This is a genomic window from Marinobacter santoriniensis NKSG1 (assembly GCF_000347775.1).
Taxonomy (GTDB): Bacteria; Pseudomonadota; Gammaproteobacteria; order Pseudomonadales; family Oleiphilaceae; genus Marinobacter; species Marinobacter santoriniensis.
This window is the reverse complement of sequence record NZ_APAT01000004.1, coordinates 1-55,971: the sequence shown is the minus strand read 5'-3', so window position 1 is coordinate 55,971 and position 55,971 is coordinate 1. Positions and strand designations below refer to the sequence as shown.

57 protein-coding genes and 1 tRNA gene are annotated in these 55,971 nt (G+C 59.3%); 28 read left to right on the top strand and 30 right to left on the bottom strand.

Features of this window, described 5'->3' with window-relative positions:
• Window positions 1-99 precede the first annotated feature (99 nt).
• From MSNKSG1_RS00685 to MSNKSG1_RS00655, 7 genes are all read left to right on the top strand, one after another.
• Window positions 100-492, top strand: coding sequence for a hypothetical protein (locus tag MSNKSG1_RS00685; RefSeq protein ID WP_008937302.1), 393 nt, complete (start codon window positions 100-102; stop codon window positions 490-492).
• A 155-nt stretch (window positions 493-647) separates the two neighbouring features.
• Complete coding sequence (locus MSNKSG1_RS00680) at window positions 648-866, top strand: hypothetical protein (RefSeq protein ID WP_008937301.1); 219 nt, start codon at window positions 648-650, stop codon at window positions 864-866.
• 89 nt (window positions 867-955) lie between these two features.
• Complete coding sequence (locus MSNKSG1_RS00675) at window positions 956-1,138, top strand: hypothetical protein (RefSeq protein ID WP_008937300.1); 183 nt, start codon at window positions 956-958, stop codon at window positions 1,136-1,138.
• 91 nt (window positions 1,139-1,229) lie between these two features.
• Window positions 1,230-2,444 carry a serine hydrolase domain-containing protein gene (locus tag MSNKSG1_RS00670; protein WP_008937299.1) on the top strand — a complete coding sequence of 405 codons (1,215 nt, stop codon included), beginning with the start codon at window positions 1,230-1,232 and terminating at the stop codon, window positions 2,442-2,444.
• A gap of 124 nt (window positions 2,445-2,568) precedes the next feature.
• Window positions 2,569-3,846 carry an O-acetylhomoserine aminocarboxypropyltransferase/cysteine synthase family protein gene (locus MSNKSG1_RS00665; protein WP_008937298.1) on the top strand — a complete coding sequence of 426 codons (1,278 nt, stop codon included), beginning with the start codon at window positions 2,569-2,571 and terminating at the stop codon, window positions 3,844-3,846.
• Window positions 3,847-3,976: 130 nt separating this feature from the next.
• On the top strand, window positions 3,977-5,023 hold the full coding sequence (lipA, locus tag MSNKSG1_RS00660) for a lipoyl synthase (protein WP_008937297.1): 1,047 nt from the start codon (window positions 3,977-3,979) through the stop codon (window positions 5,021-5,023).
• 8 nt (window positions 5,024-5,031) lie between these two features.
• Complete coding sequence (locus tag MSNKSG1_RS00655; RefSeq protein WP_008937296.1) at window positions 5,032-6,249, top strand: methyl-accepting chemotaxis protein; 1,218 nt, start codon at window positions 5,032-5,034, stop codon at window positions 6,247-6,249.
• A gap of 81 nt (window positions 6,250-6,330) precedes the next feature.
• Here MSNKSG1_RS00655 and MSNKSG1_RS00650 read toward each other — a convergent pair whose 3' ends face one another.
• Window positions 6,331-6,792, bottom strand: coding sequence for a Spy/CpxP family protein refolding chaperone (locus tag MSNKSG1_RS00650; protein ID WP_008937295.1), 462 nt, complete (start codon window positions 6,790-6,792; stop codon window positions 6,331-6,333).
• 240 nt (window positions 6,793-7,032) lie between these two features.
• Here MSNKSG1_RS00650 and ylqF point away from each other — a divergent pair, with 240 nt between their 5' ends.
• A complete protein-coding gene (ylqF, locus tag MSNKSG1_RS00645; RefSeq protein ID WP_008937294.1) occupies window positions 7,033-7,977 on the top strand; it encodes a ribosome biogenesis GTPase YlqF in 945 nt (314 codons plus the stop codon).
• On the opposite strand, the gene MSNKSG1_RS00640 is transcribed toward ylqF, so the two are convergent.
• Together MSNKSG1_RS00640 and MSNKSG1_RS00635 are read right to left on the bottom strand one after the other, a co-directional pair.
• Window positions 7,934-8,707, bottom strand: a complete 774-nt coding sequence (locus tag MSNKSG1_RS00640; protein ID WP_008937293.1) for a helix-turn-helix domain-containing protein — start codon at window positions 8,705-8,707, stop codon at window positions 7,934-7,936. The genes ylqF and MSNKSG1_RS00640 overlap by 44 nt on opposite strands.
• A gap of 66 nt (window positions 8,708-8,773) precedes the next feature.
• Entirely contained in the window at window positions 8,774-9,304 is a 531-nt protein-coding gene (locus tag MSNKSG1_RS00635; RefSeq protein ID WP_008937292.1) for an Mpo1 family 2-hydroxy fatty acid dioxygenase, read from the bottom strand.
• Between the two features lie 191 nt (window positions 9,305-9,495).
• Between MSNKSG1_RS00635 and fabB the strand changes: the two genes are divergently transcribed.
• Both fabB and fnr read left to right on the top strand, forming a co-directional pair.
• Entirely contained in the window at window positions 9,496-10,704 is a 1,209-nt protein-coding gene (gene fabB, locus MSNKSG1_RS00630; RefSeq protein ID WP_008937290.1) for a beta-ketoacyl-ACP synthase I, read from the top strand.
• Between the two features lie 100 nt (window positions 10,705-10,804).
• Window positions 10,805-11,551: a fumarate/nitrate reduction transcriptional regulator Fnr gene (gene fnr / locus MSNKSG1_RS00625; RefSeq protein WP_008937289.1), complete on the top strand. Its 747-nt coding sequence runs from the start codon at window positions 10,805-10,807 to the stop codon at window positions 11,549-11,551.
• A 27-nt stretch (window positions 11,552-11,578) separates the two neighbouring features.
• Here fnr and MSNKSG1_RS00620 read toward each other — a convergent pair whose 3' ends face one another.
• Entirely contained in the window at window positions 11,579-12,457 is an 879-nt protein-coding gene (locus tag MSNKSG1_RS00620) for a sugar nucleotide-binding protein (RefSeq protein ID WP_008937288.1), read from the bottom strand.
• A 162-nt stretch (window positions 12,458-12,619) separates the two neighbouring features.
• On the opposite strand from MSNKSG1_RS00620, the gene MSNKSG1_RS00615 reads away from it, so the two are divergent.
• Window positions 12,620-12,976 carry a hypothetical protein gene (locus MSNKSG1_RS00615; RefSeq protein WP_008937287.1) on the top strand — a complete coding sequence of 119 codons (357 nt, stop codon included), beginning with the start codon at window positions 12,620-12,622 and terminating at the stop codon, window positions 12,974-12,976.
• Here the strand turns inward: MSNKSG1_RS00615 and alr are convergent.
• The 8 genes from alr to rnr all read right to left on the bottom strand — a co-directional run bounded on the left by alr (window position 12,951) and on the right by rnr (window position 21,179).
• Window positions 12,951-14,045: an alanine racemase gene (gene alr / locus MSNKSG1_RS00610; RefSeq protein ID WP_040886496.1), complete on the bottom strand. Its 1,095-nt coding sequence runs from the start codon at window positions 14,043-14,045 to the stop codon at window positions 12,951-12,953. The genes MSNKSG1_RS00615 and alr overlap by 26 nt on opposite strands.
• Window positions 14,045-15,451 (bottom strand): replicative DNA helicase, encoded by a 1,407-nt coding sequence (gene dnaB / locus MSNKSG1_RS00605; RefSeq protein WP_008937285.1) that lies wholly within the window; start codon window positions 15,449-15,451, stop codon window positions 14,045-14,047. Before dnaB ends, alr begins: the two co-directional genes overlap by 1 nt.
• Window positions 15,452-15,581: 130 nt before the next feature.
• Entirely contained in the window at window positions 15,582-16,028 is a 447-nt protein-coding gene (gene rplI, locus MSNKSG1_RS00600) for a 50S ribosomal protein L9 (protein WP_008937284.1), read from the bottom strand.
• Between the two features lie 20 nt (window positions 16,029-16,048).
• Complete coding sequence (locus MSNKSG1_RS00595) at window positions 16,049-16,915, bottom strand: YybS family protein (protein WP_008937283.1); 867 nt, start codon at window positions 16,913-16,915, stop codon at window positions 16,049-16,051.
• Between the two features lie 25 nt (window positions 16,916-16,940).
• The gene (rpsR, locus tag MSNKSG1_RS00590; protein ID WP_008937282.1) at window positions 16,941-17,171 is read right to left on the bottom strand and encodes a 30S ribosomal protein S18; all 231 of its coding nucleotides are present in this window, start codon (window positions 17,169-17,171) and stop codon (window positions 16,941-16,943) included.
• Between the two features lie 25 nt (window positions 17,172-17,196).
• On the bottom strand, window positions 17,197-17,613 hold the full coding sequence (rpsF, locus tag MSNKSG1_RS00585) for a 30S ribosomal protein S6 (protein ID WP_008937281.1): 417 nt from the start codon (window positions 17,611-17,613) through the stop codon (window positions 17,197-17,199).
• Between the two features lie 239 nt (window positions 17,614-17,852).
• Window positions 17,853-18,590 carry a 23S rRNA (guanosine(2251)-2'-O)-methyltransferase RlmB gene (gene rlmB / locus MSNKSG1_RS00580; protein WP_008937280.1) on the bottom strand — a complete coding sequence of 246 codons (738 nt, stop codon included), beginning with the start codon at window positions 18,588-18,590 and terminating at the stop codon, window positions 17,853-17,855.
• Window positions 18,591-18,605: 15 nt separating this feature from the next.
• Window positions 18,606-21,179: a ribonuclease R gene (gene rnr, locus MSNKSG1_RS00575; protein ID WP_008937279.1), complete on the bottom strand. Its 2,574-nt coding sequence runs from the start codon at window positions 21,177-21,179 to the stop codon at window positions 18,606-18,608.
• Between the two features lie 254 nt (window positions 21,180-21,433).
• On the opposite strand from rnr, the gene MSNKSG1_RS00570 reads away from it, so the two are divergent.
• Window positions 21,434-21,520: transfer RNA gene (locus MSNKSG1_RS00570), tRNA-Leu, on the top strand.
• A 147-nt stretch (window positions 21,521-21,667) separates the two neighbouring features.
• On the opposite strand, the gene MSNKSG1_RS00565 is transcribed toward MSNKSG1_RS00570, so the two are convergent.
• On the bottom strand, window positions 21,668-23,557 hold the full coding sequence (locus MSNKSG1_RS00565; protein ID WP_008937278.1) for a hypothetical protein: 1,890 nt from the start codon (window positions 23,555-23,557) through the stop codon (window positions 21,668-21,670).
• Window positions 23,558-23,779: 222 nt separating this feature from the next.
• On the opposite strand from MSNKSG1_RS00565, the gene atpD reads away from it, so the two are divergent.
• Genes atpD through MSNKSG1_RS00520 form a run of 9 tightly spaced genes read left to right on the top strand, consistent with a single transcriptional unit; the run spans window position 23,780 to window position 30,933 of the window.
• Window positions 23,780-25,174, top strand: a complete 1,395-nt coding sequence (gene atpD / locus MSNKSG1_RS00560) for a F0F1 ATP synthase subunit beta (RefSeq protein WP_008937277.1) — start codon at window positions 23,780-23,782, stop codon at window positions 25,172-25,174.
• Window positions 25,171-25,575, top strand: a complete 405-nt coding sequence (locus MSNKSG1_RS00555) for a F0F1 ATP synthase subunit epsilon (RefSeq protein ID WP_008937276.1) — start codon at window positions 25,171-25,173, stop codon at window positions 25,573-25,575. Before atpD ends, MSNKSG1_RS00555 begins: the two co-directional genes overlap by 4 nt.
• 7 nt (window positions 25,576-25,582) lie before the next feature.
• Window positions 25,583-25,852, top strand: coding sequence for an AtpZ/AtpI family protein (locus MSNKSG1_RS00550; RefSeq protein WP_008937275.1), 270 nt, complete (start codon window positions 25,583-25,585; stop codon window positions 25,850-25,852).
• A gap of 9 nt (window positions 25,853-25,861) precedes the next feature.
• Entirely contained in the window at window positions 25,862-26,527 is a 666-nt protein-coding gene (locus tag MSNKSG1_RS00545) for a F0F1 ATP synthase subunit A (protein ID WP_008937274.1), read from the top strand.
• A gap of 26 nt (window positions 26,528-26,553) precedes the next feature.
• On the top strand, window positions 26,554-26,820 hold the full coding sequence (locus MSNKSG1_RS00540) for an ATP synthase subunit c family protein (RefSeq protein WP_008937273.1): 267 nt from the start codon (window positions 26,554-26,556) through the stop codon (window positions 26,818-26,820).
• Window positions 26,821-26,861: 41 nt separating this feature from the next.
• Window positions 26,862-27,608 carry a F0F1 ATP synthase subunit B family protein gene (locus tag MSNKSG1_RS00535; protein WP_008937272.1) on the top strand — a complete coding sequence of 249 codons (747 nt, stop codon included), beginning with the start codon at window positions 26,862-26,864 and terminating at the stop codon, window positions 27,606-27,608.
• The gene (locus MSNKSG1_RS00530) at window positions 27,601-29,109 is read left to right on the top strand and encodes a F0F1 ATP synthase subunit alpha (RefSeq protein ID WP_008937271.1); all 1,509 of its coding nucleotides are present in this window, start codon (window positions 27,601-27,603) and stop codon (window positions 29,107-29,109) included. Before MSNKSG1_RS00535 ends, MSNKSG1_RS00530 begins: the two co-directional genes overlap by 8 nt.
• A complete protein-coding gene (locus tag MSNKSG1_RS18610) occupies window positions 29,093-29,971 on the top strand; it encodes a F0F1 ATP synthase subunit gamma (protein ID WP_008937270.1) in 879 nt (292 codons plus the stop codon). Before MSNKSG1_RS00530 ends, MSNKSG1_RS18610 begins: the two co-directional genes overlap by 17 nt.
• A complete protein-coding gene (locus MSNKSG1_RS00520) occupies window positions 29,968-30,933 on the top strand; it encodes an LOG family protein (RefSeq protein ID WP_008937269.1) in 966 nt (321 codons plus the stop codon). The genes MSNKSG1_RS18610 and MSNKSG1_RS00520 overlap by 4 nt, the downstream gene beginning before the upstream one ends.
• A gap of 52 nt (window positions 30,934-30,985) precedes the next feature.
• Here the strand turns inward: MSNKSG1_RS00520 and MSNKSG1_RS00515 are convergent, their stop codons facing one another.
• From MSNKSG1_RS00515 to mpl, 3 genes are all read right to left on the bottom strand, one after another.
• Window positions 30,986-32,125 (bottom strand): acyl-CoA dehydrogenase family protein, encoded by a 1,140-nt coding sequence (locus MSNKSG1_RS00515; protein WP_008937268.1) that lies wholly within the window; start codon window positions 32,123-32,125, stop codon window positions 30,986-30,988.
• 119 nt (window positions 32,126-32,244) lie between these two features.
• A complete protein-coding gene (locus tag MSNKSG1_RS00510; RefSeq protein ID WP_008937267.1) occupies window positions 32,245-32,898 on the bottom strand; it encodes a flavin prenyltransferase UbiX in 654 nt (217 codons plus the stop codon).
• A gap of 18 nt (window positions 32,899-32,916) precedes the next feature.
• Entirely contained in the window at window positions 32,917-34,332 is a 1,416-nt protein-coding gene (gene mpl / locus MSNKSG1_RS00505; RefSeq protein WP_008937266.1) for a UDP-N-acetylmuramate:L-alanyl-gamma-D-glutamyl-meso-diaminopimelate ligase, read from the bottom strand.
• A gap of 155 nt (window positions 34,333-34,487) precedes the next feature.
• On the opposite strand from mpl, the gene MSNKSG1_RS00500 reads away from it, so the two are divergent.
• On the top strand, window positions 34,488-35,750 hold the full coding sequence (locus MSNKSG1_RS00500; RefSeq protein ID WP_008937265.1) for a 6-phosphofructokinase: 1,263 nt from the start codon (window positions 34,488-34,490) through the stop codon (window positions 35,748-35,750).
• Between the two features lie 79 nt (window positions 35,751-35,829).
• On the opposite strand, the gene MSNKSG1_RS00495 is transcribed toward MSNKSG1_RS00500, so the two are convergent.
• Window positions 35,830-36,084: a GrxA family glutaredoxin gene (locus tag MSNKSG1_RS00495; RefSeq protein WP_008937264.1), complete on the bottom strand. Its 255-nt coding sequence runs from the start codon at window positions 36,082-36,084 to the stop codon at window positions 35,830-35,832.
• Between the two features lie 170 nt (window positions 36,085-36,254).
• Here MSNKSG1_RS00495 and MSNKSG1_RS00490 point away from each other — a divergent pair, with 170 nt between their 5' ends.
• Entirely contained in the window at window positions 36,255-36,704 is a 450-nt protein-coding gene (locus MSNKSG1_RS00490; protein WP_008937263.1) for a YqaA family protein, read from the top strand.
• Here the strand turns inward: MSNKSG1_RS00490 and MSNKSG1_RS00485 are convergent.
• Window positions 36,638-38,089: an ABC1 kinase family protein gene (locus tag MSNKSG1_RS00485; RefSeq protein WP_040886495.1), complete on the bottom strand. Its 1,452-nt coding sequence runs from the start codon at window positions 38,087-38,089 to the stop codon at window positions 36,638-36,640. The two genes, MSNKSG1_RS00490 and MSNKSG1_RS00485, sit on opposite strands and share 67 nt — an antisense overlap.
• A gap of 250 nt (window positions 38,090-38,339) precedes the next feature.
• Here MSNKSG1_RS00485 and MSNKSG1_RS00480 point away from each other — a divergent pair, with 250 nt between their 5' ends.
• Entirely contained in the window at window positions 38,340-39,422 is a 1,083-nt protein-coding gene (locus MSNKSG1_RS00480) for a GGDEF domain-containing protein (RefSeq protein ID WP_008937261.1), read from the top strand.
• A 6-nt stretch (window positions 39,423-39,428) separates the two neighbouring features.
• On the opposite strand, the gene lipB is transcribed toward MSNKSG1_RS00480, so the two are convergent.
• From lipB to MSNKSG1_RS00430, 10 genes are all read right to left on the bottom strand, one after another.
• Window positions 39,429-40,067, bottom strand: a complete 639-nt coding sequence (gene lipB / locus MSNKSG1_RS00475; RefSeq protein WP_008937260.1) for a lipoyl(octanoyl) transferase LipB — start codon at window positions 40,065-40,067, stop codon at window positions 39,429-39,431.
• Window positions 40,068-40,072: 5 nt separating this feature from the next.
• Window positions 40,073-40,342 carry an HP0495 family protein gene (locus MSNKSG1_RS00470; RefSeq protein WP_008937259.1) on the bottom strand — a complete coding sequence of 90 codons (270 nt, stop codon included), beginning with the start codon at window positions 40,340-40,342 and terminating at the stop codon, window positions 40,073-40,075.
• A 30-nt stretch (window positions 40,343-40,372) separates the two neighbouring features.
• Entirely contained in the window at window positions 40,373-41,539 is a 1,167-nt protein-coding gene (locus tag MSNKSG1_RS00465) for a D-alanyl-D-alanine carboxypeptidase family protein (protein WP_008937258.1), read from the bottom strand.
• Window positions 41,540-41,582: 43 nt separating this feature from the next.
• Window positions 41,583-42,503: a septal ring lytic transglycosylase RlpA family protein gene (locus MSNKSG1_RS19535; RefSeq protein ID WP_201764929.1), complete on the bottom strand. Its 921-nt coding sequence runs from the start codon at window positions 42,501-42,503 to the stop codon at window positions 41,583-41,585.
• An 87-nt stretch (window positions 42,504-42,590) separates the two neighbouring features.
• Window positions 42,591-43,733, bottom strand: a complete 1,143-nt coding sequence (gene rodA, locus MSNKSG1_RS00455) for a rod shape-determining protein RodA (RefSeq protein ID WP_008937256.1) — start codon at window positions 43,731-43,733, stop codon at window positions 42,591-42,593.
• Window positions 43,733-45,628, bottom strand: a complete 1,896-nt coding sequence (gene mrdA / locus MSNKSG1_RS00450) for a penicillin-binding protein 2 (RefSeq protein WP_008937255.1) — start codon at window positions 45,626-45,628, stop codon at window positions 43,733-43,735. Before mrdA ends, rodA begins: the two co-directional genes overlap by 1 nt.
• A 9-nt stretch (window positions 45,629-45,637) precedes the next feature.
• Entirely contained in the window at window positions 45,638-46,108 is a 471-nt protein-coding gene (rlmH, locus tag MSNKSG1_RS00445; protein WP_008937254.1) for a 23S rRNA (pseudouridine(1915)-N(3))-methyltransferase RlmH, read from the bottom strand.
• 2 nt (window positions 46,109-46,110) lie between these two features.
• A complete protein-coding gene (rsfS, locus tag MSNKSG1_RS00440; protein ID WP_008937253.1) occupies window positions 46,111-46,461 on the bottom strand; it encodes a ribosome silencing factor in 351 nt (116 codons plus the stop codon).
• A 70-nt stretch (window positions 46,462-46,531) separates the two neighbouring features.
• The gene (nadD, locus tag MSNKSG1_RS00435; RefSeq protein ID WP_040886501.1) at window positions 46,532-47,182 is read right to left on the bottom strand and encodes a nicotinate-nucleotide adenylyltransferase; all 651 of its coding nucleotides are present in this window, start codon (window positions 47,180-47,182) and stop codon (window positions 46,532-46,534) included.
• Between the two features lie 5 nt (window positions 47,183-47,187).
• Window positions 47,188-48,444: a glutamate-5-semialdehyde dehydrogenase gene (locus MSNKSG1_RS00430; protein WP_008937251.1), complete on the bottom strand. Its 1,257-nt coding sequence runs from the start codon at window positions 48,442-48,444 to the stop codon at window positions 47,188-47,190.
• Between the two features lie 146 nt (window positions 48,445-48,590).
• Here MSNKSG1_RS00430 and MSNKSG1_RS00425 point away from each other — a divergent pair, with 146 nt between their 5' ends.
• Genes MSNKSG1_RS00425 through MSNKSG1_RS00415 form a run of 3 tightly spaced genes read left to right on the top strand, consistent with a single transcriptional unit; the run spans window position 48,591 to window position 52,110 of the window.
• Window positions 48,591-49,604, top strand: coding sequence for a GGDEF domain-containing protein (locus tag MSNKSG1_RS00425; RefSeq protein ID WP_008937250.1), 1,014 nt, complete (start codon window positions 48,591-48,593; stop codon window positions 49,602-49,604).
• On the top strand, window positions 49,601-50,599 hold the full coding sequence (locus MSNKSG1_RS00420; protein ID WP_008937249.1) for a GGDEF domain-containing protein: 999 nt from the start codon (window positions 49,601-49,603) through the stop codon (window positions 50,597-50,599). The genes MSNKSG1_RS00425 and MSNKSG1_RS00420 overlap by 4 nt, the downstream gene beginning before the upstream one ends.
• A complete protein-coding gene (locus MSNKSG1_RS00415) occupies window positions 50,596-52,110 on the top strand; it encodes a bifunctional DedA family/phosphatase PAP2 family protein (RefSeq protein ID WP_008937248.1) in 1,515 nt (504 codons plus the stop codon). The genes MSNKSG1_RS00420 and MSNKSG1_RS00415 overlap by 4 nt, the downstream gene beginning before the upstream one ends.
• On the opposite strand, the gene MSNKSG1_RS00410 is transcribed toward MSNKSG1_RS00415, so the two are convergent.
• Together MSNKSG1_RS00410 and MSNKSG1_RS00405 are read right to left on the bottom strand one after the other, a co-directional pair.
• Window positions 52,067-52,645: an LON peptidase substrate-binding domain-containing protein gene (locus MSNKSG1_RS00410; protein ID WP_201764931.1), complete on the bottom strand. Its 579-nt coding sequence runs from the start codon at window positions 52,643-52,645 to the stop codon at window positions 52,067-52,069. The two genes, MSNKSG1_RS00415 and MSNKSG1_RS00410, sit on opposite strands and share 44 nt — an antisense overlap.
• A gap of 14 nt (window positions 52,646-52,659) precedes the next feature.
• Window positions 52,660-53,913 carry an HDOD domain-containing protein gene (locus MSNKSG1_RS00405; RefSeq protein ID WP_008937246.1) on the bottom strand — a complete coding sequence of 418 codons (1,254 nt, stop codon included), beginning with the start codon at window positions 53,911-53,913 and terminating at the stop codon, window positions 52,660-52,662.
• Between the two features lie 158 nt (window positions 53,914-54,071).
• Here MSNKSG1_RS00405 and ilvD point away from each other — a divergent pair, with 158 nt between their 5' ends.
• Window positions 54,072-55,907, top strand: a complete 1,836-nt coding sequence (gene ilvD, locus MSNKSG1_RS00400) for a dihydroxy-acid dehydratase (protein ID WP_008937245.1) — start codon at window positions 54,072-54,074, stop codon at window positions 55,905-55,907.
• The last annotated feature ends 64 nt before the right edge of the window (window positions 55,908-55,971 follow it).

The following is a 55,971-nucleotide window of genomic DNA, read 5'->3' as shown; positions in this document are numbered from 1 at the left end:
AGCAGGCTCCGGATCGGCCAAAAACCTGATGTTGATCAAATAACCCTCTAAGAAATGATTTACGGTTCATCTGTTGGCTGTACGAACAGGTTTACGCAGATGGACGATAAAACAACAAAATCATTCGTCATTGCCACGTTTGATTTTATCGGTATTCTCCCCATCGCCGGCTTTGCCCTGGTCCTGTTCGATCAACCTCCCACCCATGCGTTTTATTTCGGAATTCTGGCCACGCTGATAGCCCGTGTGTGGGCCATCATCTACGACTGGAAGTGGGGCATGCTGGAAGACACTCATCACTCAGACACTGGCTGGGGCGACAGATTGATGAACCTGGCGGGGTTTGAACTGGTCGCCTTCCTGGCGTTCACGTCGCTGGTGTTGCTGTTAACGAAATCGTCTCTTGGCATAGCGTCGCTCAGTGGCGCAGCGCTGGTCATTCTCTACACCGTTTACTGGTCCCTGATCGACGCCTTGTTCAATCAGTTCTAAGACCGGCCCGATGCATCCTCCCCGCCACCGGGTTATTAGGTTGTACCTTTCTTTACAGATTGAACACGCGGATTAAACAACCTTTGACAGTCGGAAAGACGGAAACAGCGTACGCTATAACCACTCCCCGATGTTCCCGAAGAGCGTGTGAACCAATGAATCTGAAACCTGCCGACATGGCGCTGGTCGTCATTATCCTGGTGCCCGTATTGCTGGTGCTGTCGGGTTTCAATCTGAAGATGATCCTGACGGCTCTGGGGCTGTTTCTGCTCTACATCCTGATTCTGTTTTTCGAACCCATCCGCTTCCACCTCGCGCGCTGGCTTCGTGACCGCACGACCGAACGGTCCCGTCGTCAATCCGACGAAAGATAACCGTGGTTTCATGCCAAAGTCGCACATTCCGGTTCGTCTCGAACCGCTACAATTGACGCCTGTTCAGCTGATTGACCTCTCGTGACCCGATGAAAAAGATCCTCCTGGAACTGGCAGCCGTTTTGCTCATTACGTTGCCTGCGGTTCTGATGATTACCGATCAGGCGGCGCAGACTGTTTTCCTGTGTGCCACCCTCGCGATCGCCTATGGCATTGTCTTCCTGTCCATCCGCCCGGCGAGCCGAAACCAGGATCAGCGCTGGCGTTTCTGAAACGCCCCTCGCCCACTCCCTCATATTTGCGAACCCTTCTATCGCACAGCGAAATCGACTAAGCTGCGGGTTTTGACCCGAGGATCTGTCCATGTCGAAATCGAACGTTGTTGCAGGGCTGTCCCTCGACCGCCTCGACGCCATCACTCAACATCTGGACCGTCAATACATCCAGCCTGGTCGTCTTCCGGGCACACTGACCCTGGTCGCCCGACACGGCGAGATTGCCTGGGTAAAAGCACAGGGAATGATGGATATCGAGCGGCAGAAGCCCGTTCAGCGAGACACCATTTTTCGCATCTATTCCATGACCAAGCCGGTCACCTCCATTGCCTTGATGCAGCTCTACGAGAAAGGCATGTTCCTGCTGGACGACCCCGTCCACAAATACATTCCTGCCTGGCGCAACCTGCGGGTCTACAAAGGAGGCACCTACCCTCACTTCAAGACCGAACCGGCAGCCACCACCATGACGATACGGGATCTCCTGACCCACATGTCCGGACTGACTTACGGTTTCATGGAACGCAGCAACGTGGATGCGGCCTACCGGCAGCTAAAACTGGATGGAAGTGCCACGCTGACACTGGAGACCCTGGTGGAGCAACTGGCGGAATTGCCGCTCGAGTTCTCACCGGGCACTGCCTGGAACTATTCGGTCTCCACCGACGTGGTTGGCTATCTCGTGCAGTTGCTGTCCGGGCAATCGCTGGACGAGTATTTCCGGGAGCATATTTTTGCGCCTCTGGGAATGGACGACACGGGTTTTCAGGTACACCCGGATCAGCTGGACCGGTTCTCGGCCTGTTATCTCTACCAGCCCGGGGATCGCATGAAGCTGCAGGACGATCCGATGCATTCCCGCTATCAGAAAACCCCCGCATTCCTCTCGGGCGGTGGCGGGTTGGTCTCGACCATCGACGATTACCACAAGTTTGCCCAGGCGCTGTGCCAGGGTGGCGCCTATCAGGGCAACCGGATCATCGGGCGAAAAACCCTGGAATTCATGCGCCGGAACCACCTGCCGGGCAACCAGGATCTACCGGGCCTTTCAATCGGCGCCTTCAGTGAAACCCCTTACGAAGGCAACGGCTTCGGATTGGGCTTTTCGGTACGGACCGACGTCGCCAAATCGCAAACCAACGGCTCCGAGGGCGAGTTCGGCTGGGGCGGACTGGCCAGCACCAGTTTCTTCGTCGATCCGGTGGAAGATCTCGTGGTGATTTTCATGACGCAGCTGATTCCGTCATCCACCTATCCGATCCGGCAGGAATTGCGCGCGATGGTAAACGGAGCCCTGGTCTGAGAAATTGGATTGGCATCACCTTTATAAGCATATGACGCTTCGAACTGTGCCTGGGGCCAAATCTCTGTGGCATACTCGGCATCCTGCACTCCAAAACCAATAACCATCAGCAAGGAATGTCTCGATGAAACCGGAAACTCTCGCGCTTCACGCCGGGTTCAAGAGCGACCCGACCACCAAGGCCGCGACAACCCCGATCTACCAGACCACGTCCTACACCTTCGACGACACCCAGCACGGGGCCGATCTGTTCGACCTGAAGGTTCAGGGCAATATCTACACGCGGATCATGAATCCGACCAACAGCGTGCTCGAAGAGCGCATGACCGCTCTTGAAGGTGGCGTGGGCGCACTGGCCGTTGCATCCGGAATGGCCGCGATCACCTACGCCCTGCAGACCATCTGCAAGGTCGGTAACAATATCGTCAGCACCAGTCAGCTGTATGGCGGCACCTACAACCTGTTTGCCCACTCCCTGCCGAACCAGGGCATCGACTGCCGCATGGTGCCCCACGACGATTTTGATGCTGTCGAGAAAGCCATCGACGACCAGACCCGAGCGCTTTTCTGCGAGTCCATCGGCAATCCGGCCGGCAATGTAGTGGATCTCCAGCGCTGGGCCGAAATCGCGCACAAGCACGGCATTCCCCTGATTGTCGACAACACCGTTGCCACACCGTTCCTGTGCCGTCCTTTTGAACACGGTGCGGACATCGTCATTCACTCGCTGACCAAGTATATCGGTGGTCACGGCACAACGGTTGCCGGCATCGTGGTGGATTCCGGCAAATTCGACTGGAAGGCCAGCGCCGACAAGTTCCCGATGATGAACCAGCCGGATCCGTCCTATCACGGCGTGGTCTACACCGAAGCCCTCGGGCCGGCCGCGTTCATCGGCCGATGCCGGGTGGTTCCGCTGCGGAATACCGGCTCTGCCCTGTCTCCGTTCAACTCGTTCCTGATCATGCAGGGCCTTGAGACCCTGGCGCTGCGCATGGAGCGTCATTGCGAAAACTCGGAAAAGGTCGCGCAGTTCCTGCAGGATCATCCGGCGGTGGAATGGGTGAACTACGCGGCGCTCGCGAACAGCCCGTATAAAGCCACCTGCGACAAAATCTGTGGCGGCAAGGCCTCCGGTATCCTGAGCTTTGGCATCAAGGGCGGCCGTGACGCCGGCGCCAAATTCATCGATGCCCTGGATATGGTCCTTCGCCTGGTGAACATCGGGGATGCCAAGTCCCTGGCCTGCCACCCGGCCACAACGACTCACCGGCAGCTCAATCCGGAAGAACTGAAGAGTGCCGGCGTCAGCGAGGATCTGGTGCGGTTGTCCATCGGCATCGAACACGTCGACGACATCATTGCCGATATCAGCCAGGCCCTGGAAAAATCCCAGGCGTAAGCTGATCAATCGGGTACGACCAAGGTCGTACCCGATCCCCCCGTGATTGCCCGTACCCGCCTTGTAACTGTGCTCGCCGGCGATTAACCTTAAATGTTCTTCATACCCTTCATTTGAGAGTTTCCGGTCAATGAGCGACAGCGCCAAACCCCGCATTACCAGTGGCACCAAGTTCCGCAACGAGCACGGATTCTCCGCCATCAAGGACGGCGTCAAACGTTCCGCTTCCAGTGACGAGGGCCGAACGACGGAGCGCAAACCCAAATGGCTGAGAGCCCGCATGCCCGGTGGCGAACGCTACGATGCGGTAAAGCGGAACGTTACCGAGCACCGGCTCAGCACGGTGTGCCAGGAATCCCACTGCCCCAACATCGGAGAGTGCTGGACCAATGGTACGGCCACCATCATGGTGATGGGCTCCGTGTGCACGCGCGCCTGTAAATTCTGCGCCGTGGATACCGGCAACCCGAAGGGCTGGCTCGACGCCGAGGAACCCGAAAATACCGCCAAATCCGTAGAGCTGATGGGCCTTCGCTACATCGTCCTGACATCGGTGGACCGGGACGACCTCCCGGATGGTGGCGCTGCCCACTATGCCGCCTGCGTGAGTGCCATCAAAACCAGGACACCAGAGGTCGCAGTCGAGGCCCTGACACCGGATTTCGATGCGGTGATGAGCGATGTGGAAAAGGTCGTGGACTCCGGGCTTGATGTATTCGCCCAGAACGTGGAAACCGTGGAGCGCCTGACCCAGCGTGTACGTGACCCCCGGGCCGGCTACCAGAAAACCCTGAGTGTTCTGGCGCACGCGAAGAAACACAATCCGGATGTGCTCACCAAAACCAGCCTGATGCTGGGCCTTGGTGAAACCGAAGAGGAAATCCTGAAAACCATGGACGACCTCCGGGCCATTGGCGTGGATATCCTCACGCTGGGGCAATACCTGCGCCCGACGCCCAATCACCTTCCCGTCGAACGCTACGTGACCCCGGAAGAGTTCAACCGTTACCGGGAAATCGGTCTGGAGAAAGGTTTCATGGAGGTACCCTCCGGGCCCATGGTGCGCTCAAGCTATCGGGCCGACAAGGTCTTCGACAAGAACAATCTCGGGCTGGCCGTGCCGGATGTGCCACAAACGGATGCAGCCATGCAGATCCCGGTAAAAACCATCGACTGAGGAACCCAATGCTGACCTTCCTGCGGAACATTCGGCTGAAGTACAAATTCTGGTTGCTGAACATTGTCGTTTTCGCAGTACTTGGCCTGTTGGTGCTCTATGCCATGAGCAGCATGGCCGAGAGGAGCGGTCAGTCGTTCGGAGACGTCTTTGTCGATACCGCACCCGGGTTTGCCCTCGTGGTCGCGATACTCATGGCCCTGGAAATGGCCGGATCCCAGCTGCTGATCTCGTTCATCGAACGGCATATCAACCGCCTCAAGGACACCATGGTTTCGGTTCAGGGCAGCGGCAACCTGAGTACCCGGGCACCGGTAGACTCCACCGACGAAATCGGCGAAATGGCCACCGCCTTCAATGCGATGCAGGACCGGACCATGGCGGTGGTAAAAAGCATGAAACAGGCCATCGATCGTCTGCACCAGGAGGTTCGGGAACTGACCGACGCTGCCGAGGCAAGGCGGGACGACCTGGCCCGCCAGCAGTCCGGCGCCGACCGGTCGGCCGAGATGATTGAGGCCATGCTCCAGAGCTTCCTGGGCATTGCCGAACAGGCAGGCATTGCCAAGACGCTCTCCAATGAAGCGCGGGAGACTGCGATTGGCGGTGGCGAGCGTGTCGCAAGAAGCGCAGACAGCATCCGGAAACTGGCCGACGTGGTTCGGGATTCCGCCGGCAGCGTCGAAGCACTGGCCGAGAACAGCCACGAAATCAGCCAGGCGGTTGCCGAAATCAAAGGCATCGCCGAGCAGACCAACCTGCTGGCGCTGAATGCCGCTATTGAAGCCGCCCGCGCGGGCGAACAGGGGCGCGGGTTCGCCGTGGTGGCCGAAGAGGTTCGAAATCTTGCCCAGCGGGTCCAGGATTCGACCGAACAGATCCAGACGACGATTGATCGTCTCCTGTCAGCGATGAACATTGCGGTCACCCGGATGAACGGCAGCTCGGAAGACGCCGACCGCTGCGTTGCCGAATCCGAGGAAGGACGCAAGGCCCTCGAGGCCATCAATGAGGTCGTGGGGCGGATTGACCGCACCAATCAGGAAATCGCCGACCTGTCCGCCGACCAGACGGGTGGCACGGATGCGATGCTGGCCAATGTCCAGGGCATTCGGGAAACCACCCAGAACATGGTCACCCAGCTTGGTGAGAGCGCCGACATGAGCCGGCGACTCAAACATCTCATCGACACCCTTGAGGAAGCATCGGCAAAAGTCTCCGTCTGACCCATCAGGACGTCATCAAACCGACAGACACAAAAAAGCCGCATCTGCATGCGGCTTTTTTCGTCAGGCAGCGGGTGATTCTTACTGCTGCTTCTTCTGCTGTTGCATCTGCTGCTGCATCTGACGCTGCTGTTGCATCTGTTGCTGCATCTGCTTCATGCGCTTGTCCAGTTCGTCACGCTGCTCCTGGGTAAAGATGCCATCCACTTTCGCCTGCATCAGCGTTGAAAGTGCGGCGATTTCACCGGTCAGGTCACCCAGCTTATTGGCGTTCTCGCGAATCGCGGATTCGTCGTAGTCGGCCTTGATCTGTGACTGCATTTCCTGCTGGATGGTGCGGGCTTCCTTGCGCAACTCGCCGATTTTGGTCTGCATCTCATCAAGAATGGCACGAATGTCCGCTTGCTGATCCTCCGACAGGCCTACCATCTTGGCCAACTGGTCCACCTGGTCCGGCTGACCACCCTGGGCCGACTGGGCCATGACTGGCGCGGAGAGAGACAGTGCAACAAGAGCAGTTCCAAGGATTTTTGCGAGCTTCATAAAGATCTCCGTGGTTGCGGCGATGGCTATAAGAACATCGCCCGGTTTCATTAACTTCAGTTATCAGGCCCTACACCCTAAAACAACCTGCCCCCGGATTTCACCCCGATCTCCCTTCTTTTTGTACATACATCTCATTCGACGCCACGTCACTCCGCCACACCAGCGCATTCAAGGAAATGTGAAACTTTATCCATTCCCCTTCATAATGGCGCGATTCCAACAGCCGGAGCAGCAAACATGGCGATCAACTGGTTTCCAGGGCACATGCACAAAGCCCGCAAGGAGATCAAAAAGGTAATGCCCCAGATGGACCTGATCATCGAGGTCCTGGACGCTCGCATTCCTTTCAGTAGCGAAAACCCGCTGGTTCCGAACCTTCGGGGTGATACGCCTCTGATCAAGGTCCTGAACAAGCGCGATCTGGCGGACCCGGCAATCACCGAGCGCTGGCAGACCTGGCTTGAGAAGGAACGGGGGGTGCGCGCCATTACCCTCACCCATAACCAGCGTAATGAGGCCCTGGACATCCTCCGGCTCGCCGAGGAGATGACGCCGGATCATGATCGCCAGAAAAGTGCGTTGCGGGTAATGATTCTGGGCATTCCCAATGTGGGCAAGTCCACAATCATCAACACCCTTGCAGGGCGGCCGGTGGCAAAGACGGGCAACGAGCCCGCCGTGACCCGGGCTCAACAGGCCATCAAACTGCCAGATAACATCCTGTTGTACGACACGCCCGGTTTCCTCTGGCCAAAACTGTCGCCGGAAGCCTGCGGCTATCGCCTGGCGATTACCGGCGCCATTCGCAGTGCCGTGCTGGATTTTGAAGACGTTGCCCTGTTTGAAGCGGATTATCTGCTCCAGGCTTATCCGGAATCCGTACGTGCCCGTTACGGGCTGGAGTCACTCCCGAACGATGGCATCGGGCTGATGGATGCCATCGCCGAGAAACGCCGTTTCTTTGGCCGTGGCGGCATACCCGATCTGCACAAGGTGTCGGAAGTCCTGTTGAACGAATTCCGGTCCGGCAAACTGGGTCGCATTTCTCTGGAAACACCTGACATGGTCGAAGCCGAGGCCCGGGAAGCGGCCGAGCACGAGGCCCGCAAGGCTGCGGAAAAGGAAGCCAGGGCCAACACTAGGGGGACGGGCGGGAAGCGAGGCCGCAGCGACAAACACTGAAACGCCCGCCAGCGACATAGTCGGACGGCAAGGCATCAAACATGTTCCGTGCCGTGCGAACCAGATGAGGCTGATCGTAGAAACCGGCCTCGGTGGCAAGCTCGGACATGGACCTGCCAGGCTCCCAGCCGGCAAGCACCCGATTGATCTTCAGATGCAGCAGGAAGCGGCGCAGCGGCACCCCCACCTGGTCACGAAACAGATGAGAGAGCCGGGAGGCTGACAGACCCACAAGCCCTGCCAGAGCGGCCACATCCACCCTTTCCGGCATGTCGCTGCGAAGGGCTTCACACACCTGCATCACTCGCGGATCCATGGCCGTCGCCGGAAATGCCAGAGCACGGATTGCACTGACCAGCGCCTGGGCCGCCTCATGACAGTCGGGCGAGGTCAACGCCGGCAGGCGGTCCGGATTCAGCGTGATATCACTGGAAGCACGGCCTTGAAGGCCGGAACTGAGACTCAGCCAGAGGTGGCAGTCCGGATCAAGTTGCGCACACCACATCCGGGTCGACCCGGGATCCAGCGCCTGGACCACGTCCGGTGCCACAATGGCGGCCCGGGTTTCCCGCCATTGGCCATCCACTTCCAGCCTGAAGGTGCCATCCAGCCCCACCAGCCAGGAGGCACTGATGTGTCGATGTCGACGATTGGGGTAAAGCCGCCCGATCACCTGCCAGTGATCGGGCCATACGAACAGACTGCCTTGGGGTAGAGACTGGAGGGACACACACAATTCCTCAACGGTTCCTCGTGGCCACCAGCATACCCCAGTCTGCTGGTGACGAACGAACCCTCAATGCCCCTGCGGCTGACCGCCAGGACCGTCATGGCGATGGCTCTGGGCATAGGGCACCGGCAGTCCCAGCTTGGCCGCAAATTCAACACTGACAAAAATGGGCCCGATCAGCAGAAAAACCAGATCCTCAACAAAGGAAGGCTTTTTCCCCTCAACCTTGTGGCCATACACCTGAATAATCCAGGCAACCACAAACACGGCAAGACTGGTCCAGAGCAAAGACCAACCGGCCGCGAGCACGGCCTGAATCACCCAGGCGGACAACGCAAACCAGCCCGTCATCAGAACCAGAACGCCAATCGACAGTCTCACGTAAACAATGGCCGACAACGCCGCCAGCAGTGTCGCACCGTTGACCCATTCCGCAGCACTCCCCTCCAGGCCCAGCCAGCGTCCCAGAGGCACCAGCCACAACAGGCCCAGCGTCGAGATCAGGATGGCGGGGACACAGACAATGTGAACCCATTGGTTGAAGGGATTCTGATGACTTTCACCGTAATCGTTCAGGAACTGCTCCAGGCTGCGCATGGGGGTATCTCCTTGTTGTTGTGTCATTTTAAAAGAGTGTAGCAACGCGGATCCTGGATGCCTTGTACGTAATGGCTGCCCTCCCCTTACCAAGGTCAAATATCGCTGGGTCGTCAAAGCGCCTAAACTGTGAAACATTGTTATCGAACGCAAGGGCGTGCCACAGCGGCACGCCCCCAAAGGAGGAAGACATGAGACGGGTCGTCGTCACTGGTATGGGCATTGTTTCCTGCCTCGGCAATTCCCTGGACGAGGTTCTGGACAGCCTGAAAAACGGCAAGTCCGGCATCCGCTTCAACGAGACATACAAAGACAAGGGGTTCCGCAGCCAGGTGGCCGGATCGCCGGATGTGGACACCACGGTGATCGATCGGAAGATCCGGCGATTCATGGGACCGGCGGCGATGTATGGTTATCTGTCGATGGAGCAGGCCATTGCCCAGGCAGGGCTGACCGAGTCACAGGTTTCCAATGATCGCACGGGCCTGATTGCCGGCTCCGGCGGCGCTTCCTGCTCAAGCCAGGTGGAAGCTACCGACATCATGCGGGAGAAGGGCGTCAAACGCATTGGGCCGTATATGGTCCCGCGCATCATGACCAGCACGGTGTCTGCCTGCCTCGCCACGGCCTACAAGATTCGCGGCGTCAACTATTCCATGTCATCCGCCTGTGCCACCAGCGCCCACTGTATTGGCCATGCCATGGAACAGATCCAGTCCGGCAAACAGGACATCGTTTTCGCCGGAGGCGGTGAGGAAGAGGACTGGAGTCTCACCATGATGTTCGACGCCATGGGTGCCCTCTCCACCAAGTACAACGAGGCTCCCGAAACCGCCTCGCGCCCCTTCGACAGCGGCCGTGACGGCTTCGTGATCGCCGGCGGTGGTGGCATGATGGTCCTTGAGGAACTTGAACACGCGAAAAAACGCGGTGCGACGATCATCGCCGAGCTCACCGGCTATGGCGCCACCTCCGACGGGTACGACATGGTTGCTCCCTCGGGCGAGGGCGCTCAGCGCTGCATGGAACAGGCCATGGCGACCATCCGCGGCAAAGTGCAGTACATCAATGCCCACGGCACCAGCACGCCGGTAGGCGATGTGGCCGAGATGGGCGCGGTCAAGAATACCTTTGGTGACAGCATACCGGCCATTTCCTCGACCAAATCCCTCTCAGGACATTCGTTGGGTGCAGCCGGCGTGCAGGAAGCCATTTATTCACTGCTGATGCTCCAGCACGGCTTTGCTGCGGGCACCGCCAATCTTAACGACGTCGATGAAAAGATCAGTAACCTGCCCATCGTGGGACCAAGCGCCCGTGACATGGAGCTTGACTGCGTCATGTCCAACAGCTTCGGCTTCGGCGGGACAAACGCTTCTCTTATCTTCGAGAAAATCTGATGATTTTTTCGATAATTGAGTGTTTCTGATTATTGGCAAACTGCGCCATAGCCTTTAAAGTACAACTTTGATATGGATCAATCCGGACGGCGTATACGCTATGGCGCAACCTATTCCCATCCACAAGCACTCCCCACTGAAGGCCTCCTGCCATCAATGCAGCCTGAGCAACCTCTGTTTGCCGCTGGCCATTGAAGAAAATGAGCTCGATCGTCTCGAGGACATCGTGCAGCAGGGCCGCATCTTTAACCGGGGCGAGCACATCTTTGACCAGAGCACTCCGTTCCGTTCCTGCTTTGCGGTAAAGAGCGGCTCCGTCAAAACCTCTATCATCACGGAGAGTGGCGAGGAACAGGTAACCGGGTTCTTCATGCCGGGCGAACTGGTTGGCCTCGACAGCATGAGCAGCAGCACCTACGCGTGTACGGCCAAAGCGCTCGAGCGCACGAGTGTCTGCGAATTTCCGGTTGAAAAGCTGGAAGACCTGACCGGCAAGCTGCCTGAACTGCAGCACCACATGTATCACCTGATGAGTCAGGAAATCCAGAACGGCCACCAACTGGCCATGCTGCTGAGCAAAAACACCGCCGAGGAGCGGATTGCGGCCCTGCTGCTTTCCCTCTCCAGCCGGTTCCAGCGGCGCCGGTTGTCACCGACCAACTTCAGCCTGCCGATGGCCAGGAATGATATTGCGAATTTCCTCGGCCTTGCGGTGGAAACCGTCAGCCGGGTGTTCACGCGATTCCAGAACCAGGGCCTGATCCGCGCCAGAGGCCGGGAGGTCGAGTTGCTGGACGTGGAAGCGCTCCAGATGGTGACCCGCGACTCTTCCCGCCAGGGCTGCTAACACCCTCCGGCAATGGCGGCGCCGCCTCTACGGGGCCGCCGGCTCTTCCGCGTGGTGACTCTCCACGTCCTTGACCCGGGCCAACTCTTCAACCAGCCCCGATCGCCAGGGAATCTGCTTGATCCCGAAGGTGTTCCGTATCTTGGTACAGATCATCGTGGTATTGGCCGGCTCCAGGTGGCCCCATTCCGGCATATCGTCTACGACCTTCAGGTCCTCGGGAATGCCGGGCAAGCCGGCAATCGCCAGTCCCAGTTCATAGAGGTTGATTTCCTCAGCCCCCGCATACTGGTACGTCCCCCAGACTTCGGCTCCGCAGTCGAGCTGCAGAATCACAGCCGCCATGACCCGGGCGAGATCCTTGACGGTGACCGGCTGCCCCCGGCAACGACCGGGCAAGGTCAGAACCTGCACGGAAGACGTATTGGCACGGATCTTCCGGATAAAGCGGGACAGGCTCCAGCCGGTCCTCAGAATGATGTGTCGTGGCAGGAGCGATCGAAGCGCCTGCTCGCACTCCCACTGCCAGTTTCCGAGCTCATTGACGGGCTGTCCCGGATTAGAGGTGATGTAGCCACTTTGCTTGCGGCCGTCGAACACATAACAGGAGGACAGCTGGAACAGCGCAATGCCGCGCTCCCTGGCATATTCGGCCATTGCCACCGGTAACGAGAACGCCGCCTTGTGAATGCCCTCAGGGTCCTGCTCCGCGACCTCGGGATCCGCAAGCCACAGCGCATTGACGATCAGGTCCGTATCCTCGGGAATCCAGTTCTCAAGGGCATTGAGATCGGCACTGGCCGGATCGCTGACCAGCAGTGGGCTGATGTGCAGGTGCGTGTCACGCAACTTTTCCAGCAGCACCTTTCCTAGCGGACCATAGTCATGGACAACAAGCACATGCACGGGGGATCGAAGCCTCCAGGTTTTCACTTGGGTGACGGACGGCCAGAAACGGTAAGGCCAATGGTTTGTTCGCCGAGCTGTCTAGAATAACACTCAGCCGGTGACGCCAGCGTCCTACATCTTTGCCACCGCTTTCAAGAGCATACAACAACAGGAACCATTATGCTGAAACAACACAGCCACATTGTTGCGCCGATTCCCGATGAGCTGAGGACCCGGGCCCTGTACACCGTGGGCGAACTCCGGGAACGCGGCAAAGCCGACCGCGAAGCCACCGACAAACTGTACGACCTGATCATCGAGATGACCGAACAGGGCCTGGATTTCTTTTTCCTGGAACCGCTTCGGCGACTCAAGGCCAGCAGCATGATGATGGGCATGGCCAAGGTAGGGATCAGCAGCATGCTCAAGGGCAGCAAGATGGTCATTCACAAGGTTCTGAAGAAGCTTGACGACAGAAGCCTTGCGGCAATCCTGGATTTCATCGAGGAAATCATTCACGAACCGGAAGCGGGCTGATCTCCCTGGGTACCCGGGCGGTAATGCCGGTCATCAATTCGTAGGAGATAGTGCCGGCGCAGGCCGCGACTTCATCCACACCGACCGTTCCGCCCCACAACTCCACGCTGTCGCCAATCCTGGCATCGGGTGCATCGGACAGATCCACCGCCAGCATATCCATGGAAACGCGGCCAATCAGCCGGATTCGCCGACCGCCAATAGCCGCCGGCGTATTGGTGCCGGCATGGCGCGGGTAGCCGTCACCGTAGCCGATCGCCACCATGCCCATCCAGGTATCACGATCCGCCACCCAGGCTGCACCGTAGCCCACAGACTCGCCCGCCCGGACCAGCCGTCGGTTGATCAGCGGAGCCTCGAGATGCATGACCGGCTTCAACCCCAGTTCCGGCCCGGTCTTTCCGAGAATCGGCGAGCCTCCGTAAAGCATGATGCCGGGCCGGGTCCAGTCAAACAGTTGCTGCCCCGGCAGGAAGTGAGCCGCGGAATTGGCCACCGACCGCATCCGGTCCGGCCAGCGCTCGGTGGCGGCCACGAATCGGGCGGTCTGATCGGCCGTCATCGGACTGTCCGGATCATCGGCGCAGGCGAAGTGTGTGACGAACCCAAGGAGCTCCGTATATCGGGCGCTGTTCTGCAGCCGGTCGACGATGCTGTCCATCTGGTCCGGATGGAAGCCCAGCCGGTTCATACCGGAATTGACCTTCAACCAGAAGGCCGGACGGTGCTCTGACCGGATCAACCCGTCAAGCTGATTCTCGCTGTGCAGAACAGGCTCAAACCCCTGGCTGGCGCAATCGGCCAGATCGCCGGAATCATGCACTCCCTGCAGCAGAACCACCGGCTGGCTGAGCCCCGCATCACGGATGGCAAAGGCTTCTTCCAGACAGGCAACAGCGTATTTGGGTGCGACATCCGCCAGCGCCGCTGCCACCGCCCGGATACCGTGCCCATAACCGTCGGCCTTGACCACTGCCATGGCGTGAGCGTCTCCGGCCAGCGAGCGGGCCCTGGCGTAATTATGCCTCAGCGCCTCAAGATCAATTCGGGCAAGGGTTTGCCTGGGCATCAGTAATCGTCACCGTAATCGCTGTAGTCACCATGAGCGAGGTCCTCAAACTTGGTGTACTTGCCGATGAAGGCCAGACGAACGGTACCAATCGGACCGTTCCGCTGCTTGCCGATGATGATCTCGGCAATGCCCTTGTCGGGCGTGTCCTCGTTGTAGACCTCGTCCCGGTAGACAAACATGATGACGTCTGCGTCCTGCTCGATCGCACCCGATTCCCGCAGGTCCGAGTTGACCGGCCGCTTGTTGGGCCGTTGCTCCAGGCTCCGGTTCAGCTGGGACAGCGCAACAACCGGGCAATTCAGTTCCTTCGCGATGCCCTTGAGCGAGCGGGAGATCTCGGATATTTCCGCCGTCCGGCCCTCGTTATTGCCGGGCACGCGCATCAGCTGAAGGTAATCCACCATGATCAGCCCGATCTTGCCGTCGTTCTCGCGAGCAATCCGGCGGGCGCGGGATCGCATCTCCGTCGGGCTCAGCCCCGGGGTATCGTCGATGTAAAGCGGCTTGTCCTTCAGCAGACTCACGGCCGAGGTCAATCGCGGCCAGTCGTCTTCTTCAAGCTTGCCGCCACGAACCTTGGTCTGGTCGATCCGGCCCAGCGAGGAAATCATCCGCATCGCCAGTGCGTCGGCGGGCATCTCCATACTGAACACCAGAACGGGAGTTCCGGTGCTGATCAATGCGTTCTCGACGATATTCATGGCGAAGGTGGTCTTACCCATGGAAGGGCGACCCGCCACGATGATCAGGTCCGCCGGCTGCATCCCCGATGTCTTGTCATCAAGATCCCGAAAGCCGGTTGTCAGGCCCGTGGTCTGTTCACCGGACTCGAACAGCTCTTCAATCCGGCTGAGCGTTTGGGTGAGGATGGGGTTGATCGCTTTCGGCCCGGAACCTTCCTTGGTGCGGGACTCGGCAATCTGGAAGACATGCCGCTCGGCTTCGTCGAGAATTTCGTTACTGTTTCGCCCCTGGGGATTGAACGCAGAATCGGAAATCTTGCCGGACACCTCCACCAACTGACGCAGGATCGAACGCTCCCTGACAATGTCGGCATAGGCCCGGATATTCGCAGCTCCCGGGGTTTTCTCGGCCAATTCTGCCAGGTAGGACAGCCCGCCCGCATCCTCGATATCGCCGGCACGTTCAAGAAATTCTGCCAGCGTGACGACATCCAGTGGTTCACTTTCACTGGCCAGGCGTTCCACCGCTCCGAAAATAAGCCGGTGATCCTGGCGATAGAAATCCGCAGCCGAGATGATCTCGGAGACTTCATCGAAACGCCGGTTATCGAGCATCAGACCGCCCAGCACAGCCTGTTCGGCCTCAACCGAGTGGGGAGGCACCTTGATTCGGCTCGTTTCAAGATCGGTACTGGCGGGTTTCAGGTTGGGCTTGGCCATAGGAACGCTTCAGACTGGGAAATCAGGAAGTGTTAAGAATACCAGAAACAAACGGGCCCGAAACCGTCTCCGGTTCGGGCCCGTTTGTTTGACCAGGTCGGACGGATCCGACCCTGTCGACAATCGCGGATTACTCCGCAACCACCGCCAGCTTGACGGTCGCAGCTACGTCGGTGTGCAGCTGAAGCTCGATGTCGTACTCGCCGGTCACCCGGATCGGACCTTCCGGCAGACGAACTTCGCTCTTCTCCACCTCAGTGCCACCGGCAGTGATGGCATCAGCGATGTCACGGACACCGATGGAGCCAAACAGCTTACCTTCTTCACCGGCCTTGGAGGTGATGGTGAAGGATGCACCTTCCAGCGCCTCGGCACGGGTCTGGGCTGCAGCCAGTTTCTCGGCTGCCGCTTTTTCCAGCTCGGCGCGACGCTCTTCAAACGCTTTCACATTCGCTTCTGTGGCAGGTACAGCCTTGCCATAAGGAAGCAGGAAATTACGACCGTAACCGGCCTTAACCTTTACCTTGTCGCCCAGGGAGCCAAGGTTTGCAACTTTCTCGAGCAGAATAACTTCCATCTCGTTAACCTCTTCGTGCTTTATTCAGCCGGCCCGGCAGGTTTGATTCTCCCCCGGATATCCAGCCAGCTATCCACAAAAGCCATTACCACTAACAGAATCATCAGGCTTGGTCCCAGCAGGAACAAGGCAATGTAAAACATAACCAGCCAGTTCCCGCTCAGCTTTTTACGACCAATCGCGCCATGAACCAGTGCCACACCCGCCAGAAACAGCGGCGTGCCTGCTGCCCAGGCCAACAACATGGAATTGAGCCCCAGCACGGGACCAAGAACCATGGTCACCCCACACAGCACGGCCACCACAGGCGAGAGCCGAAGGGCGTGAAACTCCTCTCGGAACCCACCGGGGTTGTACAACCCCGCCTGCCACGCTCTCGACAGCATCGTCATACCGATGGCAGTTGCCAAATAGGTACCGGCCATGCTGGCGTTCATCGTGTCCCGGATAACAGTCTCGAGGTCATCCCCGAGCGCCCGGGCCACTTCCGCGTTGTATTGTTCGTAAAAATTCACCCCGGTGCGGACCAGATCGTCCAGCAATCCGGGGAACAGCACAGGCAACATCAGACCTGTGACAATCGCCAGAAAACTCCCCCCGAGGAGGGCTTTTTCCCAGGACAGCGTTGCTCTCAGGACAGACGCCATCAGCATGGTCTGCAGCAATACTGCCAGGGCCGTCGGGTCGTGCCCGAACCAGCTCCAGCCGATCGCCGGTAACAGGGCCCAGAGGCCAATGTTCAGACCTTGCTGGATGCCGAGCCGGAGAATCACCAACCCGACAACCGCCGCGCCTACCCAGAACAGCAAGGGTATGGCAGTCGTGACTGCTGCTACCCCGCCAGCCTGCAGGGGACCGCGCATTACGAACTGTGCCAGTGCACGCATGGTCCCAAATCCTGTTTATCTGTCTTTAGTGGTCGTGGCTGTCCGTATACGGCAGCAGTGCCAGGTAGCGGGCACGCTTGATAGCGGTAGCCAGCTGACGCTGATAACGTGCTTTGGTGCCGGTGATGCGGCTGGGCACGATCTTGCCGGTTTCAGTGATGTAGCCTTTCAGGGTGTCCAGATCCTTGTAATCGATCTCTTTAACACCTTCTGCCGTGAAGCGACAGAATTTACGACGTCTGAAAAAACGAGCCATAACTTAACTCCTCAACTCCGGTTAATTACTCTTCTTCGTCCTGTGACTTGGCCTTCTGGCCAGCGTCAGAGTCAGCAGAACGACGCGGACGGTCTTCACCGCCGGAACGACGATCTTCACGGGACTCGGCCGCTTTCATCGGAGACAGGTCGGTTACGGCCTCGTCGCGACGCAGGATCAGGTCACGGATGATGGCATCGTTGAACCGGAAGTTGTGAGTCAGCTCGTCCAGTGCGGCCTGGGAACATTCAACGTTCATCAGGACGTAGTGAGCCTTGTGGATCTTGTTGATCGGGTAAGCCAGGTGACGACGGCCCCAATCTTCCAGGCGATGTACCTTGCCGCCATCTTCGGTGATGACGCCGGTATAACGCTCGATCATCGCGGGCACCTGCTCGCTCTGATCCGGATGTACCATAAATACGATTTCGTAGTGACGCATGAGTTCTCCCTACGGTTTAAACAGCTTTCTTTTCAACGGACCGAATACGACCGCGGAACATGAAAGCAAGGAGGTGACAGCCAACGGCTGTCGGTTTCTTTTTGCTTTTTCATTAAGAACCTGCACACACAGGCTTGATCAAAAAGCACGGCCCCGATTGCCATTTTCCAGGCAATAGGAAACCGCCCCTTGGAAAAGGGGTGACGTATTCTAGGCGGGTAAGGTCTTCTGTGCAAGAGCTACGCAAGGCGTTGACGCAGAGCCTCGTAGAGGCAGACCCCGGTTGCCACGGACACGTTCAGACTGTCCACGTGCCCAAGCATGGGAATATTGATCAACTGATCACAGTGCTCCCGGGTCAATCGGCGCAACCCCTTCCCTTCGGCACCCATGACCAACGCAACAGGCCCCTTGAAATCGGCCTGATACAGGGTACCCGACGCCTCTCCGGCCGCGCCGATCAGCCAAACCCCCTGATCCTGCAGAGAACGCAGGAACCGGGCGAGATTGGTCACCCGCACGAACGGCACCGTTTCCGCAGCACCACAGGCAACCTTGCGGGCAACCGGCGTCAGCGAAGCGGACTTGTCCTTGGGCACAATCACAGCCTGGATCCCCACGGCATCGGCGGTGCGCATACAGGCACCGAGATTATGGGGGTCGGTCACACCATCAAGGACCAGCAGAAACGGCGGTTTGTCACTGCCTGCCAACTGGGCCAGCAGATCGCCTTCCGTCCACTCCCGGCTTTCACTGACGGCCGCGACGATACCCTGATGCACACCGGACACGCGCTCGTCGAGCTCTTTACGGTGAACAACTTTCCAGCGCACACCCAGGCTATCCAGGGCATCGGTAATACTCTTGACCCGCTTATCCTGCCGGCCAGTCTGAATCCAGACCTGCTGCAAACGTTCAGGCTCGCGCTTGAGGACAGCCTCAACCGCGTGCCAGCCAAACACAAATTCTCCGGACACTGATTCTGCTTCCTGTTACTTGCCTGATTTGCGGGGCTTGGCTTTCTTGTCGCCTTTGCCAGCGCCACTGCCTTTTTTGCCTTTCTTCAGGGCAAGCTTTGCAGCTCGAGCTACCAGTTCGTCCCTGGCCGAGGGAGTTTCATCGTCATCGAAAGCCTCGGGGCCCGCCTTTTTCTTCTGCGAAGCCGGGCGCTTCCTCGGGCGCTTAGGCCCAGACTCGCCGGGTGATGCACCTTTCTGGCCAGGCCTGGCTCGGCCAGGCGACTTGCCACCTTTGCCGGGGCCACGCTTTCCCTTTCCTCGCTCCCCTTTGTCAGGAACTTTGAGAGCGTCGCGATCTGCCTGTCGGTGGACCGGCTCGCTGATCAGTTCCAGATCTATTTTCCGATCTTCCATTCCGACCCGAACAACCTTCACCCGGACCTCATCACCAAGCCGGAAACTCATTGCCGTGCGCTCACCGATGAGACGATGCTTGGCTGAATCGTGATGAAAAAAGTCACCACTCAGCGTCGACACGTGTACCAATCCCTCTATGTAGACACCAGAAAGCTCCACAAAGAAACCGAAAGGCACAACGGACGCAATGACGCCGTCGTACTCCTCACCGACATGGTCACTGAGGTACTCACACTTCAGCCAGGCCATGACATCCCGAGTGGCATCATCGGCACGGCGTTCTGCCATTGAGGTGTGCTCACCCAACTGCTCCATCCGGGCCATATCATAGGGATATTCGGCAAGCCCGGGATCTGGCTTCGGTGGCGGAACCACATCCTTGGAGGGCTGCCCTCCGTGAATAACCGACTTGATGGCGCGGTGATTAATAAGGTCCGGATAGCGTCGGATCGGCGACGTAAAGTGAGCATAACCCGCGTAGCCAAGGCCAAAATGACCGCCCTCTTCCGGACTGTAGACGGCCTGGCTGAGTGAACGCAGCATCACCGTCTGGATCACGTTGGCATCCGAGCGGTCCTTGATACTGTTGAGCAGTTCCTGGTAGTCAGCAGACGTGGGGTTATCACCACCACCCAATTGCAGGCCCAGCTCACCCAGGAACAACCGAACCGCGTTAAGCCGTTCCTCTGAAGGACCGTCATGCACCCGGTAGAGCGCCGGCAGTTTGTGTTTTTTCAGAAATCGCGCTGTCGCCACGTTCGCGCACAGCATGCATTCCTCGATGATCTTGTGGGCATCGTTGCGCTGCACCGGGACGATCTCGTCTATCTTCCGGTCGGCGTCAAACACAACCCTGGTTTCGGTGGTTTCGAAATCAATCGCACCCCGCTCGGTACGGGCCTTGCGCAGCAACTGGTAGAGCCCATAAAGATTGTGTAACTGAGGGAGGACATTGGCGTAGTGCTCACACAGCTTGTAGCCCTGCTCGGTGTCCGGATGCTCCAGCATCGTACTTACCTTGTTGTAGGTAAGCCGCGCGTGACTGAACATCACCGCCTGATAGAAGCTGTAGCTGCTGATATTACCTGCGGCGCTGATGGTCATATCGGCCACCATGCAGAGGCGGTCCACCCCGGGGTTCAGCGAGCAAAGGCCATTGGACAGTTTTTCCGGCAGCATCGGCACCACGTGGTCCGGAAAATAAACCGACGTACTGCGATTGACCGCCTCTTCGTCCAACGGCGTCCCGGGCCGGACGTAGTGGGAAACGTCGGCAATCGCAACCAGCAAGCGATAGCCGCCACGGGGCTTTGGTTCGCAATAGACGGCATCATCGAAATCACGAGCCGTTTCGTCGTCGATCGTTACCAGCCTGAGATTGCGGATATCCCTCCGGTTGGCCTTGTCTTTCTGAGTGACTTCTTCCGGGATTTCTGCCGTCTGCTCTCCGACAGCGGGCGGCCAGCTATGGGGAATGTCATAGGAACGGATGGCAACGTCAATTTCCATCCCCGGCGCCATATGTTCGCCAAGAACCTCAACAACCTTGCCCAAAGGCTGGGTGCGCACGGTTGGCTGGCGAACTATGTCCACGACAACATACTGGCCGTGGCGGGCATTGCCGCAATTCTCTTGGGGAATCAGCACTTCGTGGTTGATCCGCGCATTCTCCGGAACAACAAAACTGATTCCGCTTTCCTGGAAAAAGCGTCCCACCGTCTGGCTGGTCCGGTATTCCAGAACTTCAACGATCACACCTTCGCGTCGGCCTCGGTCATCGACACGGTCAACCCGCGCGGCCACCCGATCACCATGGAACACCTGGCGCATCTGCCGGGCAGTAAGGAAAAGGTCACTGCCACCGTCATCCGGGATCAGGAAACCGAAACCATCCTTGTGACCAACTACCCTGCCGACAACCAGTTCGGCCTCCTCTATCGGCAGATAAGCCCCACGGCGGTTGCAGATCAGCTGTCCGTCACGACACATGGCAATGAGACGCCGACGCAGAGCCTCGATACCCTCCGGGGAATTCTGTCCGAGCTCTTCACAAAGGGTCTCGTGTGTCGCCGGGGCACCACGCTCCTTCAGGTGCTCGAGGATGAACTCTCTGCTCTGGATCGGATTGTCGTATTTTTCTGCTTCACGACCTGCGTGCGGATCTCTGTCTGTCTTTTTTCTCGAAGCCATTCGTGTCCTTGTCCTGGTACCGAAATGCGGTGTGCCTGAATTGAATTTGATCCCGAGTATAACGCCGGTATAAAGGAACTGCCTAACCACACAAAGAATATAGGCACAAATACCACTCAAGGTTTTTGATAAAAAACGTTTGACACCGTTTTCCGGAATTATTAAAGTACGCGCCATCGGTTGAGGGACAAACCCCCAACTGCGGCAGAACTGCCAAGTTTTCAACGAACTAAACGCAGAACTGCATATCACCTGCCGAGGTGGTGAAATTGGTAGACACGCTAGCTTCAGGTGCTAGTGGGGGCAACCCCGTGGAGGTTCAAGTCCTCTCCTCGGCACCATTTCCTCCCCCAGGAAATGGCATTATCGAATTCCCTCTGTAATCTTTCGCCCCATAATCTGCGATCAGACTACGTTCGCCCAAGCAACGTCGCCGACTTTACGTACCAATCGCCGGGCCCGCGCTTGCAGACCCGACACGCCCCGGATCAGTTCAGCAATCCCACCAGATAATCCGACAGCGTCTGATAGCTGTACTGTACCCAGGCATAAGCCCCGTATGGCGGTTCGTCGTATCCGAGACCGCAGGCACGGGCACCACCATAGGCTTTCAGGTAGGCCTCTTCCACCAGGTTCGGATTGTCCGGATCCAACACCGACGGGTAATACATAACCCACTCGAACCCGGACGTATTGTCGACGTTGGACAGGCCCGACATCGCGGGATCCAGAAAACCATAGCGCAACAACCGATTTACCGGCTTATCGCCAAGCGCGGTTGCCGGCTGACGGGTGTCATAGTTGGCGGTCAGGCCGGTAAATCCAGAGGGCTGCGGCTCATAGCCGGTAAACGCATAGGCATGCTCAGCGGTTGCCACCTGGTTCATGGCCGCAATCTCATCCGTTTGGGGAGCACACTGGGTCAATGAACCGCTGAACAACATGGACGAGACATCAGAACCATTCTCCGACAGCGTGTAACCCGGAAAATGCTCAGGGTCCGACTGCACCGCCTGCGGCACCAGCGTCCTGGTCAGGGTACCCCCACTCTGCGGGATTTCCGCAATCAGCTCCGACAACTCCCCACCACTCCGGGTCCAGCGATAGGTCACCTCAGGACTGCCAGACAGCTCGGAGGAACCTGCAGAAATCCCCTCCGCCTCATGGCAGGTGGTGGCCGTTTCGAAATAGATGCGCGCGTTGTCCCAGTCGAAGATCAAGCGCTCATCGATGCCCGGGCTCTCATAGACAACGCGGCTTTGCTCGGAGAGTGACACCGATGGCAGCCACTGGGCATCCAGCGAACTCATATACCCGTTTACGCCAATCAGGCGCGCCAGTTCCGGCATGGAGGGATTCATGCAACCATCGGACGAGATGCCAATCAGCCGGCCATCCTCGGCGTAGTCAAAATGCAGCTCCGCCGATACCCGGAGGTTGGACTGGTTCGTGGGCAAGCCGCCGGATTCGGACTGTGCGTAAATTCGCTGACTGGTAAGCAGCTTTGGATTGGACAGCTCCAGGGGCACATCCGGTAAAACCAGGCTGTCGACATCCACACTGGCGTAATCACCTGAGGCCGCCTGATCCACCACTGCGATAACGTCGGGGGCATTCTGCACCAACGAGATACCCAGCATGAACACCGCCTGGGTGCTCAGGTAGCGCTCGGTGCCATCGCTATCGGCCTGCGCAAGCACATCGTTGTATTCCGTGGGCACCTGGCTGGCCGCAAACCTGGCAAGGGCGCGGGCATAGGCGTGGGCCCGCTCATCCCCTGCCAGCACGTAGTCCCGAAGCAGGTTGATGCTGTCCAGGCTGGACGAGAGGTTGTCCGGCACTTCCAGGAATGACCCCAGACCGGCCAGGGTGCGATAACGGGCCAGCATGGTCAGCGGCGTCACATTCCGAACGCCGGGAGGCGCGGACAGCAAATAAGCGTGATCGACCGAAACCGGGCCGCCGGGAGTCTGCTCCAGCGTTTTCCCCGGCAACGCGACGGCATACAGGGGATAATCACCCGGTTTCAGATCGGGCCCGATCTCGGCGGGCAACGCCAGTTCGGATACGTCGAGAGAGAAGCGTCCGCCCGTCCCGGTCATGGCGGTGGGTTCGCCGGAGTCCAGCACCGCCGTGTTTCCGTTGCTCAACTCGAGGCTCAGCGGGCCTGCCGTATACTGCTCGTCCCCGTCCATATCCAGCCAGACCCGGGCGTTTTCCAGATAGCCGTCGATCACCCGCCCCGTGTACGGTGCCGGTTCACTGTAGGCCACCCCGTCGAAATCCCGACCATCGACAGGCAACTCGGTGGAGTCCTTACCGCATCCGGAAAGAATGACTGGCAGCAGAGAAAGGGAAACAGCGAGTCGTCGCATCATGTCGGTAACCGTGGTCCGTCATCGTGGAATCTGATCAGTTACTTTATGGGATGTAGCAAGACTGAACCTTGATAGGCTTGGCAAATTGTAAAGTTAGGTAACGCCCCCTGAGCCATATCAATAGAATGGTGCGTCCATCAGGCAGGTAGCGACGGTTTGGTCTACTATCTGAACGAGTCCATCAGACTCACGTCACTGCTTCCATCACACCGTTGACCATCCATGCCTGCAACCGCCCTACAGATCAGCGATACCCCCATCGGCTTCATCACGGAAGTCCACGGCCCGGTTGTCATCATTGTGTCAGATCGCCTGCCGCCGCTTCGGCAGGCACTGATGGCGAGAGTTGATCACGAGCAGTACCTCTTCGAGGTACACCAGCACCTCGATGAACGCCATCTGCGGGCGATCACCATGCACCGTACCAGCGGCCTCTACCGCGGCATGCCGGTGTTTGATACCGGCGCGCCACTGCATGTTCCCGTGACATCCGACTGCCTGGGGCGTCTTCTCAATATCTTCGGCGCGCCACTCGATGACGGCCCTCCCCTGAAAAGCGAGGAATTCCGGAACATCCACAGCCGGATCCCCCCGCTTCACGATTCGGTTGGTGCAGGCACCGTTCTGCCGACAGGCATAAAAGTCATTGACCTGCTCTGCCCGTTCTTCCGGGGCGGCAAAACCGGCCTTTTTGGTGGCGCCGGGGTCGGGAAAACCGTCCTGATCATGGAATTCATGCACGCCGTGGCCACACTGCACCAGGGGGTATCCGTTTTCGCCGGGGTCGGTGAACGTATTCGGGAAGGCCACGAGCTCTGGCATGAGATCCGGGACGCGGGGGTACTGCCACAGACCCTGATGGTTTTCGGGCAGATGGACGAGTCTCCCGGCGTCCGCTTCCGGGTTGGCCTCTCGGCCCTGACCTACGCCGAATATCTCCGCGACAGCCTGCAAAAAGAAGTGCTGTTTGTCATGGATAATATTTTCCGTTTCATACAGGCCGGCAGCGAAGTTTCAAGCCTGCTGGGGAGAATGCCCGCCACCGTTGGTTATCAGCCCACACTGATCACGGAGGTGGCCGAGATGGAGGACCGCATCCTCTCAACAGCCGAGGGCGCGATCACCTCGGTTCAAGCCGTTTACGTTCCGGCAGATGACATGACGGACCCGGCGGTAAGCGCCATTCTCAGCCACCTCGACACCACGGTTATTCTGTCCCGAACCCAGGCCGGCAAGGGCATCTACCCCGCAGTCGATCCATTGCAATCGAGCAGCCGTTTCATGGATCGCCACACGCTGGGCCGGCGACACTACGACATCGCGGAGGGCGTGCGGGAGCACCTTGCCCGGTATCAGGAACTGGAAGACATCATCACCATGCTCGGCATTGAGGAGCTGTCGGCAGCCGACCAGAAGATCGTCATGCGGGCCCGGAAACTCCAGCGGTATCTCACCCAGCCCTTCTGGGCGACCGCCTCCCACACCGGCATGGCGGGTGTGACCGTACCCGTGGATCAGACCCTTGAAGACTGCGACGGGTTCCTCACCGGCCGTTTTGACGAGGTGCCTGAAGATCATTGCTACATGCGCGGCACCATGGCCGGGAGCAAGACATGAACACATTTGCTCTGCGGCTTCAGGATGCAACACACGCCGAGGACATTCCGTCCGTGCGTTCCTTTGTTGGCGAAGATGCCTCCGGCAGCTTTGGCATCATGGCGGGGCACTGCCGGACCATCGCCGTCCTGACCATGGGGCTCGCCCGATTTCGAGTGGAGGGCCAGAGCTGGCAGCACCTGGCAATGCCGGGTGCCGTGCTCTACTTCCAGGACAACCTGCTGACCGTCAATACCCGCCGCTTTCTGATTGATGACGACTATGACCGGATCAGTGAAGCCCTGAAAGAGGAACTCCTGGCCGAGGAGGAGAAACTACACTCATTAAAGGAGAGCCTCCACAACATGGAGAATGCGGTCTTTCGCCGATTGTGGGACCTGGGACGGAAAGAGATGGGATGAACGCATCATGAGCCAGCAGGATAACCTGAGAAAACAGGTGGAGCGTCAGGCCCGTCGCATGAAACGAGCTGAGAAGGACCGTCCCACGCTCATGGCGCAGACCGTCTATATCGGTACGCTCGGTCTTCTGTTTGTATTGCCAACCGTCGGTGGCGCCTACCTGGGACACTGGCTGGACAGCCAGTTGGACGGCTACTCCACCCGATGGACCATCAGCCTGATTCTGGTCGGGGTGTTTGTAGGGGCAATCAACGTTTATCTGTTCCTCCGGGAATAGGAGTCAGCCATGGCAGACAATTCACTGGCCATTGCACCGGTCTTCTCCCTCGGGCCGCTGGATATCACCAGTACGGTGGTGACCTCCTGGGTGATTACGGCCGCCCTGGCGTTGTTCGGATGGCTGGTGTCACGACGACTCCAACCGGATCCGGGGCCACTTCAAACCGCGATTGAGGGTATTGTGCTGGCCATCGAGGATGCAGTAACAGAAGTGGCACCACAATATGTCAGCCAGCTTTTGCCGTTCGTTGGCAGCCTCTGGATCTTTCTGGTGATCGCCAACCTGGTGGGTCTGGTTCCCGGATTCAACTCGCCCACAAGAGACCTCTCTGCCACCGCGGCCCTGGCATCACTCGTCTTCCTCTCCACACACTGGTTCGGCATTCGGATACGCGGCTTCCGGGGTTACCTGCGTCATTACCTGACCCCCAGCCCCATTCTTCTGCCATTCAACCTGATCAGTGAAATTACCCGAACCGTGGCACTGGCCGTCCGACTGTTCGGGAACATGATGAGCCTGGAAATGGCGGCCTTGCTGATTCTGATGGTAGCCGGGTTTCTTGCACCGGTGCCGATCCTGATGCTGCATATCATCGAAGCGCTGGTACAGGCTTATATTTTTGGAATGCTGGCACTGATTTACGTGGCTGGAGGCATCCAGTCGCAACACTGAATATTGGCCTGACAAGGAGTAACGCTATGCCGGATCTTTCCATGTTCACCATCGCCTCCACGGTGGTCGCGGTACTGGGGATTTCCATCGGAGTGATGCTGCCCGCCCTCGCGATGGGGTGGGCGATCAGTCGGGCGATGGAGGCGCTATCCCGCCAACCCGAGGCTGAACGTTCAATCATGCGCACACTGTTCATCGGGCTTGCGATGATCGAATCCCTGGCGATCTACGTCCTGGTTGTCGTTCTGATCGTGCTGTTCCGGAATCCCCTTCTCGAGTACCTGTTGAAGTAGCTGTCCGATCGACGTTCGAACCACGGGAAGAGGATTCAGGTGTGGAACTGAGCTGGAGCACGTTCATTCTCGAAATCATAAATTTTCTGGTCCTGGTCTGGGTCCTGAAGCACTTTTTCTATCGACCGGTCCTGGACGTCATCACCCGCCGTCGCCGGGAAGTCGAGAAAACCATGACCGACGCAAAGGCGCTCGAGGAACAGGCAGAACAGCTTAAACAGCAATACGAGGGACGGGTCGCGGAATGGAAGGAGGAACGGCAGCAAGCACGGGATGCCCTTTCAAGGGAACTGGAGACAGAGCGCACGCGCCGGCTGAAGGTCCTGCAACAGGAATTGGAGCAAACCCGAGCCAGGGCGCAGGCGACCGAGGAAAGCCGTCTGGCGGTAGCCACCCGGGCGATCGAAGCCTCAGCCCTGGAGCAGGGAGCCCGGTTCGCGACCCGGATTCTGGAACAGGCAGCGGGACCGGAGCTGGAATCACGGCTGATTGATCTCTTTCTGGATCAACTGTCCCAATTGCCCGATGAAAAACTGGAAGGCCTGCGCCGGCAACAGGCCAGCGAGCCGACACGAATTTCCGTGATCACGGCCTACCCGGTACCCGAGCAGCTACGTACCAGTCTGACCCAGAGCCTCATGGCCGTTTCAGGCGCGGATCAGCCCCCTGACTTCGAAACCAACCCGGACCTGATCGCGGGTATCGAGGTCACGCTTGGCGCCTGGAAACTGGCAGCGAACGTACGTGATGAACTGAAAGGCTTCAGGGGATTCGAGCACCATGTCTGAACCGGACGTCAATAACGGCAGCCTCCTGGAGGCCCAGTCCCGGTGGATTGATGGCTACCAGCCGGACCTGCGGATCCGGGAACTGGGAACCGTGATTTCGGTGGGTGACGGCATTGTCTGGATTGCCGGCCTGCCATCCGCCGCAATGGATGATGTGCTCGAATTTGAGGATGGAAGTCGCGCCATGGTGTTCGACATCAAGGAAGACCTCCTTGGCGCCATTCTGCTGCACGATACCGATCAGCTGACGGCAAGCACCCTGGTGCACCGGACCGGCCGCGGCCTTTACATCCCGGTGGGCGATACCTTGCTCGGCCGGATCGTCGACCCACTGGGCATCCCCCTGGATGACGAACCCGCCCCCATTCCAGCCGGTTATCAGCCGCTTGAGGCGCCGTCCCCGCCCATTGCCGCACGGGATTTTGTGCAGCGGCCCCTGTACACCGGCGTAAGAACCATCGACACGATGATTCCTGTCGGAAAAGGTCAGCGGCAGCTCCTGATCGGGGATGAGGGCCTGGGCCGAAGCTCCATTGCCATCGACACGGTCATCAACCAGCGGGGTCGGGATGTCTATTGCGTGTATGTGCTGATCGGCCAGAAGCGGTCCACAGTCGTCAACACCATCGACACGCTCAAACGTTACGAAGCCATGGATTACACGACCGTTGTCGTCGCCGAAGCCAGCGGTCTGCCGGGCTTACAACATCTAGCCCCCTTTGCCGGTTGCGCCATTGCGGAATTCTGGATGCATCAGGGGCACGATGTCCTGGTGGTCTACGACGATCTGTCGACCCACGCCAAAACCTACCGCGAGCTATCGTTGCTGTTGCGTCGGACTCCAGGTCGGGAGGCCTACCCGGGCGATATATTCTCGATGCATGCACGCCTGCTTGAGCGGGCCACCTGCCTGCAAGGCGCCCTCGGTGGCGGAAGCATGACCGCCCTACCGATCGTGGAAACCCAGCAGGGCGAAATTTCCGCCTACATTCCCACCAACCTGATCTCCATTACCGATGGCCAGATTTACCTTGACCGCAACCTGTTCTCAAGCGGGTTCCGGCCCGCCATCGACATTGGAAGATCGGTGTCGCGGATCGGAGGACAGGCCCAGCACAGCTGTATCAAGGACGAAGCCAAACGGATGAAGCTGGATTATCTCCAGTTCCTTGAGCTGGAAGTCTTCACCCGTTTCGGGGCCCGGCTTGAGGCCACCATGGAGACGGCGATCCACCGGGGCCAGGTGCTCCGTGAAATCCTCAAACAGGATCGACTCAGCCCACTGAATGAAAAGGCCCAGATCGCCTGGCTCATCGCCTTTAACGACCGGCGTTTTGAGGGGCTGGATCTGGACCGGATCGCGGGCATGCTTGAGACCCTGGACCGCGCCGCCTCGGAAACCACGCTTGATCTGGAAAGCTCCAGGGAAGACTGGAGTGCGGCAATTGCCCAATGGCTGTCAGTTGAAGACGGAGATACCGGTCATGACCAACCGGCATGATCTTGAGCGGCATCGGGAAAGCCTCTCGGACATCCGCAACATCATGAATTCCATGAAAACCCTGGCCTACATGGAAAACCGGAAACTCGCCCGGTTCCTGACATCCCAGCACGCGGTGACCCGGAGTATCGAAGCAGTGGCAGCGGATTTATTGGCACATTTCCCCGGTATTTTGCCGCAGGAACACAGCGAACAGGACGTGCTTCTGGTGGTTGGGACCGAACGGGGCTTTTGCGGCAGCTTTAATCACAAACTCGCCGCCAGAGTCCAGGACATGGACAAGGAGGATAACTACCGTCCGTTCCTCGTTACCATCGGCCACAAGCTGCTCACACCGCTGGCTGACCATCCCCGCCTTGAGGCAACCCTGACCGGCGCCGCGGTCAGCGAGGAGATTCCTTCCCTGCTCACCGGCCTGGTTGACCGGCTGATGGAGCTTCAGAAAACCCATGGCGTGATGACGTTGTCCTGTCTGTTCCATACGGATCCGGATACCATCGCGCTACGCAAACTGATCCCGCCATTCAGGGACATTCCACCACGCGAACCGGACAAGCTCGGGCCACCACTGATTCACGAGTCACCCGAGGCTCTGTTGACCCGGTTGTCGGAACAATACCTGCTTGCAGAGTTGCAGGAGATTTTCTCAACGTCCCTGAATGCCGAGAACCTGAACCGGGTCACGCATCTGGACATGGCTGTCAAAAAACTCGATGAAAAGGCTGAAGACATGGTTCGTCGTCTGAATGCCCTCCGCCAGGAAGAAATCATCGAAGAGATCGAAGTGATCCTGCTCAACGCGAGTCATGTTGGAGAGGAGCCCGGCGGCGCGAGAAAACCCAAAACAAAGGCACGACAATGAGCGAAAAACAACCACCAAAGACCGGGCCCAACATCCCCGTCCCGCCCCATCCAAATCTGCGGCGCCAGCCCTTACCGGAATGTCACCCCAAAGCCGCCACCGAAGATCTGTCCGCTCCGGAGCGTATCCGCGTTCTGACGGAGAGTCCTGGCTACCGTCAGGCGGATCAGGACATCGATTACCTGAATCTGGATGAGACCCGCGGGGTCCGACTTCAGATCGACTATCAGAAGCCGGAGTTCCTGCTGGAACAACACAGGATTTCCCATACCATCGTGGTTTTTGGCAGCACCCGGATCAGTGAGCCTGCAGCTGCCCGCCAGAAGGTCGAAACACTGCGTACGGAACTGGCGGCCTCACCGAATGACGAAACCATCGCACGACAGCTCCGGATTGCGGAGCGGGTGCTGGCAAAAACCCAGTATTACGAAATCGCGCGCGAGTTCGGACAGAAAGTTGGAAAGGCCGGCAAGTCTCTTCGCGACGGTGAACTGGTGATCATGACCGGGGGCGGTCCGGGCATCATGGAGGCCGCCAACCGGGGCGCCTTTGACGTCCAGAGCAAGTCCATCGGGCTCAATATCACCCTGCCTCACGAGCAGTACCCGAATCCCTACATTACTCCAAACCTGTGTTTCCGGTTTCACTACTTCGCACTCCGCAAGCTGCATTTCCTGCTGCGCACCCGGGCCCTGGTCGTATTCCCCGGAGGTTATGGCACCCTGGACGAGCTGTTCGAGACGCTCACACTGGCGCAGACCCGGAAGATACAGCCGATTCCGGTGATTCTTGTGGGTGAGCAATACTGGCGACGGGTGTTTGATGTGGATTTTCTGGTGGATGAGGGGGTGATCGACGAGGAGGACCGGGATCTTTTCTGGTACGCCGAGACGGCCGACGACATCTGGGACGGTATAGTCCAGTGGCACCAGTCCAATGGTTCGGATCTGTTCGCAGACTGAGCGCCACCGTGCTGCCAGCGGGGAAACGGAGTCTCCCCGCTGGCGCTCCCGGTCAGAATGACCGGGCAACGATCTCTTTCATGATCTCGTTGGTGCCCGCGTAGATCCGCTGTACCCGGGAATCCGCCCAGGCCCGGGCGATCGGGTATTCCCACATGTAGCCGTACCCGCCGTGGAGCTGAACGCATTCGTCCATAACCTTGCACTGAAGGTCCGTGGTCCACTGTTTGAGCATTGCTGCAGTGGGGATGTCCAGTTTCTTGTCGAGGTGGAGTTCCAGGCATCGATCACAGAAAACCCGGGCCGCGGTGATTTCCGCTTTCATTTCCGCCAGCTTGAAACGGGTATTCTGGAACGAGATGACCGGCTTGCCAAAGGCCTTGCGCTCTTTGACGTAGTCCAGTGTCCACTGCCACGCCGACTCGGCAGCGGCGACGGCGGCCAGCGCCACCTGCAACCGCTCCGCCGGGAGCTCCTGCATCAACTGGAAGAACCCCTGCCCCTCGAGTGAGCCAAGCAGGTTACCTGCCGGCACCTTGACGTCCTGGAAGAACAGCTCGGAGGTATCCTGGGCTTTCATGCCCACCTTGTTCAGGTTCTGGCCCTTCTCAAAGCCCTCGGATGCGGTTTCCACCAACAGCAGGCTGGTCCCTTTGGCGCCTTCCCGGGGATCGGTCTTGGCCACTACGATCACCAGGTCGGCCAACTGACCGTTGGTGATAAACGTCTTTGAACCGTTCAGCAGATAGTGATCGTCCTGTTTGACGGCGGTGGTCTTCACGCCCTGCAAGTCCGAGCCGGCACCCGGTTCGGTCATGGCAATGGCCCCGATCATTTCGCCGGACGCCAGTTTTGGAAGGTAGGTCTGTTTCTGTTCTTCAGAACCGTAGTTCAGGATGTAAGGTGCCACGATGTCCGAGTGCAGGCCCCAGCCGATGCCGGACAATCCGGCCCGGGATATTTCCTCGATCACAACGGCACTGTAACGGAAATCCGCCCCGACGCCGCCGTATTCCTCCGGCATGGTGGGGCACAGAAAGCCCAGTTCACCGGCTTTGGTCCAGAGTTCGCGGCTGACCTGGCCGTCTTTTTCCCACTGGTCGTGGTAGGGCGCCGCTTCCTGCTCCAGGAATTTGCGCACGGAATCCCGGAATCCCTCCAGGTCGGCATCGAAAAGGGTGCGTGGAATCATGGTGAACCTCGGTGAATGACATCGGTTGTGGTTGTCGTTCACCCAGTCTCTGTCGATGCCGGTCCTCGCTCAATGATGAAAACCATCAAACGCGCTGACCAAAACCATCGGGCGACGGATCAGTCTCCGGATTGGCCTTTTTTGCCCATTCGCGACTCGCCCCACCGGGGCATCAGTCGCTGGGGCAAATCCAGATGATCGAGGATGCGGGCAACAATAAAGTCCACCAGGTCGTCGATGGTTTTCGGGTCGTGATAAAACCCCGGACTGGCCGGCATGACGACGGCGCCCATGCGGGTCAGGCGCAGCATGTTTTCGAGGTGAACCTCGGAGAGCGGCGCCTCCCGGGTCACGAGAATCAGCGGTCGCCGCTCCTTGAGGGCAACATCTCCCGCCCGTTCGATCAGATTGTTGCTGGCGCCGGTCGCCAGCGCCGACAGGGTTCCGGTACTGCACGGACATACCACGAGCGGGGCTTTCTCTCCCGAACCGGACGCGGGCGGCGCAAACCAGTCCTCACGGCCGAACACACGCACCTGCCCCGGTTTTGCATTGGCAAAGTCCGACAGGCATTGCTCCATGGCCGGCGGCGATCCCGGCAGCTTCAGATCGGTTTCTGTCGCGATCACCACCTGTGCCGCGCGACTGATCATCACGTGCACGCGGCACTCGGACGCCACCAGGCATTGCAAGAGCCGAAGGCCGTATTGAGCCCCGGAGGCGCCAGTGAAGGCCAGGTTTACGGTTTTTCCGGTCGGTACTGGGTCAGTCATGGAGAAGTTTCCCGTCAGTCATTGGTCCGGTTGCGCCGGACCGGAACTGATACGCTCGAGTTCGGCCACCAGTTTGCCGGAGAGGCCGCCGAAGCCACCATTACTCATCAGCACAATGTGGCAGGGGCGAGGCAGATCCGTCAGCGTGGCCTGAATCAGGTCGTCGACGGAAGCCTCGATGCCGTGGTGCCCGCTGTGCTGGTGGCCTGCCTGCCATTCCGCGATCAGCGACTCCAGCCACTCCATGTCATTGAGATTGGCCCACAGCACCCGATCTGCAAGCTCAGCACTCTCCAGCAGTCGGTCCCGGTGGACGCCCTGCTTCATGGTATTGGAACGGGGCTCGATCAGGGCCAGGATCGGCTCCTCGCCCACCCGGTTGCGCAACCCCTGCAGGGTTGTCTCGATGGCGGTCGGATGATGCGCAAAATCATCGTAAACCCTGACGCCGTCAATATCGGCGAGCAACTCCATTCGCCGCTTCACTCCGGAGAACCGGCACAAGGCAGCGACGGCATGATCCGGCGTCACACCGACATGGCGGGCCGCAGCGATCGCCGACAGGGCATTGCGCACGTTGTGGAGGCCGGTCAGATCCCAGGTGAGAGTGGCCACCGGCTGCTCGTGGTGTATCACCATAAACCGGCTGCCATCCTCCGCCAGCAATTCCGCACGCCAGTCTGCCATGCGTATCACCTCACTGCCGATGGCCGTATCCTGGACCGGACTCCAGCAGCCCATGGCAAGGGCCTTGTCGAGGTGGGCGTCCACCGCCGGACGAATAATCAGGCCCTGGGACGGAACCGTGCGGACCAGGTGATGGAACTGCCGTTCGATGGCCTCTACCGAATCAAATATGTCGGCATGATCGAACTCCAGGTTGTTCAGAATCAGCGTGTGCGGTCGGTAGTGAACAAACTTCGACCGTTTGTCGAAAAACGCGCTGTCGTACTCATCGGCCTCGATCACGAAGAAATCACTGCTGCCCAACCTGGCCGACACGGGGAAATCCAGCGGCACCCCGCCAACCAGATAACCGGGGTCAAAGCCGGCCTGATCCAGTATCCACAGGAGCATGGACGTGGTTGTGGTTTTTCCGTGAGTACCGGCAACCGCCATGACCCATCGATGCCGGAGCACTTCGCGGGAAAGCCATTCGGGGCCAGACATATAGTCGATGTTGCGATTGAGCACCGCCTCGACTTCGGGATTTCCCCGGGACATCGCATTGCCAATCAGCACCAGATCCGGCGCCGGCTCCAGGTGCGCCTCATGGTAGCCCTCCATCAGGCTGATGCCCTGGCGCTCCAGCTGGGTACTCATGGGCGGATACACGCCCTGGTCTGACCCGGTCACCGTGTGCCCGAGCTCCCGGGCCAGTACCGCGAGACTGCCCATGAACGTGCCACAGATTCCGAGGATGTGAATGTGCATTCTGGATTCGACCTCTCCGTTGAAACCTGCCAAGCCTCCCCTATACGCCGGAGGCCGTCAAGGCCCGGCCCATCCGCAATCCTGCTCATGAAAATCCGGGGCGTTTGGCGTATCATCTGCGCCATTGTCGAACCAGCAGGAGGCTCCAGCCCAAGATGGCCATCAAGAACGCTTTTTACGCCCAATCTGGCGGTGTTACCGCCGTCATCAATGCCAGCGCCTGCGGCGTCATCCAGACGGCCCGCAAGCACCCGGACAAGATCGGCAAGGTTTTTGCCGGCCGCAACGGCATTATCGGGGCGCTGAAAGAGGAACTGATCGACACCAGCCTTGAAACGGACGACGCCATCCAGGCACTGATCCACACCCCGGGTGGGGCCTTTGGATCCTGCCGCCACAAGCTCAAGAACATTTCCGAGAACCGCCGCGAGTATGAGCGCCTGATCGAGGTGTTCCGGGCCCACGACATCGGCTACTTCTTCTACAACGGCGGCGGTGATTCCCAGGACACGGCCTACAAGGTCTCCCAGATTGCCGACAAGATGGGGTACCCCATTACCTGCATCGGGGTTCCCAAGACCGTCGACAACGACCTCCCCTTCACGGACTGTTGTCCTGGCTTCGGGTCGGTTGCCAAGTACATCGCCACCTCCACCCTCGAGGCGAGCCTCGACATCAAGTCCATGTGTGAGAGCTCAACCAAGGTCTTCATTCTCGAGGTTATGGGCCGCCACGCAGGCTGGATCGCGGCATCTGGCGGACTGGCCGGCCAGGGCGAAGGCGAACCGCCCCACATTATCCTGTTCCCGGAGATTCCGTTCGATCGCGAAGCGTTTCTTGCCCGGGTAGATCAGTGTGTGAGGGACTACGGCTATTGCGTTGTGGTCGCATCCGAAGGCGCCCAATACGAAGACGGTCGTTTCCTCGCGGATGCCGGCGCCAAGGATGCCTTCGGCCATACCCAGCTCGGCGGTGTTGCCCCGGCGCTGGCCAACATGGTCAAACAGGCGCTGGGTCACAAGTATCATTGGGCAGTCGCCGACTATCTCCAGCGGAGCGCACGCCACATTGCCTCTGCGACTGACGTGGAGCAGGCCTATGCGGTGGGCAAGGCTGCGGTGGAAATGGCGATTGCAGGCAAGCAGGCCCTCATGCCGACCATCGTTCGCGAGCAAGCCAAGCCCTACCAGTGGTCGATCGGCGAAGCCCAGCTCAGCGAAGTGGCCAACCAGGAAAAGAAAATGCCGATCCACTACATCACCGATGATGGCTTCGGCATCACCCAGGACTGTCGCGATTATCTGTCACCACTGATTAACGGCGAGAGCTTCCCGCCCTTCGAAAACGGACTGCCGAAAGTGGCAAAACTGAAGAACGAACTGGTGGCCAAGAAGCTGAAAACCGAGTTCAGTCTCTGACTGTCTGAAAGAGATCAAAAAAACCGCCAGCACCCGGGAGGGCGCGCGGCGGTTTTTTTTGCCCGCGACAACTCAAGCTTCAGCGGGCGAACTCCGCTGCGTGTTCCCGGACATAGACGGAAAACTCATCGTAGCCTCCGATGTACTGCTGCCCGACGAGAATCTGGGGAACCGTATGAACCGGCTTGCCGATTTTTTCCGCAACGTCCGCCTTGGACATCCCTTCCGCCACCATATCGACCCAGGTGTAGGGCAGTTGCATGGACTCACACAGCATTTTCGCCCGCATGCAGAATCCGCAGGAAGAACGGCCGTAGATGGTGACCTGCTCCATTATTACCTCCTGAAACGGTGCATTGCACCGTGTTGTTAACCTGTTTGATGACCAGAATACTGTAAAGATGGCCGCTAACAAAAATTGATGCTTTGAATGGCAACCATAGTAGGTGACCATACTGACATGGGCAGCCCCCGACCTTGCAATCGATCAAGACCGGAGTAACCGTGGCATACCTGACACTGTTTTTGACCGCATTTGCCGCAGCAACGCTGCTTCCCGCTTACTCCGAGGTTCTGCTGGGCGGGATGGTCACCCAGGGATTCAACCTCTGGTGGCTCTGGTTCTGGGCGACCGCCGGCAATACCCTGGGTTCGGTCGTGAACGGGATCCTTGGCCGGCAGGTCGACAGGTTCAAGCACAAGCGATGGTTCCCGATCAGTGACCTGCAGCTTCATAAAGCCCGCAACCGGTTCAATCGATACGGTCAGTGGTCACTGTTGCTGGGCTGGCTGCCACTCGGCGGTGACGCACTGACACTGGTGGGCGGAATCATGCGCGTGCCCTGGCTCAACTTTGTCGTTCTGGTGGCCATTGGCAAGGGGCTGCGCTACGCCTTTGTACTCTGGCTGGTGGCAGAAGCATCGGGCGTGTCAGGGCCTTCTCCGGCACCATAAAGGTACTTCCTGAGGAGCGGCTCGCCGTTGAACTCCGATTGCAACACTGCAATAAAAGTGTATACACCGATCAGCTTCCGGTTGAGGAAGACAAATTCTTTCGGCGGCACCCGGAAATAGCGGCTGATAGCGGAGCGGGCCGCCTGTCGTGCGACCCGGGAGGGCAGATCACTCTGCTTCCACCGGTACTGGCCGGCGCTGTTGACCGCGTAGTCCGGCCATTGTCCCTGATCCCGGGCCAGAGGTTCCAGCACCGACATACAGACCCGGCCGAACTTCTCACGCACCTCCTGCGGCCAGTCCATGCTCATGAATCGCAGGGCCACGCCGCCATCGATGACCGCGTCCAGATCGTCCTCATACGACGCCCGTATCATCTGGATAACCGGCTGAAGGAATTCGTCGGAGTATGATTGGACGGCCCCGAAATCCAGCAGCACAATCCGGTCATAGCCCGGATCCTCACCCTCTTCACCGGCAATCCGGATGCGGTAATTGCCGAAGTTCGGATCTGTCTGGATCTCTCCCCAGACGAACAGTTCCCGGAAAAACAGTTCCAGGGCCGCTTTCCCCAGTGCACTCCGGCGATCCTGGGGAAGTTCCCGAACCGCCGATGAACCAACCGAATGCCCATGTTCGTAGGTGGAGGCAATCACATGCTCCGACGAATACTCCTGCAGAACACGCGGAACGATGAACCGCGGATCGTCCGCCAGCATGGTCCGGAATTTCTCGGTGGTCCGGGCTTCAAGGCGGTAATCCACCTCCCGATGCATCATCTGACGGACTTCTTCCAGCCAGTCGTTGAATTCCGGGCCAAAACTCACCAGGCGCGCCACCTTGAGCAACTGGGCCACCGCGTTCAGATCACTGTCCACGGCATCGGCCACTCCCGGATACTGGACTTTGAGCACCAGTTCCAGCCCGTCACTGCGGCGCACCGCCCTGTGAACCTGCCCGAGCGAGGCAGCGCCGATGGGCTCCGGGTCAACCTCCAGTTCGGTGAGCCGGTCGGCTCCCAGCTCGTCCTTCAATACGCGCTCGATGGCTGACCACTCCAGCGACGTGGTCTGGTCCTCAAGGGTATGCAGTGCTTCGGTTACCTCTTCCGGCAGAAAATGCTCACCATAGAGCGCCATGACCTGGCCAATTTTAACCACGCTGCCTTTCAGTCGCCCCAACTCATCGACCAAAAACCGCGCCTGGCTGGAGAGCATGGCCCGGTGTCGCTCCTCACGCTTCTCCCGACTACTGAACCAGTTGGTCGCCATATGGGAGGCCATCCGCGTTCCTGCTGTCAGGCCTGCCCGGGTCAGACTGAGGCGACGCTCGAAGCTGCCGGTTTTGATGCGGGACACTGTGGATCCTGAACGTCTTGATGACATGGACAACCTGTGAATGCAGAGAATTCGGGCTTTCGCCCACTGATAATCCCATTATACGGATACTCTAGCGACCTAACCTCACCGATTCGACCCCGATTTTGAGGCCTGAGGGCCAATGTCTGCCGCAAGTGCCCGGTTTAAACCTGTCTCCCTGACCGTTTACGATTTTACACAGTCCCCCGTCGCATAACGGACTAGTATGGAGATCTGAACGGCTTCCTTGATCTGAACACAACAACAAGATCCTACAATGAGTCACGCAGGCACACGCACACCCGATGAGGAACTGTCCCAGTTTCGCGTCAGGGGCGAAATCCCGGTTCCGGTCCTGATCAACTGGTTGACGGCCGCAGCCATCCCCTTGCTGACGTTCTTTGCCTGGCGCGCCGTCAGACAGGACAGCGCAGCCCTGGTCCCGACGTTCCTGACGATTTTTGCCGTGCTCCTGGGCGTCAATGCCCTGCTCTATTTCCTGCTTGGTCACCAGACGCTTCAGCGACGTGGCTTTATTGTGCTGATTGTCGCCCTGTTCACCTTTCTGGCGATACAAGCAGTGGAGGACGGCTCGGCCATCATCTGGCTGTTTGCCTACCCGCCGATCATCTTCTATATCAGTCAGGCCCGGGTGGGTGTGATCGCCTGCGTCGGCGGAATCGCGGGTCTCATCTTTCTATTCAGCCCACTCGGCGACGCTCTGTTCAATTCCCCCTACAGCACCAGTTTCCGAATCTCCATGATCATTGTCCTGAGTTTCGAGATGGTGTCCTGCTACATCCTTGACCAGAGTCGTCGCCGCAGCAAACTGGGACTGCTCAGACTCGCTGCCGAATTCGAGCATGCCGCCAAGCATGACGCACTGACGGGGCTGGCCAACCGCCGGGAGGCAGTCGAGCAACTTGAAAACGAATACGAGCGGTATCGGCGGACCCAGCGACCGTTTTCGGTGCTTCTGATGGATATCGACCTGTTCAAGAGCATCAACGATACCTATGGCCATCAGGCGGGCGACGAACTGATCGTGCTGGTTGCCCAGTGTTTGCGGGACCAGTGCCGACGGGTGGATACGCCGGCCCGGTGGGGTGGAGAGGAATTTCTGGTGTTGCTCCCGGAAACCGGGGCCGAAGACGCATTGCAGACCGCAAACCGGGTCCGCTCCGCGATCGAAGCGGCCTCGGTCACCGTGGAAAACCGCACTGTCGGCGCCACGGTCAGCATTGGCGTAGGCACTATCGAGGGCAATGAATCCATCGACCGACTTCTGCAAAGAACCGACGAAGCGCTCTACAGGGCCAAGGAAGGAGGCAGAAATCTGGCCATTCCGGCGGGTGACTGAAGGTAACTACCAGCCGTCCCGGTAACTGACCGACGCATACGATAAGGCATCGACCAGATGCTGGACGAGACGTTTATCGAGATCGGAGACGGTCTTTCCCGGAACAAAATCGGTCACCTGGCACATGGCCATGCCGGCATAGCCGCAGGGATTGATCCGACTGAATGGCTCCATGTCCATTGCCACGTTCAGGGCAAGCCCATGGAACGAGCATCCCCGACGTACCCGCAGGCCCAGTGAGGCGATTTTGGCATCGCCCACATAAACGCCCGGCGCATCGGGGCGGGCAGCGGCTTCGATACCCAGGTCGCCGAGGGTACCGACAATTCCCTGCTCGATGGTATCCACCAGCGATCGAACGCCCATTTTTTTCCGCGGCAAATCCAGCATCAGGTAGACCACGAGCTGACCGGGCCCGTGATAGGTCACCTGGCCACCGCGATCAACCTTGATGACCGGAATGTCGCCCGGAAACAGCAGGTGCTCAGCCTTGCCGGCCTGCCCCTGGGTAAACACCCTGGGGTGTTCCAGGCACCAGATTTCATCGGCTGTGGCGTCGTCCCGGTCCGCCGTGAACTGTTTCATGGCGTCCCAGGTTTCCTGATAGGGCTGTTCGCCCAGGCGACGGACAATAAGGTCTGCCATGGACGTCACAGCACCATATGAACCCGACCGCTGGCCTTGAGCTCTTCAAACAGGGCCTTGAGCTGCGCTTCGCCGGTAGCAACGATTTTGAGCTGGACGGAGGAAAACCGGCCCTTGCTGCTTTCGGTGATCGAGATGTCGGCCTCGGTAATCCCCGGGGCATGCTGCTCCACGACTTCAACGACAAATTCGCTGAAATCGGGCGCGGAGTTACCGATCACCTTTATCACGTAATCACAGGGGAATTCTATTTTCGGTGCTTTCGGTTCACTCATGCCACACTACTCCCGGGACCCGGATCGCCCTTACTGAAACAATTGAACAAAGAACAGCTTGATCGCATCCCAGATACGCTTGAAGAATCCGCCCTCGGGAACATCGTTCAGGGCCAGCACCGGCTGATCCACCAGCACCGCGCCATTGAGGGCAACTTTTACACGACCGAGCTCGTCTCCCACCTTGGTGGGGGCTTTGATCACAGAATCAAGGTCCACGGTGGATTCAAGCTGGTCGCGAGAGCCCCGGGGAATGGTCACATAGACATCCTTGTTCATACCGACCGATACCTGATCGACCTTGCCGCCCCAGACCGGGGCCTGCATCAATTCCTGCCCCGCCTGGAACAGACGCTCGCTCTGATAGTACCGGAAGCCGTAGTTCAGCATTTTCTGAACTTCCTGAGCCCGGGCATCGGAACTGTTCGTGCCCATCACGACGCCAATGAATCGGGTGTTGTCGCGTTTGGCCGAGGCCACAAGGCAGTACCCGGCTTCTTCGGTATGTCCGGTTTTCAGGCCATCCACACTGTCGTCACGCCACAGCAGGCTGTTCCGGTTGGGCTGACGGATGTTGTTGTAGGTGAAGTGTTTCTTGGCGTAGATCGGATAATTTTCCGGGTAATCGTTGATGATCGCCCGGGCGAGGATAGCCAGATCATAAGCGGTGGAATAATGGTCTTTGTGCGGCAGGCCCGTGGCATTCTGGAAATGCGTATCCTTCATACCAAGGATCTTGGCCTGCTGGTTCATCATGTCGACAAAAGCGTCCTCACTGCCGGCCACGTACTCCGCCAGGGCCACCGTGGCATCGTTTCCGGACTGGATGATCATGCCGTGGAGCAGGGTCTCCACCGGTACCGACGTCCCCTCACGGACAAACGTTCTGGAACCTGGCGTTTTCCAGGCCTTGACGCTGATCGGCACCATATCGTCCATGGAAATGCGGCCTTCCGCCATTTCCCGTTCCACGAGGTAAGCCGTCATCATCTTGGTAAGACTCGCGGGCGGAAGTCGTTCATGGCTGTTTTCGTCCATGATGATGCTCCCGCTCTTGGGATCCATCAGTACGTAGGAGCTACCCGCAATCTGGGGTGGCGAGGGAATCAGTACCGACTGCGCCATCACTTTGCCGGTCAGGGCAAAGACAAGCATGAGTACCACGGAAAGGGAACGCAAAAGGTTGTTTAAAGCCATGGGTCCATTCATTCGTCAGGTGTGTTTTCGGTGTTTTGGTTGATCAACGCGAATCGGTCAACAGGATCGTCTGTGCAAAGCCACGGGCCTCGAGCAGCCCCTGGGTTTTTCTCGCCGCAGCCTCTGTCTCGAAAGGACCGACCTGTACCCGGTGATAGCGACCGGACTGGGTATTGATCGCCCGTACCCGCATCGGATTCTGCAGGACACTGCGAACCCGCTTCAACAGGGCTTCCGCAGGGCCTCGACTGCTGAACGAGGCCAGTTGGACAAACAGCGCTTCACCGGTTCCATTTGGCGATCTTTCAGCAGTCCGTGCCTCGCCGGAATCGGCAACCGGGCCACTTTGCTCACCCGGCTGAAACGGCTGACCGGCAAGGTACATGGAACCGTCCGGCCGGACCGTGATGGCAGCCACTTCGACGTGCGCCGTCCCTTTCGACTGATATCCCAGCTTTTTCGCCGCCGCGTAGGACAGGTCGATCAGCCGGTCGCTGTGAAAGGGCCCACGATCATTGACCCGGACAATGACCGAACGACCGTTGTCCAGATTGGTCACCCGGGCATAACTCGGGATTCGCAACGTCTTGTGGGCGGCCGACATTTCATACATGTCGAAGGTTTCGCCGTTGGATGTCCTGTGGCCATGGAACTTCTCACCATACCAACTGGCGGTGCCGCGGGCGACGTAACCATCGTTCGTATCCAGAACCCGGTAGGTTTTGCCCCAGACCGAATATGGCGATTTGTTGCCCGCACTCCGTCCCTTCTCATATCGGGGACTCGCATCCGGCAGGCCAGACACATCAATATCTTTCGACGGTGCACGGTCCTGCGACAGTGCGTAGCGGGAACTGCTCGTTTGCGGGGAGGACGCACATCCACCCAGCCCGAGGAGCAGCAGGACTGCCAATCCTGCGGCCCAATGACGTTTTGCGTTCACCGTGGGCAATCCCCCTGCCATCCGCTTGCCGCGTAAAAACCAGACATTCTTTTCTTCATTGTAACGGGTTCTTTAACCCAATCACCATTACCCGCCTTCCATGGTTGATCACGCAGCCAGCATTCGTCGATGGGTGTGTATCGACATAAGGACACCAAACGCGGCCATCAGCGTCACACTGGAGGTACCGCCATAGCTGATCAACGGCAGTGGTACGCCCACGACGGGTAACAGGCCGCTGACCATCCCGACGTTCACGAAGACGTAAATGAAGAACGTCATGGTCAAGGCGCCGGCGACCAGCCGACTGAACGAGTCCTGGGCCGTGGCCGCAATGTAAAGACAGCGCAGGATGATGAGAAAATAGGTCGTCAGCAACAGCCCCATGCCGATGAAACCGAACTCTTCCGCCAGCACGGCAACAATGAAATCGGTGTGACTCTCGGGCAGGAATTCCAGGTGCGACTGGGTTCCCAGCAGCCAACCCTTGCCTTCAAGGCCACCGGAGCCGATCGCCGTTTTCGATTGAATAATATTCCACCCGGCCCCAAGGGGATCGCTCTGGGGATCCAGCAATGTCAGCACGCGCTGCTTCTGGTAATCCCGCATCACGAAAAACCACATCAGTGGCGCAGACACCGACACCATGGCAAAAACCGCAGAAATGAGTTTCCAGCTCATTCCGGCAAAAAACACCACGAAGATGCCGGCAAGCCCTACCAGCAGCGACGTTCCCAGATCCGGCTGCTCGATAATCATGCCCATGGGTAACAGCACAATCCCCAGTCCGACCGCCACATGGGAAAACCTCGGGGGCAGGTAATGCCTCGACAGGTACCAGGCCGCCATCATCGGCACCACCAGCTTCATCAGCTCAGACGGCTGGAAACGCGGCAATCCCGGAATGGCCAACCAGCGCTGGGCGCCTTTTGCACCAACGCCCGCAACCAGGACCGCCGCCAATGCAATCAGACCGACCACATAGAGCCAGGGCGCCCAGCGCCGGAATACGGCGGGATCCAGCTGGGCAAACACCAGCATCACCACGAACGCGATGGTCATCCGGATCCCCTGCGCCTTGACCACCTCGATGTTGCGATCGGCACCGCTGTAAAGCACGAACAGTCCGCTGCAGATCAGTAACAGCAACAGCACCAGCAATACCGGATCCAGATGCAGGGTCGTCCAGATGCTTCGGGGGCGCCCGAGGGGATTGGCAGAACCGGAATCCATCAAATCTTTCAGGGCCATCAGTTCGCCCCCTTCGTGTCGGCCATACTCACCTTGCCGGAGTCCTCACCATGTTTCAGGTCCAGCAGCCAGGTATCGAACATTGCCCGGGCCACCGGGGCGGCAGTTCCGCTGCCGCTCCCGCCATTCTCGACGATAACGGAGACGACAATCTTGGGGTCGTCCACCGGCGCAAAGCCAACGAAGAGTGCGTGATCCCGCAGCCGTTCCCGGATTTCATTCGCATCGTACTCCTCATCTTCCTCAAGGCTGTACACCTGGGCGGTCCCGGTCTTGCCCGCCATCCGGTAAGGAGCCCCCTGGGCGGCACGACGGGCCGTCCCATGCGCTCCTTCCATCACCTCGGCCATGCTGTCGACGACATACTCCCAGTCGCTGGGATTTTTCAGTTTCAGCGGTTCATGGGTTTCCGGAGGCAGTACTTTATTGACCGGATCGTCACCCAGGACATCCTTGAGCAATCGGGGCTCAACCCACTGCCCACGATTCGCAATCAGGGCGGTTGCGGTAGCCAGTTGCAGCGGTGTGGCCAGCATGAATCCCTGACCGATACCGAGGTTTACCGAGTCCCCCGGATACCAGGGTTCCTTGCGCGCGGCCCGTTTCCACTCCCTCGATGGCAACAGTCCACTGAGCGCTCCCGAGACATCCAGCGTGGCATCCTCGCCAAACCCGAAACTGGAGAGATAGCCCGACATGGTGTCCACCCCCATGTCCACTGCAACACCGTAGAAATAGGTATCGCACGACTGCGCGATGGCCTTTTTCAGATCGACCCAACCGTGCCCCCAGCGTTTCCAGTCCCGATAGCGACGACCGGTATCGTTGAGCTGGAAGTAACCCGGGTCCCATATTTTCTTGGTTCGGGTAGTCGCGCCACTGTCCAGTGCGGCGACCGCCAACATGGGTTTCAGAGTAGACCCTGGCGGGTACTGGCCGCGAAGTGCCCGGTTGAACAGTGGTTTATCCTTGCTTTCCCGCAGTTCCCGGTAATCGTCCACACTGATACCGGTGACAAACTTGTTGGTATCAAAGCCCGGCACACTGGCCAGCGCCAGTATTCCACCGGTTTTCGGTTCGATCGCCACGACGGCGCCACGGCGGCCGTCGAGTAGCTCATACGCCTTTTTCTGCAGGCGAAGATCCAACTGTAACTGGAGGTCCTCCCCTGGCACCGGGTTCTCCCGTTCCAGAACCCGAAGAATCCGCCCCCTGGCATTGGTTTCAACGTGCTGATAGCCGACCTTGCCGTGCAGCGTCTTCTCGTAGAACTTCTCGATACCGGATTTTCCGATGTAGTTCGTCCCGGCGTAATTGACCGCGTCGATATTCTGCAGTTCCTCCCGGTTGATCCGGCCAACGTAACCAAGTACGTGGGAGGTCAGGACACTGTGGGGGTAATAACGAACCAGCTCCGCCTTGACCTCGACACCCGGCAACTCGTGCCGGTGAACGGCGAGCTTGGCGATCTCTTCTTCGGTCAGGTCGTATCGCAGCGGGATTTCCTGATACGGCCGGCGGGGCTCGTGCAGCCTGCGGTCAAACCGTTCCAGATCCTGATCGGAGACATTGATGATGCCCTCAAGTTCGCTGAGGGTGTCGTCCATACCCTCCACGCGCTCGGGCACAATGGTGACGCTGAACACTGGCCGGTTCTCGGCCAGAAGAGCACCGTTGCGGTCGTAGATCAGGCCGCGCGGAGGTGGAACCGACTGCACCTGAACACGGTTTTTATCAGACAGGGTGGTGTAAGTATCGTTTTCGACGATCTGAAGCTGATACATGCGGGCCATGAGGCCGCCCAGCGCCAGCACGACCACCGTCAGCATAACCAGCGCGCGGCGCTGGAACAGGCGGCGCTCGGCTGCGGTATCCTTGAATTCACCCCACGGCATGGACAACCTCTAGGCGCGATGGTACGGATGGTTTCGGGTGATCGTCCAGGCCCGGTACAGCTGCTCTGCAAGCAGAATACGCACCAGTGGATGCGGCAATGTCAGAGGCGACAGAGACCACTGCTGATCCGCTCGCTGGCGACAGGCATCGGCCAAACCGTCGGGCCCTCCCACCAGAAAACTCACGTCACTGCCATCCTGCTGCCAGTTTTCAAGCTGGCTGGCCAGCTTCTCAGTTGACCAGGGACGGCCGCCCACTTCCAGGGCGATGACGCGATCGCGAGCACCCAGTGCCCCGAGAATCGCATCGCTTTCCTTCTGCATCAGCCGGGGGATATCCGGATTCTTCCCACGATGGGCCATGGGAATTTCAACCAGTTCCAGGGGAAGTTCCGGGGGCATTCGACGGGCATACTCCTGATACCCGCTGCTGACCCAGTCGGGCATCTTCTGCCCGACACAGATCAGACGTAACCGCATGCTTATTCTCTGCCCGCGGCGCCAAGATCCGGAGCATCGCGCCAGAGTCGCTCCAGATCGTAGAACTCGCGGGTAGCGGGCATCATCACATGAACAACGACATCGCCGAGGTCGACCAGGATCCAGTCGCTGGCAGTTGCGCCCTCGACGTTGCTGGCCCGAACTCCCTGCTCCTTGGCTTCAACCACCACCGAATCGGCGAGGGATTTAACGTGACGGTTGGAGGTGCCGGACGCCAGCACCATGAAGTCCGTGACACTGGTCCGATCGCGCACATCAATGACACTGATGTCCTGCGCCTTCACGTCTTCCAGTGCCGTGACCACCAAATCTTTCAGTTCTTCTGCCTGCATAATCACCCTGTTAATCGGACATCGGCCGGATTGCCTGCCCGAAAAGTCTCAATGAGACGGAATTGTAGCACTAAAAGTTCCCGTCCGGGCAGGCGCCATAAAGCCCCTGCCGTCGAATCTCCGCCCAGACCCCGTCCGGGATCAGATATCGGGGAGAACGCCCCTGGGCAATTCGATCACGGATACCGGTGGCGGAAATATCCAGCAGCGGCGCGTCCAGTGCCAGCACGAGGCCGGCCGGACTCTCACGGAGACGCGCCGGATCGCTGACTTTGCGTTCAGCCAGCAGCTTTGCCGGCTGACCGTCCGGATCCAGCGCCGGCCCCGGACGTTGCACCACAACGATGTGGGCCAGCTCGGGAATCATGTCCCACTCCCGCCAGCGGTCAAAGCTGGCAAAGGCGTCGGTACCGACCACCATCACCAGCGGCTCATCCGGGCCCAGTTCGGCCCGGAGCTGGCGCAGCGTATCCGCGGTGTAGGAAGCGCCGGCCCGCCGGAGTTCCCGGTCATCAATCCGCAGACTGGCTTCGTCGCGAATCGCCAGCTCCAGCAGCGTCAGCCGCTGCCCCGCACTGGCGCCGGTGTCGCCGCGGTGTGGCGGGATATGGCAGGGCACCAGGCTGACGTTCGCCACGCCCAGGCGGTCACACAGCTCGATGGCCAGTCGCAGGTGCCCGTGGTGCACGGGGTCGAAGGTTCCGCCGTAGATCACATGCATGGACATCAGGTCCGGATGTGGCCGTCGCCGAACACCACGTATTTCTGGGACGTGAGGCCTTCCAGTCCCACGGGACCGCGGGCATGGATCTTGTCGGTGGAGATGCCGATCTCTGCGCCCAGACCGTACTCGAATCCGTCGGCAAACCGGGTCGAGGCATTGACCATCACAGAGCTGGAATCCACTTCCGTGAGGAAACGCCGGGCCCGGGTATAGTTTTCAGTGACGATGCTGTCGGTGTGCTGGGAGCTGTAGCGGTTGATATGCGCGATCGCTCCATCCAGACCGTCCACCACGCGCACTGCCAGGATGGGAGCCAGGTATTCGGCTTCCCAGTCTGCGTCCACCGCCTCTTTGGCCGAGGGAACCACAGCGCGGGTTGCCGGACACCCTCGCAACTCCACCCCTTTTTCCTCAAAGGCCTCCGCCAGCAGCGGCAGGATATCTTCGGCAATTTCCTGATCCACCAGGAGGGTTTCCATGGTGTTGCAGGTTCCGTACCGCTGGGTCTTGGCATTCACCGCCACGCGCAGGGCCTTCTCGGGATCCGCGTGACTGTCGATGTAGACATGACATACGCCGTCCAGGTGTTTGATCACCGGCACACGGGCATCCCGGCTGATCCGTTCGATCAGCCCCTTGCCGCCGCGGGGCACGATCACATCGACGTAGGCCGGCATCGTGATCAGCTCGCCCACCGCCGCACGATCGGTGGTCTTGATCACCTGTACGGCATTTTCCGGAAGACCGGCCTCGGCCAGGCCAATGGCAAGACAGCGGGCAATCGCCTGATTGGAATGGATGGCTTCGGATCCACCCCTGAGGATGGTGGCATTTCCCGACTTCAGACACAGGCTTGCGGCTTCAACCGTCACGTTCGGACGGGATTCGTAGATGATCCCGATCACCCCCAGGGGAACCCGCATCTTTCCGACCTGAATGCCGGAGGGGCGATAGGTCATGTCGGTAATCTCGCCAATGGGATCCGGAAGCGAGGCAACCTGCTGCAGGCCCTCAATCATGGAGTCGATCCGCTCCGGTGTCAGCTCCAGACGATCCAGCATCGCCGCGTCCAGACCGTTCTCCCGTCCTTTCTCGAGATCCTTGCTGTTGGCAACCGCCAACTCACCTCGCGCGGCATCCAGTGCGTCTGCAGTTGCCAGCAGTGCCCTGTTGCGCACAGCCGTCGTGGACTTTGCCACCAGTGTGGCGGCGGCCCGGGCCTGCTGACCAACCTCGGCCATGTATCCTGCAATATCCATCCTGTTACCTTGTCAGTTCGACATCAAAATACGTAATAAGGGCCTAACTTTACCTTTCCCGTTTCAAGTACGCACCCCAAACCATTATTATACCGCTGCGCTATGCTTAATACTCAATGGACGCGCCGGGAGAGGAAGGACACACCATGGCCCAGACGGCCGAAAAATTCTTGTTGAGCAGGCTGTCACGGGCCGGTTTCGCGGGACTGATCATTATTGCCATCGCCAGCGCCTTGTTGGGCGACCCTCTCATGTCAGCCGTGGCGGCAGCGGCAGCGGGCGTCGTTATCAGCGGCCGGAACTTTCATCCGGCCCGGAAAAGACAGCCCTGGCCAACCATTCAACGTCTTTTCTTCATCGTGACCACCTGCCTGACCCTGTCGGCATTCCTGCTGGGCCCCTGGGCGATGACGCACTGGCTTTATGCGATGCCGCTGGTTGCCTTTGCCCTGTTTCGGCCGGTCATTGCCGCCGGCCTCTCGCTGGCAGTCGGCGTGCTGGTCATGGCAGGGACCCAGTGGATGACGGGACTCCCGGACCGGCACCAGCTGGTAAGCGCGTTCCTGCTGACCCTGATGCTCTCCGGATTGCTGGTCTTCCTCCGGGAATACAAGAACCGGCAGCTGGCCCCCCTTCGGCGTACGGACGAGCTGACCCAGGCAGCCAGCCGTGAATATCTGTCCGCCGACCTGCACAAGGAAATCCAGCGCAGCGAACGGGAAGGCACCGATCTGTCGGTCATCATGGTCGGACTGGACACCCATGTGAGCGATCACGAACCGGCCGAAGATATCCGGTCCATCCTGCCCCGGATCGGCCGTTACCTGCACTCCCAGATCCGCGATTTCGACACCTATTACCGGGTCGCAGACCTTCAGTTCCTGATCATTCTTCCGGGAATCTCCACCGGCGATGCCGGGAACCGGGCAGATATCATTCGCAGCGGGCTCCGCACCCTGCTGGAATCACACGGATTGAATCTCACGGTCAGTACCGGCATCGCCGGTCTCAATATCGGCGACGATGCCGACAGCCTCCAGCAGAGCGCCGCACACGCATTGCGCCGGGCCCAGCAACAGGGTGGCAACCGTACCCAGACCTACAGCGCCTGGTCGCATACGGCTCGATCCACGACAGAGCACGGGGGGCCGGCATCATGACCGAAACCAGGCTACGCACGATCACCCATAGCGCAGGCTACGCCCTGGCGACCCTGTTCATCGCTGCCCTGGCCGTGCAAAACCTGCGGTACGGATTCTACGATCTGTTCTACCTGGCCTCCGGGATGGCTATCCTCAGCCTCGCGGGACTGGCCTATACCATTATCAGCCGACGGCACCAGTTATCTGCCCCGGGCCACCTGATCATCCTCTCCGCGCTCAACAGCGGGCTGCTGGCAGCACTGATCAGCATGAACGGACCGGGCATCAGCCACTGGGCCATGCCCCTGCTGATACTGAACCTCCTGATTCTCCCGCTTCGCCAGGGGCTGGCGTTATCCCTGCTTCTGGTCACTCCCATGTCGGTGGTTCTGTTCCTCAGCCATCCGGTGGAGGACGCCATGGTCACCACCACCGGACTGGTCATTCTGCTCGTTACAACAGCACTGTATACCTGGCATTACGATCACATGGCGCAGTCGGCGGAGGATCTGGCCATCACGGATCCGGTGACTGGTGCCCATAATGCGCGGTTCCTGGATGAAACGCTGCAGAAGGAAATCAGTCGCGCCATTGCAACCGGCCACCCCCTGTCGGTGGTTCATCTGGGCATCGACTACGCAGCGGAAGCCAAGGACCTGCACGGTAATGCAGCCCTGCAGACACTGTTCCGGGACATGACCCAACATCTGTTCGGTGTTATCCGGGCGGGCGACACCCTCTACACCCTGAACGAATCCGAATTCTTCCTGATCCTGCCGTTTACCCCGGAGGAAGGCGTCCGGGTCATTGCCGAGCGCATCCGCAGAACCATCGGTGAACATCAGTGGGCAGTCGTCGGCAAGGCCACCGTGAGTCTGGGCTGCACCACACGCGGCAACGGCGATACCCGCACGGATACCCTCCGCAAACGGGCCCACGGTGCGATGGAAGAAGCGCGCAAACGGGGCGCCGACTCCATCTGGTTCAGCCCGGGAGAGACCATTGAGGCATGACTGGCGCCTGGCTCTCTGACCTCACCGCCTGGCTGTCGTCGAATCCCGGATGGCTGGCGGTCGCGCTTTTCCTCACCGCTTGCGTGGAATCCCTGGCCATTGCCGGCCTGATTGTACCGGGCGTTGCCATTCTGTTTGCCATCGCCGCACTGGCTGGCAAAACCGGCATGCCCTTGGTCGAGGCCATGACCTGGGCCTTTCTGGGCGCGGTCGTAGGCGACGGCATCAGCTTCTTCATCGGGCAGACACTGAAGGGGCGACTGACGTCCGTCTGGCCGTTCAAACGCTACCCAGTCCTGATTGGCAAGGGAGAAACCTTCTTCCGGAAACACGGGGGCAAAAGTGTCGTTATCGGGCGTTTTATCGGACCGATCCGTCCGATTATTCCGCTGGTGGCCGGCGCCCTGCACATGCCCTGGCAGCGATTCCTTGGCATCAACATCGTGTCGGCCATTGCCTGGGCCCCGGCATACGTCATTCCCGGATTCCTGGTGGGCAGTGCTCTACAGACAGGCATCGAGCTGCCCCCCCATTTCTACGCAGTCACCGGCGTCAGCCTACTGGCCCTGCTGGTGGTGTACTATGTTCTGGTGCAGTTCCAGTTGGGCCTGGGCGGTGGCGGACGCTTTTATCGATGGCTCGAAGAGCGCGTTGCACGGTATGAACTGTCCCATCGATTCTGGCGACTTTACAGCAACCAGCGACCGGCCCGCGCTGGCGAATTCCCCCTTGCTTCCCTGATGCTTTCCATTGCCTGCTGCGGCCTGTTCCTGATCTGGGAACAACTGGCCATCAGCGGCGCTCTGGACCCATTCAACCAGACCGTGCTGCTCTGGTTCGAACAGCTCCGTCACCCACTGATGGACGGACCCGCACTGGTGGCGACCCTGCTGGGCGACCCGCTGGTGCTGGTCGTGGCGGCGGGACTCGCCATGCTGGTGCTGGCGTTTCGCGGGTATTACGCCGCGGCCCTGCACATAGCCCTGGCGCTGGCACTGACGTGGAGCCTGGTATGGGGCCTGAAGACCGGGCTCGATCTGCCGCGACCGGCGGTGGTCAACCAGCCCCCGGCCTCCGGCGCCTTTCCCAGCGGTCACGCCGCCGGCATCACCGTGCTGGTGACCCTTCTGGCCAGCTTCGTCGCGGCGGAATTCGGTCAGCGTCGGCGCTGGCGCACCTATGTACTCCTGTCACTGCCAGTACTGCCCGTCGCGGTAAGCCGCCTCTACCTGGAGGTACACTGGTTCTCGGACATTGTCGGGGGCATCCTGCTGGGACTGGCGGTGACCGGTTTTGTGCGGGCCAGTTACAGCCGATATGATCGCACGCCCATTCCGATGGACGCGCTGAGCGTTCTGGGCGTGTCGGCCTGGCTGGCCTTTTCGGTCGGCTATATCCTGCACCAGTGGCCAGAGGCCAGTTACCGGTATACGCCCCAGGCCAGCCACTCGGCGGTGACCCGGGAGATCACCCCGGCTCAAGCGCCTCGAGAAGTTCCTGCAGTCGATTGAGGCGCTCGAGGGGATCCTGAAGTTCCACCAGCCGTTGCTTTTCCTGCTTGTCGAGAGGTAGAAGCTCCGTCAGTCGCCACCCCACATGGCGGGCGTCTTCATAATCCACCTGCATTTTCAGATCGCGAACGACCGGATGGCGAAACAGGGCCTCCAGAACCGACTGGAGCTCAATGTGCTGTTCGGGCACGGCGCTCTGCGCCTCGCCTTCGAGGTGTTCGACATCGCCGACGTTGAGTCCGTCCGGCTCACGCCAGCTCCGGAGAACGGTCACTTTCGATTCACCCTCGACGGTAATACCCAGCAGGCCATTCTCCAGCTGCTGGAAGTCAATGATCCGGACGTAGGTACCCACCTCATAGAAGCTGGCCCCCGGACCGGCTTCCGCCCCCTCCCGAAGCAGCACCACGACGAACCCCTCGTCGTCTTTCAGACACCGGGTCAACATGTCGATGTACCTCGGCTCGAACAGCTGAAGCGGAATACGACCGCCGGGCAGGACGATGGAGTTGAGCGGAAACAGGGGGACGGTCACGGTCATTTTGCTCTTCACCGAATCGACAACAACTGCTGGACTTCCTGAACGCGCGCGCGGGCTTCGGTGAGCAACTGAAGACTGCGGGAAGCATTGAGCTCCAGTTCTCCCAGACGCCGATAGGCAGGGACTTCATCAAACGCTGGCAGACTGTCGTTCTGGTTTGACCCGATCATCGAATGCAATTGGGCCACGATCACCACGTCGACCAACTGCGGTTCGGGCTCGCGGCATTCATAGTGCCAGTCTTCGGCATGCCGGACCGACTCGAGAAACGCGGCAGGGAAGGCCCAATTCTCCAGCACCGCGGTGCCGACATCAGCTCGCAACTCCCGGATGGCATGTCCCAGGTTGGCTTCATTGGAAAACAGCGCCGAATGATGCTCGGCCTGAACCAGCACCGGTACCACGCCAATATCGTGCAACAGCCCTGCCAAAAGGGCCTCTTCGGGATCGATCCGGGTTGCCTGGTCCGCGAGCACCCAGCACAGCGCAGCGACCTCACGGGAGTGGGTCCAGAGCTTCTCCATCTCCTTCTGCAGCGACGCCTGCCGGGTTTTGAACACCTCTCGCAACGCAAAGACGGATACGAGCTGGCGCGTCGTACGCATACCCAGCCGAACCACAGCCTCGCGAACATTGCGAACGTCGCTGAAGCCGCGGTAGAGCGGGCTGTTACAGGAACGGACAAGCTTGGCGGCCATGGCCGGATCGGCAGATACAACCGCTGCCACCTGCTCTGCCGACGACTCGTCCCGATCCACCGCCCGGCGAACCTTCCAGGCCACGTCGGGCACACTGGGCAATTTGATCTGGTTTGAGCGAAGCTCGGAATAGAACTCCATCAACAGTTGATGTTCTTCATCGCCTCCGGACACGCCATCCTCGGAACCCATTTCCACCTGGTTGACCGGAGCCGATCGGAGCAGCTGATTCAGCACATCCTGCTCTATCACGAGGAATTCCGATGGTTTCACGGCCACCACGTCGTACATGCGCGGCTGCAGACGGGCAATCGGGTTGAGTGCTTTGTCGGTTTCCGCCTCGATGATCGATTTCCGCCCGTCCACGGCCTGCAATTCCACCGCCCCGGAGACCAGAAAGATATCGAGACCATCACGGACACCCCTCTCCGCAACCCGCTGGCCCGGCCCGTGCGTCCGACGTTCGGCCCGGCTGGCCAACAACACCAGCTGATCATCGGTTAATCGATTCAGCGGCTGAAAACTCTTGAGGCGACGCAACGGCAGGCTGTCCGGCCCGGCCATAAGCAAACTCCTTGTTCGAAGAACCTTGGGATAGTTCGATCACAACTGTTAAGTATTGTAACCACCGCCCTGGAAAACAACCATGCGCCTACGGTCTAATCTGGTATCCTTTACAGCTGCACTTTTAACCGGCAACAGACAAGAGAGACCAAGACACCATGCCTCAGTATCGTTCGCGGACATCCACAGCCGGCCGGAACATGGCCGGCGCCCGCGCCCTCTGGCGCGCCACCGGTATGAAAAACGACGACTTCGGCAAACCGATTATTGCGGTTGCCAACTCGTTTACCCAGTTCGTGCCCGGTCACGTGCACCTGAAGGATCTGGGGCAGCTGGTCTGCCGCGAAATCGAGGCCGCCGGTGGTGTCGCCAAGGAATTCAACACGATTGCCGTGGACGATGGCATTGCCATGGGTCACGACGGGATGCTGTATTCGCTGCCCTCCCGGGAGATCATCGCGGATTCCGTGGAATACATGGTCAACGCCCACTGTGCCGATGCCCTGGTGTGTATCTCCAACTGCGACAAGATCACTCCGGGAATGCTGATGGCCGCCATGCGTCTCAATATCCCGACCATTTTCGTGTCCGGCGGACCGATGGAAGCCGGCAAAACCAAGCTGTCAGAACACAAGCTGGACCTGGTGGATGCGATGGTCATCGCCGCCGACCCGAACGCCAGCGACGAACAGGTCGAGGAATACGAGCGGAGTGCCTGCCCCACCTGTGGCTCATGCTCCGGCATGTTTACCGCCAACTCCATGAACTGTCTCACCGAGGCCATCGGTCTGGCGCTGCCCGGTAACGGTTCCCTGCTGGCTACCCATGCGGATCGTAAACAGCTCTTCCTCGAGGCCGGTCGACAGATTGTGGTGAACGCCCGTCGCTATTACGAGGAAAACGATGCCAGCGTCCTGCCGCGCAGCATTGCCTCACTGGCTTCGTTCGAGAACGCCATGACCATGGACATCGCCATGGGCGGCTCCACCAACACCATCCTGCACCTGCTGGCTGCCGCACAGGAAGGCGGCGTCAATTTCACCCTGGCAGACATCGACAAGCTGTCGCGCCACGTGCCCCAGCTGTGCAAAGTGGCGCCCAACTCCCCGAAATACCATATGGAAGACGTGCACCGGGCCGGCGGCATTATGGGAATTCTCGGCGAACTGGAACGCGGCGGACTGATCAACACGGATCTGCCGACCGTTCACAGCAAGACCATGAAGGAAGCCCTGGAGACCTGGGACATCATGCAGTCTCCCACCCCGGAAGTGGTGGAATTCTTCAAGGCCGGACCGGCGGGCATCCCGACCCAGACCGCGTTCAGCCAGAACACCCGCTGGCCCAGCCTGGATGGCGACCGCGAAGCCGGCTGCATCCGCTCCGTCGAGAATGCCTACTCCTCTGAGGGCGGCCTCGCGGTACTCTACGGCAACATTGCCCGGGACGGCTGTGTGGTCAAGACCGCCGGTGTGGACGAGAGCATCTACGTCTTCGAGGGCAAGGCCCGCGTTTTCGAAAGCCAGGATTCGGCCGTCGCCGGCATCCTCAATGATGAAGTAAAACCGGGAGAAGTCGTCATTATCCGCTACGAGGGACCGAAAGGTGGCCCGGGCATGCAGGAAATGCTCTACCCGACCAGCTATCTTAAATCCAAGGGACTCGGCAAGGACTGTGCACTGCTCACCGACGGTCGTTTCTCGGGCGGGACCTCCGGGCTTTCGATCGGTCATGCCTCGCCGGAGGCCGCAGCAGGCGGCGCTATCGGACTGATTGAGAACGGCGATACGATTCTGATCGATATCCCGAACCGCTCGATCAATGTGCAGGTGGACCAGTCAGAGCTGGACCGGCGCCGGGATGCACGGGACGCCAAAGGCTGGAAGCCCGAGCTGGCCCGGGACCGCAAGGTATCTGCAGCGCTCAAGGCCTACGCGTTGCTGGCGACCAGCGCGGACAAAGGGGCGGTTCGTGACCTGACCAAGCTGGACTGAGCACCCGGCCACAAAAAAGCCCGCCACGAGTAATACTGGCGGGCGTTTTTGTTGTCGTCAGGCA

Bases quoted from the DNA above. Each gene is read 5' to 3' on its own strand.
- MSNKSG1_RS00685 (WP_008937302.1), top strand. From the start codon at position 100: ATGGACGATAAAACAACAAAATCATTCGTCATTGCCACGTTTGATTTT.
- MSNKSG1_RS00680 (WP_008937301.1), top strand. From the start codon at position 648: ATGAATCTGAAACCTGCCGACATGGCGCTGGTCGTCATTATCCTGGTG.
- MSNKSG1_RS00675 (WP_008937300.1), top strand. From the start codon at position 956: ATGAAAAAGATCCTCCTGGAACTGGCAGCCGTTTTGCTCATTACGTTG.
- MSNKSG1_RS00670 (WP_008937299.1), top strand. From the start codon at position 1,230: ATGTCGAAATCGAACGTTGTTGCAGGGCTGTCCCTCGACCGCCTCGAC.
- MSNKSG1_RS00665 (WP_008937298.1), top strand. From the start codon at position 2,569: ATGAAACCGGAAACTCTCGCGCTTCACGCCGGGTTCAAGAGCGACCCG.
- lipA (WP_008937297.1), top strand. From the start codon at position 3,977: ATGAGCGACAGCGCCAAACCCCGCATTACCAGTGGCACCAAGTTCCGC.
- MSNKSG1_RS00655 (WP_008937296.1), top strand. From the start codon at position 5,032: ATGCTGACCTTCCTGCGGAACATTCGGCTGAAGTACAAATTCTGGTTG.
- MSNKSG1_RS00650 (WP_008937295.1), bottom strand. From the start codon at position 6,792: ATGAAGCTCGCAAAAATCCTTGGAACTGCTCTTGTTGCACTGTCTCTC.
- ylqF (WP_008937294.1), top strand. From the start codon at position 7,033: ATGGCGATCAACTGGTTTCCAGGGCACATGCACAAAGCCCGCAAGGAG.
- MSNKSG1_RS00635 (WP_008937292.1), bottom strand. From the start codon at position 9,304: ATGCGCAGCCTGGAGCAGTTCCTGAACGATTACGGTGAAAGTCATCAG.
- fabB (WP_008937290.1), top strand. From the start codon at position 9,496: ATGAGACGGGTCGTCGTCACTGGTATGGGCATTGTTTCCTGCCTCGGC.
- fnr (WP_008937289.1), top strand. From the start codon at position 10,805: ATGGCGCAACCTATTCCCATCCACAAGCACTCCCCACTGAAGGCCTCC.
- MSNKSG1_RS00615 (WP_008937287.1), top strand. From the start codon at position 12,620: ATGCTGAAACAACACAGCCACATTGTTGCGCCGATTCCCGATGAGCTG.
- alr (WP_040886496.1), bottom strand. From the start codon at position 14,045: ATGCCCAGGCAAACCCTTGCCCGAATTGATCTTGAGGCGCTGAGGCAT.
- dnaB (WP_008937285.1), bottom strand. From the start codon at position 15,451: ATGGCCAAGCCCAACCTGAAACCCGCCAGTACCGATCTTGAAACGAGC.
- rplI (WP_008937284.1), bottom strand. From the start codon at position 16,028: ATGGAAGTTATTCTGCTCGAGAAAGTTGCAAACCTTGGCTCCCTGGGC.
- MSNKSG1_RS00595 (WP_008937283.1), bottom strand. From the start codon at position 16,915: ATGCGTGCACTGGCACAGTTCGTAATGCGCGGTCCCCTGCAGGCTGGC.
- rpsR (WP_008937282.1), bottom strand. From the start codon at position 17,171: ATGGCTCGTTTTTTCAGACGTCGTAAATTCTGTCGCTTCACGGCAGAA.
- rpsF (WP_008937281.1), bottom strand. From the start codon at position 17,613: ATGCGTCACTACGAAATCGTATTTATGGTACATCCGGATCAGAGCGAG.
- rnr (WP_008937279.1), bottom strand. From the start codon at position 21,179: ATGGCTTCGAGAAAAAAGACAGACAGAGATCCGCACGCAGGTCGTGAA.
- MSNKSG1_RS00565 (WP_008937278.1), bottom strand. From the start codon at position 23,557: ATGATGCGACGACTCGCTGTTTCCCTTTCTCTGCTGCCAGTCATTCTT.
- atpD (WP_008937277.1), top strand. From the start codon at position 23,780: ATGCCTGCAACCGCCCTACAGATCAGCGATACCCCCATCGGCTTCATC.
- MSNKSG1_RS00555 (WP_008937276.1), top strand. From the start codon at position 25,171: ATGAACACATTTGCTCTGCGGCTTCAGGATGCAACACACGCCGAGGAC.
- MSNKSG1_RS00550 (WP_008937275.1), top strand. From the start codon at position 25,583: ATGAGCCAGCAGGATAACCTGAGAAAACAGGTGGAGCGTCAGGCCCGT.
- MSNKSG1_RS00545 (WP_008937274.1), top strand. From the start codon at position 25,862: ATGGCAGACAATTCACTGGCCATTGCACCGGTCTTCTCCCTCGGGCCG.
- MSNKSG1_RS00540 (WP_008937273.1), top strand. From the start codon at position 26,554: ATGCCGGATCTTTCCATGTTCACCATCGCCTCCACGGTGGTCGCGGTA.
- MSNKSG1_RS00530 (WP_008937271.1), top strand. From the start codon at position 27,601: ATGTCTGAACCGGACGTCAATAACGGCAGCCTCCTGGAGGCCCAGTCC.
- MSNKSG1_RS18610 (WP_008937270.1), top strand. From the start codon at position 29,093: ATGACCAACCGGCATGATCTTGAGCGGCATCGGGAAAGCCTCTCGGAC.
- MSNKSG1_RS00520 (WP_008937269.1), top strand. From the start codon at position 29,968: ATGAGCGAAAAACAACCACCAAAGACCGGGCCCAACATCCCCGTCCCG.
- MSNKSG1_RS00515 (WP_008937268.1), bottom strand. From the start codon at position 32,125: ATGATTCCACGCACCCTTTTCGATGCCGACCTGGAGGGATTCCGGGAT.
- MSNKSG1_RS00510 (WP_008937267.1), bottom strand. From the start codon at position 32,898: ATGACTGACCCAGTACCGACCGGAAAAACCGTAAACCTGGCCTTCACT.
- mpl (WP_008937266.1), bottom strand. From the start codon at position 34,332: ATGCACATTCACATCCTCGGAATCTGTGGCACGTTCATGGGCAGTCTC.
- MSNKSG1_RS00500 (WP_008937265.1), top strand. From the start codon at position 34,488: ATGGCCATCAAGAACGCTTTTTACGCCCAATCTGGCGGTGTTACCGCC.
- MSNKSG1_RS00495 (WP_008937264.1), bottom strand. From the start codon at position 36,084: ATGGAGCAGGTCACCATCTACGGCCGTTCTTCCTGCGGATTCTGCATG.
- MSNKSG1_RS00485 (WP_040886495.1), bottom strand. From the start codon at position 38,089: ATGTCATCAAGACGTTCAGGATCCACAGTGTCCCGCATCAAAACCGGC.
- MSNKSG1_RS00480 (WP_008937261.1), top strand. From the start codon at position 38,340: ATGAGTCACGCAGGCACACGCACACCCGATGAGGAACTGTCCCAGTTT.
- lipB (WP_008937260.1), bottom strand. From the start codon at position 40,067: ATGGCAGACCTTATTGTCCGTCGCCTGGGCGAACAGCCCTATCAGGAA.
- MSNKSG1_RS00470 (WP_008937259.1), bottom strand. From the start codon at position 40,342: ATGAGTGAACCGAAAGCACCGAAAATAGAATTCCCCTGTGATTACGTG.
- MSNKSG1_RS00465 (WP_008937258.1), bottom strand. From the start codon at position 41,539: ATGGCTTTAAACAACCTTTTGCGTTCCCTTTCCGTGGTACTCATGCTT.
- MSNKSG1_RS19535 (WP_201764929.1), bottom strand. From the start codon at position 42,503: ATGGCAGGGGGATTGCCCACGGTGAACGCAAAACGTCATTGGGCCGCA.
- rodA (WP_008937256.1), bottom strand. From the start codon at position 43,733: ATGGCCCTGAAAGATTTGATGGATTCCGGTTCTGCCAATCCCCTCGGG.
- mrdA (WP_008937255.1), bottom strand. From the start codon at position 45,628: ATGCCGTGGGGTGAATTCAAGGATACCGCAGCCGAGCGCCGCCTGTTC.
- rlmH (WP_008937254.1), bottom strand. From the start codon at position 46,108: ATGCGGTTACGTCTGATCTGTGTCGGGCAGAAGATGCCCGACTGGGTC.
- rsfS (WP_008937253.1), bottom strand. From the start codon at position 46,461: ATGCAGGCAGAAGAACTGAAAGATTTGGTGGTCACGGCACTGGAAGAC.
- nadD (WP_040886501.1), bottom strand. From the start codon at position 47,182: ATGCATGTGATCTACGGCGGAACCTTCGACCCCGTGCACCACGGGCAC.
- MSNKSG1_RS00430 (WP_008937251.1), bottom strand. From the start codon at position 48,444: ATGGATATTGCAGGATACATGGCCGAGGTTGGTCAGCAGGCCCGGGCC.
- MSNKSG1_RS00425 (WP_008937250.1), top strand. From the start codon at position 48,591: ATGGCCCAGACGGCCGAAAAATTCTTGTTGAGCAGGCTGTCACGGGCC.
- MSNKSG1_RS00420 (WP_008937249.1), top strand. From the start codon at position 49,601: ATGACCGAAACCAGGCTACGCACGATCACCCATAGCGCAGGCTACGCC.
- MSNKSG1_RS00415 (WP_008937248.1), top strand. From the start codon at position 50,596: ATGACTGGCGCCTGGCTCTCTGACCTCACCGCCTGGCTGTCGTCGAAT.
- MSNKSG1_RS00405 (WP_008937246.1), bottom strand. From the start codon at position 53,913: ATGGCCGGGCCGGACAGCCTGCCGTTGCGTCGCCTCAAGAGTTTTCAG.
- ilvD (WP_008937245.1), top strand. From the start codon at position 54,072: ATGCCTCAGTATCGTTCGCGGACATCCACAGCCGGCCGGAACATGGCC.